The organism is Chitinophaga polysaccharea (genome assembly GCF_902150045.1).
GTDB classification, from domain to species: Bacteria; Bacteroidota; Bacteroidia; order Chitinophagales; family Chitinophagaceae; genus Chitinophaga; species Chitinophaga polysaccharea_A.
This window is the reverse complement of sequence record NZ_CABFVU010000003.1, coordinates 1-57671: the sequence shown is the minus strand read 5'-3', so window position 1 is coordinate 57671 and position 57671 is coordinate 1. Positions and strand designations below refer to the sequence as shown.

The following is a 57671-nucleotide window of genomic DNA, read 5'->3' as shown; positions in this document are numbered from 1 at the left end:
TCGAGGGCTTTTGAAGAAATGTCTGACTTGATGTCTTCCAGCCAGGAGTAATCGGTGCGGAACAGGAAGGTACCTTCCTTCACTATTTTCAGCAGCAACCGGACCCGCTCCATACCAGGAGAAGCGGATTTTACCAGGTGGCTGAATTCTGCGAGGTCCACCCAAAGGAGGTCAGGGTCATACGTGATCTTCCAGCGCCCTTCCTCCCGTAGAATAACGCCGCTGCCCAACTTTTCAAGAATGGCTTTCAGCTTTACCATATTCACGGAACGGTTATTCCGCGCATCTCTCTCGGACTTATCATGCCAGAGGATCTCGTATAATTTTTCAGAGGAGATGCCTTTGCCCGACCACGCAGTATGGATCACGATCAGCAGCAGCATTTCCTTCAGCAGCGGTGAGAGCAGCTGCGTTAAGGCATTCTTATCTTTATCCAGTACCTGGAACTCGCCAAACAGCAGCAGGGCGGCCTTACCGGCCGTTACATCTTCCGGCACGGTGGCCGGCGCCACTACCGGCAATGAAGGAACTTCTTCTGTTTGTACCAGCGTTACGGGAATTGCAGCTAAGGACGGCTTATTAAACCGGCGTCTATATAAATAACATATAACAACAGCCGCCGGCACTATTCCTGCCAGCAGCCACCACCACTTTAAACTAAACCCGGCGCCTGCTGCTGCCGACAATGCCAGTTGTCCCGGCGGAAAGGCCAGTGAGTAAATGCGTACTTCGGTCGATTTATCCCTGTCCACTATCTGCGTTACTGCCAGCAGCTGCTGGCTGCGGGGACAATAATACAGATCGGCGCCGGAGCGGTTGTCGAGGAAGGCGTACGGAATTGTGTCTCCAGCCAGCTGGTATTCCGGCCGCAACAGGGAACCTTTGATCAGCTGTAAGCGCGACCGGAACCGGTCGTTCGGAAACATCAGCGCATAATAACTCTGATCAGTGGTATCGATCACCATAGATGATGCAAACACAAAGGGCTCCGCAGGCTCCGGTAAGGTATATACTTTCCGGATACAGTTATTGGCTACATCGTATTGCAGCAGGTCGTAGTAATAACGGGGGCTCAGCATCTGTTCCCCGTTATCGCTGCCATAGCCGCCCAGCAGGTAAGCGGTATCCCCGTTTGCGGTGGCGCCCAGTGCGGAAAGATATCTTGGTTTATAATCCGATTGCTGCACGGTTACCTCTTCCCATTTGCGGGTGTTGAAAGAGAAGCGTTGTACCAGATTTTTATATTTCAGCTGGCCGTAGCCGCCGAGTATATACACGGCATTGTCGCTTTTGCGGATAAATTTATTGGTTTGCCAGTACTGGGTAATGTCTGTGGAATCAAAAGGGATGTCCCAGCTGCGGGTGGCGGGTTGCCATGCTGCCAACTGTTGTTGGTCGATATGCACGCTGTACAATGTGCGGTTACCGGGGTTGTATATGGATTGATAACCAGGGGCCAGGTATTCCTGCCGGCTCAGCGCTTCCGCCTTGGAGGAATGGTCGCGCAGGAGGAAATGATGGATACTGTCGGCTGCCACGATATATAATTCTTCTTCCGAAGGATCAAAGGTATAACTACCATTACCCTTCACCGTTAGTACCTTCAGCAGCTGCCATTGCTGGTGCAGCGGCGTGCCCCAAACGGGATTGATCACATTGGCCACACGGCCGCGGATACTGTCTTCCGCGCGAACGCCGGCCATTTCATTCAGGGGCCAGAAGGCATCCATTTTATTATTGCGGTACAACGCAATGCTTTTTACCTGCATGGGCGGCACATCGCTGGTTTTAAAGCTATGCAGCTGGCAGGCCCCGAAAAATATGCGGAAGCATTGGTCTTTCAATACTATTTTTTTACTCCCGGAATTTTTCCCGTTCACTGTAAGCGACAGCATCTGCCCGTTATACTGCAGGCTGCAGGTATTCCATTGGTGGAACAGCAGGGCGCTGTCTATCCTGAAATCCAGCTGTGTATATACATCTCCGAAAACAACGCTGAATTGCTGGTTGCGGTGATTATAAATAAGATCAATATTCTGATGATGGTTATTAATGAGCCTTACCACGTAACCGTAATACACGCTCCTGTCGGGGAAGAAGTTAAAGTCGAACGACAACCCGAAACTGCCATCCAGGCAAAGCGGGTCGCTGCCGTTCAATACGAGTGAAGTTCTCTTCTCCTGTACCTGCTCGAAGGAGGAGAAGACTAAGCCCTGCGACTGTGCAGGCAAACAAAAAAGTAAAAGTACCCCCGCAAACAGCAGGGCTTTAAAGGAGCACATATTCATGGTGGAACACTAAAGGGCGCATCGTTCTGAAAACAGGCTGCAAGTTATAATATTATATCATAACAGGCAGGCATCTGAATTAATGTATGCGTATTCTGGTTGCTTATCGGGTGGGAAGATAGGTTGTTTTGATGAAAAAAGATTCAAAAACGCCGGCAGTACAATACCATTCCCCTAACGGGAGGTATATATTAAAAAAGAAAGCGGGTTACAACAATGATAAATAATAATGGATCATTTCTTGACGGAAGCCCTGGCCTGCCCGTTAAATCCAAGCGCCAGTTTCACCCAGTAATCAAAAGCAGCCCTTGTTTTAAGGCACTCATTGTCTACATAAATAAATCCTTTGTATGCACGTCCTTTCATTATTACTGTCTGACTGCCTTTCTTTTTAAGCGCCTCTTCATGAATACCCGGATCAATACGGCACATCATACGGCCAGGACCGGCCGCCAGGCACATTTTACCGTTCACCATAAAGGCCAGGCTGCCAAACATTTTCTTCTCTTCCACTCCCGGCAAATGAGCAAGGGCCTGCCGTATCCTTTCTGCTAATTTTTCATTGTAGGCCATGGCAGAAATTATTTGGGGATGTTCTTATCAAAAGTAAGCGTATCAAAAAAGATCCTCAGGGAGATCAGTTTACCATCCTTTGCTTTCCAGATTTCCGCCACATCACCATTAATGGCTGCACCGTTGGGAAATACGAAATCATAATTGCCGGTAACGCAGGCGTTGCTGCCATCGATGATCATTTCTTTTACCCGCATGGATTGAAAGGTGCGGGAGAAGCGTTTTATCACTTCGATATAAGCGGCTTTTCCTACAGCGGGCTCCGGGTTGGTCATGTTACCGCCAATGAATGTAAAATCATCAGCAATAACAGACTCCCAGCCTTCTTTCTTTGCAAAGCCGTGGTAGTAGGTTTCCAGGAGTTGCTTTGTTGAGGTTGAGTTTTTCATTTTTTTTATTTTTGTGATCAGCAAAGTGGATTAAAAGATATTGCACTTTGCAAGTGAAAATACCGAAAGTTATTGTAAATTGCAAGTACTTTAAATATTTCCTATGAATAAAACAAGATCGGATTGCCCCATCAGTTGCTCCCTGGATGTTTTTGGTGATAAATGGTCACTGCTCATAATAAGGGACATCATGCTCAGGGGGAAACTGTCTTACAGCGAATTCCTGGAATCGGAAGAAAAGATAGCGACCAATATCCTGGCCAACAGGCTGAGCGTGCTGGAGGCGGAAGGTATACTTTCCAGGAAGGTGTCGCCTGCCAATAAGTCGAAGTTTATTTACAGTCTTACCAAAAAGGGGATCGATCTCTTACCCATCATCATCGAGATAATGGACTGGGGCGCAAAATACAATGAGAACTGTCCACGCAGGGAACTTGGAAAGAAAATAAAGAAAGATAAAGCTGCCGCTATTAAAGAATACTTTGCCAAACTGAAGAAACAATTTACATGATTGATCAATGCAGGCGGTAACCCTTCCCTGGTAATTCTGCGTTACAACTCCCTTTCTTTCCTCTCTGCTTCTTTTATAATTATCCCCAAAGCCATCTCAAAAAAAGCGTCTTTTATATTACCTACAAGTCATTTTTGCGCTTATCTTAGTATGGTATTTATGCTTAGAGAAAACCGTCATTTTTAGTTGCCCGACAGTAGCTCAACCAAAATAGAACCTGTTCCTGTAACACGACCAAACGTTCAAGATCATGTAAACAACCTGTAAATCTAAACACGCGTGTGTAATACTCAACCAAATATCAGTTTCATTTAAAACAACAGAACATGAGAAAACCTCTCCGGCTATTAGTGACCTTGTCACTGATACTGCTAATGTTGCCCAACGCTGCTTATGCGCAGGAACCCAAACCCGTTACCGGCATTGTGTTGGCCGACGATGGTAACCCGCTGCCAGGCGTTACCGTCAGGATTAAAGGCAGCAACCGTAACACTCAAACGGATGTAAAAGGTCATTACCGCATCGGGGTGAATCCCAGCGATGTCCTGGAGTTCTCTTTCATTGGCTATGAAAGCCAGCACATCCCTGTAGGGAACAACAGTACTATTGATGTAAAGATGCTCACTTCCTCCAGCTCACTTGAACAGGTGATTGTAACGGGTATGGGGATCAAAAAAGAAAAGAAAGCGCTTGGCTATTCGGTACAGGATATTAAGTCGGCAGAGCTTCTGAAAAACAAAGACCCTAACCTTGTCAATTCCCTCAACGGGAAAATTGCAGGGCTGAACATCACCAACTCCGGGGGCGCGCCCGGCGCTTCTGCCTCTATTATCATCCGCGGGGGCACCTCGCTGGAAGGCAATAACCAGCCGCTGTTCATCATTGATGGTATGCCAATGGACAACTCCACTGGGCAGGGCGATAACAGTGCATTCGACGGCTCCATTAACCAGAGCACCACCTATAGCAACCGTGCAATGGATATCAACCCTGAAGATATAGAATCTATCTCCGTACTGAAAGGACCTGCTGCAGCGGCGCTTTATGGCCTTCGTGCCGCCGCCGGCGCTATTGTTATCACCACCAAAAAGGGTACAGCCGGCAATATAGCCGCTTCTGTTACCAGCCGTTATATTACCAACTGGGTAAACAGGCTGCCTAAACAGCAAAGCGTTTATAAGCAGGGTTCCAAGTACAACGGCACCTTTACGGACCAGACGCCGCTGTCGTGGGGAAACAAATTTGAGCCGGGTGATAAGATCTACAACAATATGAAGGATTTCTTCAAAACGGCCAACGCGTTCGATAACAGCTTCACCGTTTCAGGAGGTACTGCTAATGGCAATTTCTACTTGTCCGGTTCCAACCTGAACCAATCGGGCGTAGTACCTTCTACCGACTTTAACCGTTCTACTGTGCGGTTCAACGGTGAACAGAAAATAGGTATTTTCACCTTTGGCGTAAATGCTACCTATGCCCGCAGCGAAACCCAGAAAACGCTTACAGGAAGCGGCTTATGGGCTTCCGGTGGATCAGGCTATATGGAAAGTATAGTAGCGTGGCCACGGAATGATGATATGAAAGTATGGCTGAACGCCGATGGCTCCAAGCACCGGCTGCTGCCGGATATCCCGTTGGATACCGATATCGACAATCCCTACTGGATCATTAACCGCAACCCACAAACAGACAAAACCACCCGCTTTATAGGCTCTGCATATGTAAATGTAAAAGTGACGAGTTGGTTTGACGCCACTTACCGGCTGGGAGTTGACAACTATTATACACAGCTGCGGAATTTAATTTCCCCCGGCTCCAGTGTAAAAGAAGGCTGGCAAAATGGTATGCTGTCTGAAACCGACCGCAACTACAATTATGTGAATTCGAACCTGATGCTCAATTTCCATAAAACGTTTCATAAAGACTGGGACGCGAGCCTTTTGCTGGGAGCCACTACCGAAGACGCCTACACGAAATCCAACTCGGCCCGTGCAGAAAATTTCACCATACCCAGTTTTATCAGCATTAACAACGCTGCCAAGGAAAACCAGTACATCATCCAGGGAATTTCCCGCAGAAGGCTGGCGGGTTTCTATGGCGACCTGCGGTTGTCTTACAAGAACATCGTATTCCTGAGCGCCACCGGGCGTAACGACATCGCCTCCACCCTTCCCTCTCAGAACCAATCGTTCTTTTATCCTTCCCTCAGCGGAAGCCTGGTGTTCACAGAACTGATACCGAAGAACAATATCCTGAGCTTTGGTAAGCTGCGCGCCTCCTGGGCGCAGGTGGGAAAAGATGCGCCCACGTACCAGACCAACACCTACCTGTTCGGGCCTGAGCTCACCATTGGCGGCGGCTTCCGCAATTACTGGTCGAGAGGAAATGATAACCTGAAACCGGAAACCACCACTTCCACTGAGTTTGGTACCGAAATGCGTTTCCTGAACGGGCGACTAGGATTTGACTTCACCTGGTATGTTACCAACAGCCGCGATCAGATCCTGACACCCCGTGTAAGTAATGCCACCGGTTATATTCTCAGCTCTGTGAATACCGGTACCATTGAAAACAAGGGTATTGAAATATCCATCAACGCTACACCCGTGAAGCGGAAAAATTTCAGCTGGGACATCATGCTCAATGCTTCGCATAACAACGGTGTGGTAAAATCCCTGCCAGGCTCCCTGCCCATCCTGTATGTAACCGATGTACACCTTGCGGTGGGCCAGGCTGCATCCTTTGACCACGGCGTGTTTATGGGGGTGAGTGGTTCTGTTTGGCAGAAGGATGAAAACGGCAACCTGATGCTCGACTGGAATACCGGCTATCCTATTACCGCCACTTCCCTTACTACGTATATAGGTGACCGTGAGCCTGATTTCCTGGGAGGATTAAACAACAGTTTTAATTATAAGCAGTTTAACTTCTCTTTCCTCTGGGATTTCCGGGTAGGCGGAGATGTGTATAACGGCACAGATTATCTTCTTACCTCTTATGGTTTGAGTGAACGGACCTTGAACAGGGACAGTGAAATTTCCTTTACCGGCGTAGCTAAAAACCCCGCTACCGGGAAATTTGAACCGGTAACCAGAACGGTGACAGCCTCCGAAAAATACTATCGCGACATATACATAAAGAATGCGCCTTTCTTCCTGGAGAAAGTGAACTGGATGAGGCTCCGTTCTGTTTCCCTTTCCTGGTCGCTCCCAAAAACATGGCTTAATGGGGCACGCTGGCTAAGAGATGCCACAGTAACCGCTACAGGTACCAACCTGGTACTGTTTACCAACTATTCCGGTATGGATCCTGAAACCAGCACCGCCGGCGCAGGAGTAATAGGTTCCGGTTCTTCCGGTATCGATTATTGCGGTGTGCCTGCCACAGCAGGGTTTGCCATTGGTTTAAATCTTAAATTCTAAACGTGCGGAAAATGAAAAAAATATTCTTGCTCCTCAGCCTGTCGTTTATCCTTGCCTCCTGTAAGAAATGGGTGGATGTGAACGACAATCCTAATAGCGCCAATTCAACCGTACCTACTGCAGAACAAAGGCTGCCTCCACTCATTGCGCAGTTCTGCGATGCGTACGAAAGCACCGGCACCCGTTGCGCTTATCTTTCACAACAACTGGCAACTGTATATTCCAGCGGTGGCAGTAACTACAATCTTACTGCATGGGTATCCAACACCACCAATATACAATGGCCCTGGCAATGCTGGTATGTAAATACCGCCGTGAACGTAACACCGCTGATCACTGCCGCTGAAAAAGTACAGGCTTACCACTACATCGGCGCCGCCAAGATCATTAAAGCATGGGGCTTTGGCACACTATCAGACGTATTTGGTATGATGCCTTATGACCAGTTTGATGATCCCTCCACCATCACGCCTAAATTTGACCAGGGCGCCTACATTCAGGAAAAGGTACTGGCACTGCTGGATGAAGCCATCGCCGACCTTCAGAAAACACAGGGGCCTGCTGCGCCGCCACTGTCCAAGGGAGATATCCTCAACAACGGCAGCACGGATAAATGGATACGCCTGGCCTATGGCTTAAAGGCCCGCCTGCTGAACCATACTTCGGGATTACCTAACTTCAACGCACAGGCGGTGCTGGACGCCGCATCAAAAGGCGCACAGTCGAAAGACCAAAGCAGCGTGATGCAATATGTGGATGAAGGACCGACGGTAACCTCCTCTGCCAAAGAAGCCCTGCAATACACCAATACATCCACTACCGCCAGGATCACCAAGCTGTATATGGACTATCTCACCAACAATTATACAGGCGCGCCTAAAGGAGCCACTGATATGGAAGATCCGAGAATAGACCTCCTTATTCCCAGCACCCAGGACAGAAACGGTGCAATGCATCGCACGCAGGCAGTGGATATGACCTCCGGGCTTACCAACACCCGGCCTCTATCTTACACTTACAATGCTAATACCAATACATTTTCCAACCAGGACTCCATTTACGTGATCCTGCGCAAAACGCCATATGCACCAACGGCTACCGACCGAATACAGTCGACCGGCACCTGGTATACCCGCAGGGGCGCTAAAGGCCTGTTGTTCACCAATGCGGAATTGCGCTTTATTGAAGCGGAGATCTTCATTAAACAGTCGAAGAACACAGAGGCGCTAACTGCCTACAAAGCGGGCATCCGTGCGCATATGGAGCTGATGGATATTCCTGCGGGCACTATAGACGCATTCCTGAACAGCAGCTCCGTGGTGCAATCGCCGGCACTGCTCACCATCAGCCATATCATGATCCAGAAGTACATTGCCTTGTCGTACTCCCCGGAAAACTGGGCCGATCTGCGCCGGTTGAATTACTGTACTGATGCAGCCGGAAATTATAATGAGGCAACAGGCGTTTATAAAGGATTTAAACGTCCTGCGCATGTGAACAGCCTGTACTATCCTGCTCAAACCGACTGGCCACGCCGTTTTGCCGTGCCAAGTTATGAGATCAATTATAACAGTGAGCAGGTGCTGAGCGCTGATCCTACAGCAGGCAGCCCTACTTATATCAGTCAACCGGTATGGTGGAATAAGAAGTAATAATGTTTGTTATAAGAAAAAAGGAGATGACGGGTGGTCATCTCTTTTTTTCTTATAAGATCTCCGGGCCATCACATCATTATGCAGTTTTCGTCTTTCTTCTGCGGACCTGTTGGCTGACGAGGTTGTGGCTGTGGTTTCGGTTTTCTTTCCTCTTGCACTTTTGCCTCCATTTCATGGTATGCAGCATCCATTTTTTGGAAGGAGGTCAGCAATGTTTCAAATATCTCCGGCATCTGGGACAATGACATTTTCATAGCCGACCTGCTCTCAAATATCAGCCCCGTTTCTCCGCTCATCATTTCGCTGGCAGCATGCAGTTTAAACTTTTCAATAGCTTCATGGGCTGTGGGATTAATTTCACTGATGCCCGCCAGGTTGTTCTCTGAGAACACATCGCCGGTAGCTCCTGCTTCTCCTTCCGCCAGGGAATGTTCTATATCGCCCTTCTTTTTATTGATCATACTCAGCAGCATTTGTTCAATGGTGATGCTATGCGCCTGTTCCTCTTTTTTGGTATCTGGTGTAAATACCCTGTCGGTGGGTGCTTTGCGGATAGTTCTGCCAAGCAAGCCATCCTGTTTTCCCCAGATGTATGCTGCCACCTCTTTAATAAACATCTCCTTCATTCTCGGGCTCAGCTGGGCAAATGCCATATCCAGCGATGTTCTGCTCATAAACCCGAGATACTCTTTTGCATATCTCTTTTGTTCGCTTCCCATACTGGCATTTACATAAGTTCTCAGGATAAAAAATATCCCGGCGAGCGCGGCGGAATCTGGCTTTTCAATTTCATCTCTCTGCTGTTTCTCCATATCAAGCCCCGACCAGATTGACCCTTCCGGTAATTTTCCCTCTGTGAGCACATTGTGCGTGATCATGTAATTTTCTACCAGGGCGCCGAGAGAACTGCCTGCCGTTGCCTGAACGGATACTTCAGGATCATCTTTCTTTACATTGATGTAACTCTCAAATGCGTGATGCCGCCAGTCGAACTCGAATTTTGTTTCCATCCCCTCTACTTTTGAGCTAACGCCGGGATATGGCTGCTGATCGCCGCTATCGAATTGTCCACCTTTCCATAACGGGTTTAACGCATACCAATCCGGTTGTACTTTTCCTTTTAAGAGATCCGTACTTTTGTTTGATGCTCTCCAGAATTCCCCGGCCTTTACCCATGCCTCCGCAACCTTCTTTAACTCCTGGGGACTATCGATCTTGAAATCCACCGCTTTTTGTACAAACTCGATTACATATAACCGGTAAGCATGTTCACTATTATCAGCTTTTACTTCATTGTCGAGTGTTACATCAATTTTACCGTCTATTTCTCCCAATTTAAATTCCTCCAATGTGATATCTTCACTTTCAATCAGGTTTTGTCCTTCGCTTCCTTTTTTTGCACCGATAATAAAATAACCATCTGTTACTTCTGCCTCCATGCCAAATAAACCGGTTCTCCTGGCCAGCTGCGCCACACTACCGGTAACGGGCACACGTTGCAGTGGGGCGGTGCCCTGGCTTGTTTGCAGCGCCTTCATTCCCATTACATCAGCTTCCTGCTCCAGCGAATGGTCATCATTGACAGCGATGGATTTCATTTGCCGCGTAACAGGCACCCGGCCCTGCTTCTGCTGTACTACATGCCATGCTTCATGGGGAAGATGACGTTCCTGGCCCGGGGCAATATGAATATCACTTCCCTGTGCATAAGCATGCGCCTGCATCTGGAAAGGCTTATCTGAGTTATAATGTACTTTTACATCATCCAGCGAAAAACCGGATAAAGACTCTACGCCGGTTTTCAGATTGTCGGGCAACCCGGTTTGATTGCTTTTCTTCTGTACCACACCAGTTGTTTGTGGCGCAGGAAGAGCAGCTCCCTTCCCGGTGGCGTTACCGGCAACAGCTTTACTACCTGGAACAGGCGTTGCACTTCCATGATCTTTAGACATAGCATACTGTTTAGTTAAGGTACATCATCATCCTTTAAAAATGGCTGCAGGAAAAAATGCATGATCAGCAATCCAAGCACAAACCCGATACCCAGTATAGCCAGTACACTGGTTAGCGGTACGCTGTGGCACTCCTCGGGCACACTGCTGATACCTACAAACGGCATCTCCTTATTGAGGAAAAGCGCCATGAACCCGCTCACCACTGTAAGCAGGATCAATGCGATCAACAATATCAGCAGCTTCTTCCGCCACTTCCAGTCGTCTCCCTGTGTTTTTACAAAATAAAAATAGGCAGCGCCGGCAATGAGAAATAGAACAAAGAAACCAATGGTGAAATAAACGAAATAGGTATCTCCTTCGTATTGAGATATATCTACGCTGCATGGATCCTTGAACAGGATAGTATAAATGTGCAGCTCTCTTTTTACGCGCTGCCAGAAAGTTAAATTTTTCGGGATGGGCGGATACAGGGAAACCGTGTCCAGGAAAAGCGTATCGGTTACCACGAATTTATCTACCAATGCATCAGAAAGGTCAGTGGTACCGTTATCTGCGCCCAGGGTCCACAGGGCTATACCGCCCAATTTATTCTTCAGCACAAAATCATACTTCATAGACATACTGATGCCATCATCAAACCAGATTTCTTCTTTCACTACACCATACTGATCTTTTACTTCTATAAAAAACGTGGCCGTAGTTTCATCAAAGATAGGAACGGTATCGGAAGGATACTGTTTACGGATGTCGCTGTAAGTAACATAACGGCTGAAAACATCGGGGTTGCCATCCCTTCCTTTTTTCCATACAGCGCCATAGTAAGGCAGTAAGAGAGAAACCTGCGAAGGTGGAATGTCGCCCTGTAGATACCGGGAAATAGCGCCGGACAAAGACTTTGAAGGGTTGCCATCCAACGGCGCCAGCGGGCCGGCTGTTTCTCCGCCGGCCTGTGTAAAATCGATGATAAATAAATCCACATAGCTATGCAGTGCGCGCAGGTCGTAGTTGTAAGAAGGATCATAAGGCGGCACCACTACATTGATCTTAAAATTTTCATTCGCTTTCTTCAATGCGCCGGAGAGCGTAATGATAAAATTGCTGAAAGCAGTACGCTGATGATCCGGTAAGGCCTGGAAATAAATAGTAACGCCATCTGCTTTCTGTTGTGCCAGCAAACGGGCAAGGCTATCCGAAAATACTGCCTGTGCATTTTTACTTTTCAGCAATGCAAGTATGTTACTGCTTTTCTTATCCAGAAAAAGAAACTGCAGGTTGCATCCTGCCGATACTGCATCAGGAATGGATTTCACCTGGTCCTGCTGAAAGGCCGGCTGTATACGACCGGTTTGCCCGTCTACCAGGTAACCAAGAAAACTATAGGTACTAAGCGCATTAAAATTGTAGGTAGTATAATCCTGCTCCATCCAGTATGGCTGGATTCCCATTACATTCACTTTCTGTGAAAGACGCACCAGGTAACGAGCCCCGAGGCTGTCGCTCATCCTCAATGTATCCACCTGATCCGGCGGGCGCCCGTATAGTGAGCGCACGGTATTCAGGTGTGCGGCTTTTGTATTCTCCGCATCCTGCTCTTCACTTTTCTGTTGCAGGATAGGCATCATCTTATCTACCAGCGCGTCGAGGTCTGTTCCGGGTACAGGGTTATCCGGTTCCTGTACAGCTTTTTTACCAGCGGTATCCGCTGATGAACCAGCAGGTTCAGTAGCATGACTTGCAGCAATCTGATTCAGCAATGCCATCAGCGAGTCAAATTGCTGGTTCTCTTTTTTTGTTAATGCTTCATTTAATTTCCGTATGTCGTCCTTACTAACTACCAGTGAATCTGTTAAAGTTTGGTTGATAATATATAAAACGCGTGCGCGCTCGCGCGCGTGAGCATTATATCGGAAACGGAAGGCTTTTAAAATTCGTTGTATAAGTTTCGTATTGACAGAAGTATCCGACGGCAGCTTTGGAGGCTTCGGCAATTTAGGCACTGGTGGCGGCTTTGGAGGCTTTGGCAATTTAACCGGCGATTCCTGGAAATAACGATGCATACCCGCGCTGCTGCCGTATACGGTCTTGTTGCAGTGAAAAAAAATGAAGCATGCAATTAATAGGGCGGTTATTTTTTGAGCGGGATTCATCAGGATGCTTAAGAGAAATAAAAGATAGAAAAATATTTTTTCAAATAAAAATATTTAAATCGCTTTTTTGAATTTATATTGTGGCATCAACTTGAAAACTCGAAATCATTCTCAAAATAACGGACCTCTTTCAGCCCGGAAAATTTACAGGACAGTACGCATCACACGGTAAGAATTAAATACAATTCCAATGATCTATGAAGCCCTTAGCTGTGTTACAGAAGATATTAACAATAGCCTGAAGCGAAAATTACAGATCAACGAAGATAAAATGATCCTCTCCGGTATAGTCAACCAGGACGGTTCCATTGCCATACAGGGAGAAAACAAAATGCTTGTAACGCTTGTCAATGTTGAAAAAGAAACAGCGAGAACATCCGTATCAAATAACGGCGCCGGTATGTACAACACTTCAGCAGCAGCCGTATCCATCAATCTCTATGTGTTATTTTCTGCCTACTTCAGCAGCAGCAACTACGCACAGGCGCTAAGATTCCTCTCATACACCGTTGCATTCTTTCAATCAAAAAACACCTTTACCGCGCAAAATACTCCATCGCTGGATGCGGGTATCAGCAAACTCGCATTTGAACTGGAAAGCCCGGGGCAAGACAGGCTAAACAACATGTGGGCCACGCTGGGCGCGAAATACATGCCATCCGTATTGTATAAAGTGCGCATGCTTACATTCGACGATTCGATCATTAAAGAATACAGGCCGGCTATTGCAGGCACCGCCGGAGATATGTTACCGGCAAGATAACCTTATCCTTAGCTAGTTGAAAAATATGAATGAAACAACAATATGAAATACTGACTACTATCCGTTACCGTCACGATTTTTTCCAGGCGCTATTCTATGAAGGCATTGGCATCCGCATACCTGCTGCTACCGGAAAACAATTACTGAATGCTGATCTGGTGCTTAAACAACAGGCATCCGGCTTTACGTTGCTGTATAATACTCTGAGCGCCGGGAAGCGGAGCAGGAGCGACCTGCTGAACAGTAACATAACACTGGTATTTGAAGTAGTACTGAAAGATCCGTTGTTTTATAACTACACAGCTATTGATACAAGTGATATTACCTCACAGTGTTTTATGTTTGGTAATGATGCCGCGAATGCCGCGGGCGTTTTACACCGGCATGCCTATGTTGATGCGGCAGACCTGCGCGGGGCAGACGAGTTGCAGGAAACATACTTTACAAAACCATTCGGGCTACTGGTGCTGACACTGGATGGATCGCTGCTCGATAATTACGGGATACACTTTAAGACAAGGAGCACATACTGGTGTTATTATCTGATGAGTGAACAGCTGGCTGCACTGGCTCACCCGGTGATACTGAACAACAACGGTGTATCCTGTTTCAGCGAACCGCTGCTGGCAGCGCTCCCGGAAAGAAACCAGGTTCCCGTACTGGTATCCAACGACCCTATTCTGCTTTCAGACAGAAGTGCTGATATATTCAAACTGGCAGACAGGATGCCGGATAGCAACAACAAACACAAGGTCATCATCTCTCCACTCCCTTCACCGGAGATCAACAGGATATCTGCTGCAGGAAAATCATGGTATACCAATGGTAAAACGTACTCGGAAATATTTTTATACTAAACAAAAAAACACCTAATATGGCATCAACCTTCATGACCCCAGGGGTTTATATTGAGGAGAAAAATGCGTTCCCCAGTTCCATATCCGCTGTGGAAACTGCAGTGCCTGTATTTATAGGCTATACGCAGAAAGCAGAAAGGAATGGTAAATCCCTTGTTCACAAGCCTACCAGGATCACCTCCTTCGCGGAGTACCTGGAATACTTTGGCAGTGAGTTCAAACCTAAGTTCACGCTGGCGGATGCAGATCCCAAGGTGAAGCAGGAAACCTTTAACATCAACGGTAAGCCTACCGTGGTGCAGATCAAAGACAACAACACTGCTTACTTCTACAACAGCATCAGGCTGTTTTTTGGTAACAGCGGAAGTCTTTGCTACATCCTCTCGGTGGGCACCTACGGCGGCCAGGCGGATGGCTTCACCATTGCGGCCGACGACTTCATCGGGTCTGACAGCAAGCCTAATGTTTTCACCCTGCTGGAAAAGGAAGCGGAGCCCACGCTCATTGTAATCCCCGACATCATTGCATTGGGGGCTGATGCCTATACCTCGGTGTATACACAGGTGCTGCAGCACTGTGCGGACATGCAAAGCCGCTTCGGCATCTTTGATCTTGTAAAACAAAAACCCGCTGATGTACTGGAAGATGTGATAGGCACCTTCCGGGAACAGATTGGTGTAAATTCGCTCAACTATGGCGCGGCCTATCATCCATGGCTGAAAACCACCATTGTGCAACCCGATGAAGTAGATTTCGAAAACCTGGACGCCAGCGTTGACCTGGAGAAACTGTTACCTGAACCTGCAGCTGCACAGATCATCACCAAGTTCAAAACCAATGCCACACCAGATAGTAACACCAAAAAGAACTATCACCAGTCGCTCAAAGCGGCCAGCCCCACCTACGTGCATATACTGGAGGAAATACGTTCCCAGATGAACGAGCTTCCGCCAAGCGGCGCTATGGCAGGCATCTACACGCTGGTGGATAATTCACGCGGCGTATGGAAAGCACCGGCCAATGTGTCTGTAAGCATGGTATCAGCTCCCACCGTTAACATCTCCGGAGAAGAACAAAAAAATCTCAACGTAGATATCATGGCGGGAAAATCCATCAACGTGATCAGGCCATTTGCAGGCATAGGTACGCTGGTATGGGGAGCAAGAACACTGGATGGCAACAGCCTCGACTGGCGTTACATCAACGTAAGGCGCACGCTGATCATGATCGAGCAATCCGTAAAACTGGCCACCCGCGCTTATGTGTTTGAAGCCAACGATGCCACTACATGGATCACTGTAAAAAGCATGATCAACAATTTCCTGCAAAACCTCTGGAAACAGGGAGCGCTGGCCGGCGCCGCACCGGAACAGGCTTTCGATGTACAGGTAGGTATTGGCACTACTATGACGCCACAGGATATCCTGGATGGTAAAATGCTGATCACGGTGAAAGTAGCGCTCACACGCCCTGCGGAATTTATCGTTATCACCTTCCAGCAGCAAATGCAACAATCATAACCCGCACAAAAATTTATTCAATAACTTCTAAAACTTACAATTATGGCAGATGACGGCTCCACCCAATCACAGGCCACCTGGCCTATGGTAAAGTTTTCCTTCAAGGTGATGTGGGACGGCAAAGAGATTATATTCCAGGAAGTAACAGGCCTCACTTCTGAAACACAGGTAATAGAATACCGTGGCGGCAGTAACCCTGTATACTCCGTGGTAAAAATGCCCGGTATCGCAAAGTTCAATAACATCACCCTGAAGAAAGGCATCTTCAAAGGAGATACCACCCTTTGGGATAATTACGATCTCATTAAAATGAACACCATCAAGCGTTCCACTATTGTTATCAGTTTGCTCGACGAAACAGGGCAAACTGCCATGAACTGGACGCTTACCAATGCCTTCCCCTGTAAAATGACGGTTACCGATATGAAATCCGACGCCAATGAAGTAGCGGTGGAAACCATGGAAGTAGCGCATGAAGGGTTGCATCTGACTAAATAAAACGGACAACGGGTAGCGGAGTCGCAGGAACTGGCTTCGTTATCCGTTACTCCGCTTATTCATGGCCTCAAATAAATTGTCATGCCAATTCCGCCACCACCGCCATCATCTGCACAAACGCCCTTCTATCCGCCCGTAGGATTTTACTTCAGGGTAAATGTACCGGGAATCACCGGCAGCAATGAGGGCAGCTTCCAGGAAGTGAGTGGTCTTACCGCTACCATTACGCCGCTGGAAGCAAAGGAAGGAGGAGAAAACAGGTTTATTCACCGGCTTCCGCAGCCACCAAAATACGGGAACCTGGTGCTTAAAAGAGGAATGCTCACCGGTTCACAACTGATCACCTGGGCACAGAATGCCATTAACCTCTTTACCTTTTCTCCCATACCGGTAACGGTAAGCCTGATGAATGCCAACCGGGGACTGGTAGCTTCCTGGCAGTTTTTAAATGCGTATCCCGTAGCATATAAAGTATCTGAATTCAAAGCGCAGGAAAATTCCATTGCCCTGGAAACGCTGGAACTATGCTATGATTATTTTCAACAAATCAGTTAGTTATGCCTCTGGAAATAAGAGAACTGGTGATCAAGGTCACCATAGAAGAACATCCTCCGCAACAGGCCGCAAATACCGGCATCAAAGACCTGCAGGCCCTGAAAGATAAAATAGTAAGGGAATGCATGGATAAATTAATTACCCGCATAGAGAACTCACCCGCAAGATGAATAACACTACAGGAGGACCTACAAAATTATTACTGGCCGGCTATGCCGACCCTGAAACCACACAGCTGATCGACAGCGTATCAGCAGTGATCAACCCGGATAGTTATACGCTCAACTATACCATCAACTACAAGAACACGGATGAGCAGGGCGCCGTTGCGCCTACACAGATCTTCAGCAGCATGGAGTCCGGCAATTTTAACCTGGAGCTGCTGGTAGACGGAACCGGCGTGATACCCATTCCCGGCGGGCTTACCGTAGATGCCTATATTGAAAAAGTGATGAACATCGCTTACAATTACCAGGGAGAAGACCACCGGCCCAACTACCTGCGGATCACCTGGGGCAATACTACTTTCACAGGCGTATGCAAAACCATCAACATTAAATACAGCCTGTTCAGCACTACCGGTGCAGCACTACGCGCAGTGATAAAACTTAACGTGATTGAGTCCGTAGCCTTTGCAACAAAGATAAAAGAATCAGGCGTAGCATCGCCGGACCTTACACATATACGCACCGTACTGGCGGGTGATACCCTGCCATTAATGACCTACCGCATCTACGGGGAACCGGGATATTATATGGAAGTGGCCAGGGTAAATGGTTTGAACAGTATTCATGATATCAGGCCGGGCGATGGGCTTTATTTCCCCCCGCTAAAGAAATAAGCGCTCATGGCAACAGTTGTACCTATCAATATAGCAGATCCTACCCTGCACTATACCATCACGGCAAACGGCACCGCCGTGCAGTATACGTACCCTGTCATATCTGTGACCATACATCATGAACTGAACCGGATCTCTTATGCGGAAATTATGCTGTCGGACGGTACTACCGCCAAAGCATCCACAGGAGTGATAGGCGATTTCCCGGCAAGCGACAGCGACAGCTTTTTACCGGGCAACACCGTTACCATCACTGCAGGGTATGGCAACAGTGGTGAGGAAACTATTTTTACCGGTATAGTGGTAAAGCAAACTATACAGGCTACCGACCAGGGATTTCACCTGATTGTTACCTGTAAGCACAGCGCGGTGAAAATGACCATCACTAAAAAAGATGCGGTGTTTATGAACCAGGTCGACAGTGCCATCATGTCTACCGCCATCAGCAATAATGGTTTGAGCGGAGAGGTAACAAGCACCAGCGCCATCAATGAACTGGTGTTTCAAAAGTTCTGTACCGACTGGGATTTCCTGTTATCGCGTGCAGAGTTTAACGGTTACGTAGTGTCGCTGGTAGAAGATAAAGTAGTGGCGGCGCCGCCGGTAGTGAGCGGGGAACCCGTAGTATCTGTAGCTTTCGGCGAATCGCTGATCAGCTTCAATGCTTCCGTGAACGCGGAGAAGCAGGTGCCTTCGCTTTCCGCTGCCGCCTGGGATCCGCAAACACTGGCTATGATCACTGCCAACGCAGAGGAACCGGGGCTGAATGCACAAGGCAATATCACTGCCAGCACGCTGGCTTCCGCACTGAGCCAGCCCCCGCTGCAACTGGTATCCAATTCCCCCCTTGCACAGGAGAGCCTGCAGGCCTGGGCCAACAGCACCTTATTACGTATGCGGCTGGAATCTATCAGCGGGCAGGTGTCTTTCATGGGCAATGCCACCGTATGGCCCAATACGCTGATCGCCTTATCAGGTGTAGGTACCCGCTTTAACGGGAACGCCTATGTGTGGGCAGTAACGCATACGCTTAAAGAAGGCGTCTGGAATACAAATGCAAAGTTTGGTTTGAACAGCAAGCCTATTTATGAAAGGGAGAATTTTTCGTACTCACCGGCAAACGGGCAGCTGCCGGCCATCCAGGGGCTTCAGCTGGGCACCGTGGTAGCTATTTCAGAAGATCCCGGCGCAGAGTACCGCATACAGGTGATGCTGGCCAGTACCGCCACAGGGCAGCAGGGCACCTGGGCCAGGCTCTCTACCTTTTATGCCACCGCCACCGCAGGTGCTATATTTTTTCCTGAGGTGGGCGATGAAGTAGTAGTGGCGTTCGTGGAAAATGATCCGCGCTTCCCGGTGATCATCGGTTCTTTATATGGCAAGATGAAAACACCGCCGGTAACGCCGGCAGATAATAACAATTACATCAAGGCGCTGTATACCAAAAGCCAGCTGCAGATCAGCTTTGATGATCAGAACAAGATCATCACCGTTGTTACACCCGGGGGCAACAGCATTACGCTGAACGATACCTCGCAGGAAATAGTGGTGAAAGACCAGAGCAGCAACACCATTACCATGGCGCCGGCAGGTATTACCATCAAGAGCGCGAGCGACCTTACACTGGAAGCCACGGGACAGCTCAAACTAAGCGGCGTATCCATCAATGCGGCAGCTACTGCTGCGCTGGAAATGAGCGGGGCTACGCTTTCGTTATCGGCCGATACTACGCTCAGCGCCACCGGCAATGCATCTGCCACCCTCTCCTCTTCTGCATCCACGGTGATACAGGGAGGCGTGGTAATGATTAACTAACATAAAAAAACAAAACATGGGACAACCCGCCGCAAGGATCACAGATATGCATGTATGCCCGCTTATTACGCCGGCTCTTCCACCCATCCCGCATGTAGGCGGACCTATTGTAGGACCAGGCATGCCTACGGTGCTGATTGGAGGATTACCCGCTTCCGTAGTGGGCGACCTGTGCACCTGCGTAGGGCCACCGGATTCCGCTATCATGGGCTCGTTTACCGTGCTGATAGGCGGCAGGCCTGCAGTACGCATGGGCGACAGCACCGCGCATGGCGGTGTGGTGGTATTGGGATGTCCTACCGTATTAATAGGAGGTTAACAATGGCAAAAGAGATCAAATCATTTTTAGGGACAGGCTGGAGCTTTCCCCCTTCCTTTGATAAACCCAACGCATCTGTGCTGATGGTATCCGATATAGCAGATATTGAAGAAAGTATCCGCATCATTCTCAGCACCATTCCCGGGGAACGTGTTATGCTGCCGGATTTTGGCTGTAATATCAGGAAGATGATATTTGAAGTGGTAGACTCCCGCTTCGCCGCAGAACTGAATCATATCATTTATCATGCGCTGCTGGAGTATGAACCGCGGATCAAACTTGTCGACTGCCAGATCGCAGACCAGACCATGGAGAGCGGCGTGGTGTATGTGCAGATCAACTATACCGTGATCGCCACCAATACCCGGCACAACATGGTATATCCGTTCTATTTCCTGGAAGGTACCAATATCAGCACACGATGAACAACTACTTTGAAAATATACAGGATGGCGTGAACCAGTTGGAACGGCAACTGAATGCATTGCAGCCTGCGTATGTAAAAGTAGACAACCGGAGCACCTTCGACCTGCTGGCGCAGCTGACGGCACTTTCCAGCCAGTTCAATTATTATAATTTCCAGCATCAGCCCGATGGCGACTGGCAGGAATTTTTTCATGCCGATCTTGTGATCGTGCTCATCATCTGCTCCAACCTGCAGTTCACCGCTTACGAGGAAAAATATCTTCACCTGCGGGAAGCAATGGGAAAAGCAGATAATGAAGCCAGTCTATTTAAACATACCGCCGGTTTCTTTGTGCTCCTCTACGATATTGCCATTGAGCTGATGGATGTATTGCAGAAGCTTGCCCTGGCAGATAAACAGCGGGTGATCCAGCATTATGTGGAACAGGTGGTCCAGTCGGTGGAAGAAGAAACCGCCAGACTATACCGGTACGAAATACAGGTAAGGCAGCTGTTCCCTTATGAAACAGCCCGGCACCATACCCTGCGTGGTACTGCCACTACTGCCCGGTTGCAGCAATTATTCCCCGGCATCCCCCCGCATACCACAGACGGCGATGATACCTTCAGCGGGTTCTTTTCACTGAATGAGATCTATGACACCCTGCGCACAAAGTTTTACCAGACTTCCAGCGCCTCTTCCTTTTACCTGAAGAACCAGCTCCGCGAACGGAAACATACGCCGCATATGGGGCTGCTAATGACCTTTACGGAGCTTTACAGGCACCTGCAGGACCAGATCAATGAAATACCCAAAAGACACCTGGATTATTACTACCGTACCATACTGGGTATGGAACCGCTGCACGCAGTACCGGATAAAGTACATATCCTGGTAACGCCGGCTCCCCAGATCAGTCACCTTACACTGGAAAAGGGAGAGATACTGCTTGCTCCCAGCCCCGCTAAGAAGGAACCGCTGAAATACCAGCTGACAGAGCATCTGAAAGTACATGCCACTACCATTACCGCCATACATACCCTGTATGTAAGTAACTATTTACAGATTGCCGCACGATCACTCCAAACCAGTAATATCTGCGAAGCAGCTATCTATCATGCCGTTCACCCGGTAATTCCGCCACCGGCTTTTGCCAAACTTACCACCCCTCCTGTTACCTGGCCATTGCTGGGGGAGGACCAGCATGATCTTTCCCAATCGGTGCGCACCATGGAAGATGCTTCCCTGGGATTCATGATCGGATCGCCCACGTTGTATCTTACAGAAGGCGCCCGCTCTGTACAGGTGCGGCTGCATTTCAGCGCGGCCAGTTATGCCGGCTTAATAAAATACCTGCAGAACTTCTCCGCCGTTACCGGCAGGAACGCCGCTATCACCAACAGTGAGCTGATGTCGGGCGCATTCATTCTCTACTACACCTCCCCGGCCGGATGGGAACGGATCAGTCATTACAACGTTCGCTGCACTGCCACAGAACAGGCCGATAATGCCGTTGTGATCAACTTCCTGCTGCGCAGCAGTGAAGCCGCTTTCTGTGTGTTTGACCCGGAAATACATGGGAACAATATTTCATCGGCCTTGCCATTGCTGAAAGTATTGCTCAACAATAACAGCTTCCATCACCCCTATTCCTTCCTGCGCCACCTGGTGCTGGAAAGGGTAACGGTAACGGCTAAGGTAAGCGGCTTCCGTGCGGTAAAGCTGGACAATAATATCGGCGAAATAAATGCGCTCCACTCCTTCCGGATGTTTGGCCCCATGCCTGCAATAGGCTCGTTTCTCGATATCTGTAATACCAATGTGTTTAATAAGTATACGAAAGACTTCAATATTAAACTGGAATGGCTGGATCTTCCAAAAAATATAAACGGGTTCGACAGCTACTATGCCGCCTATCCCGGCGGCATCACCAACAACGCCTATAAAGTGGGCATAAGCAGTATCAACAACGGTGTGTTTTTACCCGAGCGTGGCAACCAGGAACTGTTCCAGCTGTTTCAAACGTACCGCGACAAAGAAGGCGATATCTATCTGTCAGATACTTCCCTGATCAGTAACGCCGACTTCAATAAGATCAGTTTTACCAACGGGATGAAAATGAACAAGGAAGTAAAGCACAGTACCACCAGTTACAGGCAGGGTGCCGTAAGGCTGGAGCTTGCCGCTCCTTCAGAAGCATTCGGGCACCAGCTGTATACGCTTATCTTCCCGGAAATTATTTTATATAATGCCAAACATCCTTCCCGTAAAAAACCGCAACCCAACCTGCCTTATGCGCCGATGATAAAATCCATTTCCGTTGGTTATACACTGGAACATTCCGAATCATTGAAGCCCTTAAAAACATTTGCGGCGGGAGAAACTATGGAAGTTCATCACGTTGGCGTATTCGGGAATGAAGCCATTTACCCGGGCAATGGGGTCAGCGATTTTTCACTCCTGCCCGTATTCAATGAAGCAGGACATTTATACATTGGTTTTAACCAGCTGAAACCAAGGGAAGAACTATCACTGCTGTTCCAGCTGGAAGATAAATATTTCACCGATACCACTACCGATCTCCCGCCGCTGCACTGGCATTACCTGGCAGATAACAAATGGCACCCGTTTGACGGTATGTGCCTTTTATCGGATAATACCAATAACCTTTCACGGAGCGGTATCGTAAAGATCCGGGTACCTGCGGGCATCAATACCAACAACAGTATACTGCAGCCAGGCACCTGGTGGATCAGGATCTCCACTCCTTCCCATGAATGTATCACACCCCGGGTGATCGGCATTTTTCCCAATGTTGTAACAGCAGAGCGGGTATTGCAGGGCATTGGCAATTCCCTCGAATCAGTACTATCCATTCCTCCACTGACTATAAAAAACACGAAGCGGGATATCCGCACCATCCAGGCCATCTGGCAATTGTTCCCTTCCTTCGGCGGAAGGAAGAGAGAATCGGAAAGTAAATTTTATACACGCGTAAGCGAAAGACTCCGGCATAAGCAACGCCCCGTTACCGCGCTGGATATTGCACAGGTATTGCTGGAAGCATTCCCGGAAATACTGATCGTAAAATGTATAACGGCGCCCCCCGGCGCCAGGGACGAAGACGCCAGCATTGTGGTTGTGCCCCGGCAATCGGACAGCGGTTTGTTTATCAGCGCAGAACCGAAGGTAGACCTGGATACACTGTGCCGCATCAAGGCCTTTATGCAACAGCATATCTCTCCCTTTGTCCGTTTGTCTATCCGTAACCCGGTGTATGAAAGCGTAAAAGTAGTGTGCAGCATCCTGTTCAGGGATCCGTCGGAAAACAACCTGAACAGTCACCTGCAACAGTTACAACTAGATATCCAGAAATTTCTTTGCCCCTGGTTGTTTGATCCTTCTTCCCATTTGAAGATTGGCAGCGTGCTGTATAAATCGGAGCTGCTCAACTATATCAACCGGCAGCCTTACGTGGAGTATATTACCGGTTTTTCCCTTGTACACTTTTATTATACGAAAGATGAAGATACGGGCGTGCTCACCGCTTTTGCCACAGATACCGCCACAGGCGACCTGCAAGAGATCCGGCCTTCTTTACCACAATCAGTACTGATCCCATCGAAAGAGCACCTGATCACCGTACTGCGCTCAGCGGAATATAAAGCGCCGCAGCCATTGGGCATTGATGCGCTGAAGATCAGTTGTGAGCTGATCATTGGCAACGATCACCCCGCTATAACGGCAACGGACCAACGACCGGATTACGCACCCGATGAAGAGATGCTTACCATCTCCCTGCTGCCACCATGATGCTCATGATATCAACTAATCATCTCCTTATATAAATTCCGGACATATGGACATGCAACAAAGTAAAAAAGTATACGGGCGTGATGAGCTCAAACAATATTTCAGGAACGGCGTAATGCCTTCGGAAAATCATTTCGGTTACCTGATAGATTCCACCATCAATAAACAGGAAGACGGCTTTTCCAAAGACGAAGACAATGGTTTGCTGGTGGCTACGCTGGGCGAGTCTAAACGGCTGCTCTCCTTTTACCGCGCCACGGATGATCTTGAGCCTTTTTTCTGTATGGAAAAAGATGAGCAGGACTATCCCGCATTGCGGATGAAACCCGGTACCGGTGAGGATGACCAGACCGGCCCGGGAAAAAGCTTCTTCTTTCATACGAATGGCAATCTTGGTATTGGAAAGAAAAGCGATCCCCGGTTCAAGGCAGACATCAACGGTTTTGCAGGTATGCAGGGCCGCGTTGGCACTTTTAAAACAGGCACCGTTCCCGCCAACGGCAAATGGCATCCCATCCTTGAATCGCTGGATAACTGCCAGGCTTTTGAAGTGATGGCCAGAACCGGTAAAAAAGGCGCAGGCAGGATGGCGCTGCTCCATGCCACCGCGCTGGCTGCCTATGGCGGCGCGCATAACAGGATCAGCCAGCGTTGTGCACACTATGGCTTCTTCTGGAACAAGATCAAATTACGCTGGAAAGGCGGCACACATAACTATGCCCTGCAACTTCGTTCCAACAGTAATTACGGGGAAGGTGTGGAAATTTTTTACAACATTACCCGGCTATGGAGCGATGAGTTGTTTATGCCGGAAGAATATTACTATTAATGTACCGATATGGCTGATACTCCCGTTCAGATCAACAGAGACAAACCCATTGCCACCGCAATGGATTATGATCTTCTAATGAAGGAAGCAATTGCCCGTGTACAGGAACTGTCCGGTACCGAGTGGACCGACTACAACCTGCATGATCCCGGTGTAACTATCCTGCAGCAGCTGTGCTATGCCATTACGGATCCGGCCTACCGTACCTCTTTCCCGATAGAGGAGATACTGGCAGATAAAAAAGGCAACATTGATCCGCTGCCCCATTCTTTTTTCCGGCGGGCAGATATGCTTACCTCTGCCCCCGTTACAGTAGACGACTACCGGAAACTGGTGCTGGATGAAATAGAGAATATTGAGAACATCTGGATAGAACCTGTGCAAACCACCCATCCATCCGGGTGTACCAAAGGCGTGTACCGGGTATTTATACAGGTAGAAGATGCTATTGCAGAGAACATGACCGGCAATGCAGACCTTATTCAGAAACTGGCTGTACAGACAGATCATTTTTTGCAGTCGTACCGCAATATCGGGGAAGACTTTGAGCCGGCAATCATCCTGCAACCGCAGGAGATCTTTATCAAAGCGGAAATTATTGTAGACAGCAGGCATGAGCCTCACCAGATCCTTGCCCTGATGTGCAATGCCTTTGAAATGACGCTGCATCCGCCGGTAAGATTTGTATCTGCCGCGGAAATGTATATCAACGGTTATACTGCAGAAGATATATACACAGGGCCGCTGCTGAAAAAAGGATTTGTTGCCGGCAGCGACCTGCATCCCCGTAAGCAATCCGTTGACCCAGCAGACCTGATGAAAAGTCTGTCACAGATACCGGGTGTAGCAAAGGTAAAAGCCATTTACCTGGCGGACGAAAACTGTACCTTCCAGGCTAAGCCCGTGCAGATCAGAAAAGGCCATTACCCTTTCCTGGAAATGATAAGCGAGAAACATGAAATAAAGATCTCCAGCGATAAGTTCGAATACAATCTCCGTGATGCCGGTTTTCTCAACATGTATGAACAGATAAAAACAGTAGCGCGCAGGAAGTTTGCCGGCCACAAAAATTCAGAGGCCTCCAAACCACTGAAAGCCACCTACCGCAACCTTGGCCAGTACTATTCGCTGCAACACCAATTCCCTGCCATTTATGGCATAGGGCATGAAGGGCTGGAAAAAGATGCGCCCGCGCTCCGGCATGCACAGGCCAAACAACTGAAAGCCTACCTGCTCTTCTTTGAACAGCTGCTGGCCAATTACCTGGCACAGCTAAGTAATATCGGCAACTTATTCTCGCCCTTCCTTCAGCAGGTGCCCGCGATAACCTATGCTATCCAGCCTTTATACAACGTACCACATGCCGCCACACTGCTGAAGGCTTTTACCACTCAGCAAACCCCGCTTTCCTGGGACGACTTCACGCAGGATAACGGTAACCCGTATATGAAAAATATGCAGGAGGCCGCGGAGCCGGATAAAGTGTACCAGGAACGAAAGAATACCATACTGGATCATTTGCTGGCCCGCTTTAACCTGGTGTTGCTGAAATATCCCGTGAGCTTTTATGAACAGACCTATGGGCGCGATGCTGCTCCGGCAAGGATCAGTCCTGAGCTGGAGTGGAAAGCGGAGATCCTCCGGGACCTGCCTGCGCTGAGCGCCAACCGTAACCGCTCTTTTAATTACAGGGAAGATATTTTCGACGGAGGCGAGCTCTCCGGCTATGAAACGCTGCTGCATAAACTGCTGCATATACGGCAGGAAAAGCGGAAACGGCTCACTGCCGCCTTTGACTCGGCCAAGTGGAAAGTAACCCCGGCGCATGCTCCCGAAGCGCATATACATGTGCACCTCGTGAAGGAGTATAAAGTGAAAGATGAGCTGATCAAAGTAAATATTGCAGAAAGCGCATCGGGGGAAATTATCACCGGCAAACAATATGACTACGGTCGGCAGTCGGTATCCCTGCTCCGTTACGGGCTGGATCCGGCTAACTACCGCATTGTTTACGATGGAGAAGACGACGTTTACCTGGTAGTATACAGGCACACCGCACATGCGTTGTGGCAAGTGGTAAGCCGGGAAAAGACCTACGGGGAATCCACGCAGGCGCAGAAAGAAATGATCCGCCACTTGAAGCAGATCAGCACGGCATCCGAAGGATGTTACCTGCTGGAGCACCTGTTGCTGAAGCCTGCTTATGCGGATAAGGCTTTTGGTTTCCGCATCTGCGACAGGGGGAATAAACTACTGTTACAGCATGCACAATGGCTCACGCTTGATGAGCAGGAAGCGCGATTGAACAATATAGCGTCGCTGGCTGCCGCGTTGAATGAAAAAGACGCATATGGCAGCTGGCAGCAGCTGCAACAGCAGTATAATATTTACTTCTATCCCGGCGATACACCGGAGTTGCTGACAGCAGCGCATTTCACGGCTCCTGCCTCAAAAGCTGCCGTTGAAAAAACAATGCTGGACCTGCTGCTGCTGATCCGGCAAATGAAAGAAAGGCAACCGCACCAGGTGCATGTAGTAAAATATGTAAAACACGGGGCCTCTCAAATGCTGCAGGAGGAGTTCTTCAGATTTGGTATGAGCATCGTGCTTCCCTCCTGGCCGGCCCGTTTCCAACACCAGGAATTCAGGAACTTTACCGAGGCAGTGTTCCGTGAGCATACACCCGTGCAGTTCCGTATGTATTTCCGCTGGATAGGCATTGCCGCGATGCAGGAGTTCGAGCTGCGTTATTTTAACTGGCTCAAAGCCATGCGCGGCGAAGCCGACAAGCCTTCTGCGGCGAACGCACTGCTGGAGCTTATCATTAAGGATCCGTTATTCTCTCATTATGTAGTTACCGTATAATGGAAGCACACATCATCCGGCGATACAGTTTTGATATCACCTACGATTCCAGGCCAAAGGCTTTTGCATTGCAGGACAAAGTAAGTATGCTTTTCCGTCAAAGCATCAGCAACAGCGTGGACGAGCTGCTGCAACAACTGATCCCTGCCGATATGATGGCTTCTATCGACGGGTTGGTACTGAACATCGGGACCATCCCTGTGAAAGACATGGAAACCGAGCTGCCTGCAAAGATCCTGGCCGCCATGCAACAGATGCTCACCGATCTGCTGCAACATCAGCATGCAGGCACGCAGCATACCATTAACGGGGATATTACCATCCGCAAAGGTGACGACCGGCAGCTGGAGCTCATGACCTTTTTCCTGTTGCAGGGCGTGATGCCCTGGTGGGCTACTGCCGCCGAACGCGCGCAACCGGGAGAGATCATCCTGCAACTCTCCAGGTCCTCTCCCGGCAAACTGGCGGATTTCATCCGCAGTATCGGGCAAAGCCGCAGTGTAAGAGAGCGGATGGTATGGCAGTTCTCCGTTACCGTACTGCAAGCTGTTGTAGAAGTACTGGAGCCTGCAGAAGCGTTATTTATTATTGCAGGCAGCCGTGAAATACTGCTGCTGCAACAGCAACAGCAATTACTGCATACGGAAACCAGCGAACTGGAAAAAGCGGTATGGCTGTTCATGCTCACCTACCTCATTATGGAGCGGGGCAGCAATTTTAACCGCAGGGAATTTGTGCGCAGCAACCTGTTTCAGCTGGCCCGGCATTTCAATCTTTCTTATGAAACCATACTGGCGCTGTTTTACGAAGCGTGGTGGCGCTATAAATCATCGATGCCCGAAACAGGGCTGGGCAGTTATATCAAATCACTTTACGACGAGCTAACTGTTACCCATACACGAAAACTCCTTGCCAGCGGTGATCCATCTTACCAGAAAATAATGGCAGATACCGGGGAACAAATCAGCGTGCTCCGTTACTACCTGCTATACGGCGCTATTCCCTGGTGGGCGCCGGGTATTACGCCCACATCATTACAACAGATGTTTGTGAATACCGGTTACCGTTCTGCCGCTTCATTAAAGCAGATGTTACAGGCAGTATTGCAGCACCCCACCGCTGCGGGCCGATGGAACAGCCTGATGCAAACAAATGCGGCTGAAGTAGAAAAAACCGGGTATTTAAGGGAGATAAAGAACTGGGCAAACGACACCATTGCAGCAACGCCGTTCGCCCCGGACACCGGTATAAAACGGCTGCTGCTCCGCGACGTGATCCTGCACCTGCTCACTTATGGCAGTATATCGTGGTGGGGCAAAGCGTATGCTCATTTCTCGCTGAACAGTTTACTGGAACAGCTGGCCGTGCAGCATCCCGATCAAACGCTTACTATACTGGAGTATGCTGCTACCCTACCTGCGGCCATGCAGCGGTTGATAACCGGCGTAAAGCCGGCAGTATTTTTCCAGCTGCTGAAAACAAGCGGTATGGGCACTGCCGCTGAAGAAGTATACGATAACGTATATACGTTGCTGATAGCCGTACAACAGTTTATTACCATTACCACCATTCCCCCCGAACATTTTATACTGCAAGCCATCTGGCAATCGCTTGCTGCTGGCCGCTACCGCAGGATCAATAAAGAAATACTGCTGCAACACCTGTTCCTCCCGGCCTGGTCGGAAACTCCTGTGGCAGCGCCACGGATGATCCGTTTCTTGTTGCAACAGCTGCTGCCTGTTATCAATCATCTTTCCGGGAACACCGTGCTGGCCAATGATCTGCAGGCATGGACGTTTCCAGCCGCATCCATGCAGGGAACCGAGCGTTTGCCTGCACAGCTAATGGTATCGCCCCAAACCGTTACCCACTGGCTGCAGCAATTCCTTAGCAGCGGGCAGTTGCCGGCAGCAGCAGGTAATGCCACTGCCGGCTATGCTGCGCGATTACTGCAATGGCTATACGAATACCATGAGGCGCACATAAAAACATTACAGGACAGCATCACCCTGTCGCCATTATTATTTGTGCAACTGGAGGAGCTGTTCCTTCAGCTGGAACCGCATATTGAGCCAGTACAAGCACTGCTGCAACCCTGGCTGGAGAAAATCATTGCAGCAGATCACCTGTTTGCCACCGGCAGTGCATTTACTACAGGCGGCGTACCGGCCTCCGGCAACTTCTTTGGCGCCGGCAGTACATTTGCAGGCGATGCCGGCGGCAGACGCCATCAACCGGCGGTGGCTTTCCGCTCATTGTTACAACGCATGCAACGCTATACCGCTATTACCGCGGAACACCAGCAACAGGAGATATTGGAAGAAGCCAGGCAATTGCTGACAGTGTTTCTTACCCGTTACCGGCTGCCGGAGAAACTGGGGTCTTTATCTTTATCCGTCACCAATGAAATCATCAGGACGGCAGTGATACTGTTATTTAATGCGGCGCCGGGCATACTTCAGCAGCTCTTCAGCAGCTACCGTCAACAGCTGGCAGCAAGACTGCAGGTATATGGGTTATTCTCATTTTACGCCGGGGCGCCCGACAGCCATATCCGGCAAAGCCTGGATGTATATGCCGTACAGGATAGCTTACAGCTGTTACAGGAATCGGCCGGCGGCAGCAGCCAGAATGGTATTACAGACCTGCGGAAGGCCGTTCGCTTTTACAAGCAGCGCAGCCGGCAGGAAAGAAAAATATTCTACGGCAAAGTACTTCAACATACTGCGCTTATAGAACAAATGGCGCAACACCTGGATGAGGCATCTTTTCTTGACATTATGCAGGATACCCCTCTCGGGTGGACCTCCAACGCTACTGATGCACTGCAGGAGCTGCAACAGCTGCTGGAAGGAATGCTTCCCGGCAGCCAGGAGAAAATGCAGCTGCAACAGGTGTTCCGGCGTTTTCACCTGCTGCTGTTGGGAGCGCATATTCATGTATATGATGCGCGCAGTTATGCCCTCCGTTTCCTTGACTTTATAAAAACAGCGGCGCCGGGCATTGCAACAATACTGATCGCCCGGCTGGTTAAAAGCGCACAGCAAACAGCAGTACTCACCTATACGTATATACGTAACCTGATGCCAGCATTGCAGCAGGAAGCACAACTATCCGTTAACACAGAACGGCACCGGGCATTGTTACGGGAAAGCTTATACGAAAAAGACCGGCTGCAAACGGCAGCAGCGGTGGTAAATGAACCGGAAGCCCCTGCCCGGGAACCGGAAAGCTGGTCCAAAGTTAAAAAGTCTCCCCTGGATACTATTTACACCGGCAATGCCGGCCTCATCATACTACATCCCTTTATCCCCTATGGCTTTAAACGTGTGGGCCTGGTAAACGACGAGGGCTTTGTAAGCAGGGAGGCGCAACATCGTGCGGTACACCTGTTGCAGTATATGGCTACCGGGAAAGAGGAACATGCAGAACATGAACTGGCGCTCAACAAAATATTATGCGCCTTGCCGCTGGAGGAGCCTGTACCGGCGGAAATGCTGCTAACGGCAGAAGAAAAGCAACTCTGCGAGGAATTACTGAAAGTAGTGATACAGCGTTGGGAGAAGATGAACAATTCCTCCGTGGAAGGCTTCCGCGCCGCCTTCCTGCAGCGTGATGGCGCGCTCTGGGAAAAAGAGGGCGACTGGTGGCTGCGGATAGAAGAGCGCGGGTATGACCTGATACTTCAAACCTTACCCTGGGGCATTGGCATGATCAAAGCCCCTTGGATGGAAAAAACAATTTATACAGAATGGACGTACAGTTAACAACAGCCAATGCGGCTGCATTGGAAAAAGAACTGGAGTGGTTCCGGTTACTGGCAGCAGCGCGCATGCAGCAATACTTCCAGCAAACAGCCGTGGAATATCCGGCAGCACCGGATCTTACAGAGGATATTTCCGTGTATGCACAGATCATTAAACACTACAGTATGTCGCCTGCCGAACGGGTTATCATGCTGCTGGCGCTGATCCCACATATACGACCGGAGCTGCTGGATATCTTTTTTGTAAAGAATGCTACGTACGACAGGGGCTTTACGGAATTCGGCGGCATTAAAGGGCAGCAGCATGGCGGCTTTCTGCCCACCGGCGAAACGGCTGCATTTCTGTTGGCAACAGATGGTTTGCAGCAGCGGTTTAACCTGACCCGGTATTTCGGCCCCGATCATTTCTTCAGCAAACACCATATCCTGCACCTTACACCAGCCGGTGATGAACCATTGCTGAGCGGCGCCCTGAACCTTTCGCAGGAATATCTCAGCCTGTTTACACAAGGGCTGGCCCACCGGCCGGATTACAATACGCAGTTCCCTGCCAAACGTATTGAAACAGGGCTCAGCTGGCAGGACCTGGTACTGGAGCCACACGCCATGGAGGAAGTGGAAGACATCCGTACATGGATAGAACATGGTACTACACTCCTGCACGACTGGGGCATGAGCCATAAAATAAAACCGGGCTTCCGCAGCCTGTTCTATGGTCCGCCAGGAACGGGAAAGTCGCTTACCGCCTGCCTGCTGGGGAAAACATTCAACATGGAGGTCTACCGCATCGACCTATCGCTGGTGGTATCAAAATTTATCGGTGAAACGGAAAAGAACCTGTCGAAGGTATTTGACAGGGCAATTAACCAGCAGTGGATCTTATTTTTTGATGAAGCTGATGCGTTGTTTGGGAAACGCACGCAAACTTCCTCTTCCAACGACCGTTACGCCAACCAGGAAGTGGCTTACCTGCTGCAACGGGTAGAGGATTTCCCCGGCGTAGTAATACTGGCCACCAATCTGAAATCCAATATAGACGAGGCGTTTGCGCGACGATTTCAATCTATGATCTATTTTTCCATGCCTGGACCGGAGCAGCGATTGCGCATCTGGCAGCAGTCCTTTCCAGCTCATATAGTACTGGAAGATAAACTGAACCTGGAAGATGTAGCCTTCAAATATGAAATGGCCGGCGGCACTATTATCAACGTAGTGCGTTACAGCTGCCTGATGGCGCTGAAGCGGGGCGATAAAACCATCCGCCAGAAAGATGTGCTGGCGGGTATCCGCAAGGAGTTTGGAAAAGATGGGAAGATAGTGTAAGGTAACTGCTTATTGCCGCAGCCACGACATATCACTGCCTTCAAAATCGCCTACTTTCAATGAAGGAACTTTAATCGAGAGGTCTTCCTTCGATATTCTATTTTCCATGGGGACGCTGAAATATTTTTTATCTCCTTCGGAGATATTTCCTGGCATATTTCTCAACCTGTAGTTGGTTCTTAAAGCATCTCTCATTCCCTCCGGGCCAGTGGACATCAGTGTTTCTATAGCCCGGGCGCTATGCACCCCTCCTTTTGTTTTGATGCCCCCATGATTTACATACTAAATGGTTACCACTATACGCTGTCCGTTTGCCACATTCGCCTCCCACAATTCCGCGATGTGATGGATATCCATCTCCACGGTTTTAACGGTCAGCCTTCCTTCGGCAGCCAGCATAAACATCTCCGGTAAAATACCTGTAAGCAGTTCTTTTACCTGGCCTTTCGTCCATGCGCCCAACCCCGAGCCGCTGAGCTGTATATTCAAGCTCCTCAGGATGGCGGAAGATAATTGTATGAGATCGCCGGACATACTTCCTACGGAAACGAAGCGGATGAAATTGGTCCATGCGCCATCTCCTTTCAGGCAGGAGAGGATCATCTCCGCTGAATGTCCCCATAAATAATCAATTACAATATCCACCGGTGTGGCCTTATGACTTTGTTTCAATGCAGTGGTAAATGCTTCGTCGTGCTGCTCAAGGGAAATTATTTCGTCTGCGCCGAGTAACAACAACTCTTCTAACGCCGACTGGTTCCTTCCTGTTACGATTATTTTTTTTGCGCCATAATATTTGGCTATCTGCACCGCTACACGGCCTGTAAAGCCTGTTGCGCCGTTGATCAGCACTACATCTCCCGGCTGAATCCCTGCTTTGAACTTCAATGCCATTGCCGCGCCGAAAACAGCATTGGGTAATGCAGCGGCTACAGCATCGCTCAATCCATCCGGCACTTTTACGATACGGTCTTTTTCCACCACTGCTTTCTCCGCCAGCATACCGTCTGCACCCACCGCGTATACCCTGGCGCCGTTATCCAGCAGGCATACTCCATCGCCGCCAATGATACGGCCGTTCTCCTGTGGTGCACTCGCGGAGTAATGCTTTCCTGTGGCCCGCCCTTTGTCGAAATGTTTGATCGCTACGGCTTTTACGGTGACCAGTATTTCGTTATCGTTCTGTATTGTTGGCTCCGGCATATCCACGTACTGTGGTATTTCGCTATGCCGGTACATTACTGCTGCTTTCATGCGTTAGCTTTTAAGTGTTGTAATTTGTGATAAATGAAGTAAGAAGAGAATAATAAGGCCGGCGACGGGCGCAGGGAATTGCCCGCGGCCGGGTGTGCAATGAAACAAACCAAGGGTAATCCGGTAAATTGTTCTTTGTAATTTCATTTGCCCTGTATTTTTAACAAGGCAAAATTAGCAGCCATAAATTTCACCGGCGATAACATATGTTATCAAGTTTCAGAAGTGCGGCTTTCCTTTGGCGATCTTACTTTTGATCCGGCTCAGGTGCACTTTTGTAACACCCAGGTAAGAGGCGATATAGTGCTGGGGGACCCGGCGGATAATATGCGGCCGCTGCGCGAGGAGGTTTTTATAACGTTGTTCAGGGGAATCGCGTATAAATGAAACCAGCTCGCCAACATAATGGGTTTGCCGCATTATGAACATCTGCATCATCATTTTAGGAAAGTCGGGCTGCTTTGACAGCTCTTCGATCAGCTGGTTCACATACATCTTTGGAAGCAGGTACACCACCGAAGGCTCGATGGTTTCAATGGTAAAAAAACTGGGGGTATTATTGATAAAGCTTTCAAGTGAGCTTAATCCTTCATTCTCAAAAAAGAATTGTATGGTTTTATCTATCCCGTTATTATTAAAGAACAGCCGGACACAGCCTTTTTCTATGAAGATATAGTTTTGGGATACCTTTCCTTCTTCCAGCAATACTGATTTTGCCGGAAGCTCCAGGCGGGTCTGGAATTCCAGGTATTTGTCCCAGAAGACGCTCAGCTGCGGGAATTTTGATTTAAAGTGAAAGATCATTTGGGTGGTTTGGGGATAAAGTTACTTCAAAACAGATCATCAGCCTACAATCGCTATTAATTAATAATCAACCAATTACTTCCCTGGTTGTTATATAGTACAAGAGAGACCATCGTTCCGGACGGTCTCTCTTGTGGTATGGGAGATCAGTTACTTATCGCATACTTCACAGATACTTAGGACTCGCCTATGTGTAGTACTCACCATACAGTTACCATACACTTACTATACACTTATCATACAGTCGTAACGCACTAATGATGCTTCCAATGCTTAGTGCATGCACTCAGGACCCCAGATAATCCTGATTTTACTTTATATGAGAACTTTTTAGTCCTGAAATTGGCTTACCTACACAACACCTCCTGCTCAGGAAACCTGTATTCTCTTTGGTGAAACACAATTGCTATTACTTCTCCTCCCAGTTATCCGTTCTGAAAGGCAGTGCCGGAAATCCTTTTCCATTTTCCAGGTTGGTGACCGGGTAGTTAAAGAAAGCATACCTCACTGCCACCGGGTGTTTTACTCTGGCGGCGTGAAGCACCACTGTTTCCCCGGAAATGGCGGCAGTGGCGGGATAAAATCGCTGGTCGCTACCTGCCAGCATAAAAAAGGCCGGGGGCTGCCCGTTATTCGTTTTTAAGCCACCTGCCAGGCTCTGGGGATCGAAGTGCACCACTGCTTTGGCTTTTTCAAAGGTTACATGATGAAAGGCCGGGCCCTGGTAGTCGATCTGCAGCCGGCCATAAGCACGGTTCAGGGCTGTACTGGCCAACCTGTGCCCGATGGGCTTTTTATTCTTCGGATGCAGGTCTTTCGCTTCGCCTACATCCATGGTTACTACCATGGCCGTATTATTCAGCGTGGCAACTTTTTCCTGTGCCTCCCGGAAGAAGGCGTCGAATGCGAGTCCGGGGTTTTCCTTATCATGGAAGAACGGCGCTATCTGCACGTAATAAAAAGGTAGTTCCCCCTGCGCAAATTGCCTTCTCCAGCTTTTTATCAGCGTTTGGGTAAGATGGGTATAGCTGTTCCGCTCCATGTGGTTGGCTTCCCCCTGGTACCAGCAAAAACCGCGTACAGACAAATGCCTGAATGGATGGATCATGGCGTTGTATAACAGGTATGGGCGCATCACTTTTTCAAAGGTAAATCCTGCGTTGATCTTTTCGGCCGACTTTGGGCTCCGGAGATAAGGTTGCAGGTATACCGAGTCCAGCAGCGGATCTGAAGCGAGTACATCGCGGGGCACATATGCCTGCGCGCCGGAAGCTCCTATACCGGTAAATATGATGCCAACCGGCACCTGCAATTTTTCAAAAAGCTCTTTGCCGAAATAATAGGCCACCGCGCTGAATTCCTTTACTGCTGCGGGACTACAGACTTTCCATCTCCCGCTAACAGTATCAACAGGCTCATTACTGAAATTTAACCCGGTATTAAATAAACGGATGTTGGGCAATGCTGCCAGCGGGATCTCCTGCTCATGGTTCAATTCTTCCTTCATAGCGAACTGCATGTTACTCTGCCCGCTGCATAACCAAACTTCACCGATCAGGAGATGATCCAGTACGAGGCTGGTTCCCCCGCTGCTGACAGTAAGCCGGTAACTGCTGAAATCACCTGGTTTCACGGCAGGAACATCCAGTATTGCCATGAAATGCTGGCTGCTGTCTGCTTTTACCTGTATGGTGCGGTTATTCCAGCTACCGGTAACCGACACGATGCTGCCTGCATTGACCCGGCCCCATACTTTAAAAGGTTTGTTCTGCTGGATCACCATATCATCCTGCAACAGGCTGGCCAGCTGAAGTGGCTGGTACTGTGCCACCGCAACGCGGCACAGTACCAGCAGGAGGTAACATAAAATACTATATCTTTTTATACGCATGATTTCTCTTCTTAAAAACAAAAAGGATCAATATCCCTGATTCTGTTTGAGCAGCCCGTTACTGAGTTGTATTTCACGCAGGGGAATGGGCAGATGATTATTTGTGCCTTCCACATAGCCGGGCAAAGTAGCTGCGGCCCTGCCTGTTCTTACCAGTTCATTGAAGCGCAGGTGCTCGCCCAGGGCAGATTCCACGCGCATCTCATGATAAATATTATCAAGAGTAATAGTAGAGAGATCCGGCAGTACCGTCATATCCGTATTTCCTCCACTTTTACGGGCCCGCTGCCGTACCAGGTTCACCAGCTCCAGGGCCCTGGCCTTATTCCCGTTATGAAAGGCTGCTTCCGCCGTCCACAGCATTACAACAGCCAAACGGAAGATCCGCTCATTGGTAGGGCCATCGGCAACGCTGCCACCCGCATTGAAAGGAATCTCATTTGGCGGCAGCCAGTAACGTTTATTATAGTATCCTGTCTGACTGGAAGTAGTATTGGCAATAGTACCATCCGGCAGTACATCGTTGTTGGCAATCACCGTGGCTTTCAGCCTGGGATCGCCCCGCTCATAGGTTTTCACCAGGCCTGGCGATGGCACTACAAAACCATAGCCCCATGTGTTTCTTGCATTAATCCAGAGATTGATGTTGGAGCCCACTCCCTTACCGGGGATATTTGCCATATTGATTTCAAAAATGGAACCTGTTCCGAATTCACCTGCGGTAGTAAATATTTTTGCATAATCAGGGGCCAGGGAATACTCTCCTGAATTTATAATTTCTTCCCCGAGCCGTTGGGCATCGGTCCACTTTTTCTGCCACATATATACGTACATCAGCAAAGCTTTTGCAGCACCGGAGGTGGCTTTACCGTTTTTATCAGCAGCCAGCTCCGATTGCTTTGGTAGCACCTGCATGGCGCTGTCGGCATCCTTTTCAATCTGTGCCCATACCTGTGCTTCCGGCACCTGTGGCTGGTTATATTCACCTGTTGCCAGCGGCATCGTAACAAGCGGCACATTGCCAAACAGCTGCACCAGTTGCAGGTAAAAATATGCACGCCAGAAGCGCGCCTGCGCCAGGATATTTTCTTTATCCGCTGCGTTCATCGCGATAGCCGGTACTTTATCCAGCACTACATTGGCAAGGTATACGCCATGATAATTATATTGCCATGCATCCTGTACATAGCTGTTGTCCGGCTTGGCGGTAAACAGTTTCAGCTGCTGTATTTCGGCTACATCGGAAGCGCCTCCTCCCCCTTTCTCCGCATCATCGGACATTACATCGCCTACCACGATACGGGTTTCCAATGCGAAAAAGTTTTGCGGCCTGGCAGCTGCATATACCGCATTCACCGCTGCTTCGGCATCTGCTGCTGTTTTGTAATAAGTAGCTGTGGAAAGATGTGCGGTAGGATCTTCTTCCAAAAATTTGGAACATCCTGCAAGACCTGCTGTTGTAATGATCAGTAACAATAAATATTTCATACCAGTAGTCATTATAAAGTGAGATTGATACCCGCCATGATAGTTTTGGGTTGTGGGTAATTCACCTGGTCCTGGCCCAGGTTGAGGGTGCCGGCATTTCCACCGAAGGTGATGCCTATTTCAGGATCGTAGCCATCGTAATGGGTAAACGTTATCAGGTTTTGCCCGGTTAAATACACGCGCATACCACTGAGATGCCAGCGTTCCATTAATTTATCCGGTAAATTATACCCGAGGGTGATATTGCGCAGCCTCAAATAAGCGCCGTTTGTAAGGTAATAGCTGGATGCCCTGGAATTAAAGTTGCGGTCGTTGGCGGTAAGCCTGGGGATAGTAGTGCTGGTGCCTTCCCCATGCCATCTGCCCAGGGTTTCCTGTTCCATATTATAGTTGGAAATAAAGAAACCGTTGGTGTTGTATTTGTAAGACTGATAAATTTTGTTGCCGCTCACACCAAAGAATGCCAGGTTCAGATCAAAGCCTTTGTAGTTGGCGCCTACATTAAATCCATACTGGATATTGGGAATAGGCGAGCCCAGGAAGGTTTGATCAAGATCATTAATTACCTTATCATTATTCAGGTCTTTAAAGCGGATATCTCCAGGCACTGCATTGGGCTGAGCAGCATGATTGCTGATCTCTGCCTGGTTCTGAAAAATACCGTCGAACACATACCCGTAGAACTCCGCCACGCGGTGACCGGCCCTGGTCATATTCGGGCTGTTGAATATTTGCGCGCCTTCATTTTCCAGGCTCAGCACTTCGTTATGCAGGGTAGATAAATTAGCGCCTATATTGATGCGCAGGTCTTTGTTAAAGTGGTGGCTGTAATCCAGCTGGAATTCGAAGCCCGAGTTAGCCATTGCTGCTACGTTCGTAAGCGGGCCGGTAGAGAAGCCGCTTTCAAACAGGATAGGGATACGCAGCAGCATGTTGTTAGTTTTCTTGTTGTAGTAGTCGATAGTTCCTGTGAGGCCTTCAAATACTTTAAAGTCGAGTCCCAGGTCCCATTGGCGCACTTGTTCCCATTTCAGGTTGGGGTTACCCAATCCGGCCGGTTCCGCGGTGAGGAAAGCGCCGTTACCGAATGCGTAGTTATAGTTATTAATGGTAGATGAAAAATCGTAGTATCCTGCACTGGATTGATTACCTACGATACCCCAGCTGGCCCGGAGCATCAGCGCGCTGAGCTGGCCCTTGTTGCTCAGGAAATTCTCCTTACCCAGCGCCCATCCCACCGAGGCGGAGGGAAAATTACCATACTTATTATTTGCGCCGAATTTAGAAGATCCGTCGCGCCGGATAGTAGCAGTGAGGAAGTACTTCTGTTTGTAGTTGTAATTCAATCTTCCTAAATAAGATAACAAACTCCAGCGAACAAGCGTACCACCTACTGTTGGATTGGATGTACCGGCATCGAGGTATTGCAGGTAGGAATCGTTCCCTGGCTGTCCCTGGTTGCTGCCCCTGATAAATTCGTAACTATACTGCTGTGCAGAGATCCCTGCCAGTACTTTCAGTTCATGATCTTCTGCGATGGTTGTTTCATAGGTAGCGGTATTGTCCCATGTCCAGCTCAGGCCTGTTGCCTTTGTTTGGGAAAGACTGGTGATGGGATTATTCTGCGCTGCCGATACATAGTAGGTAGGCGTAAAAGCCTTATCGTCTGAAAAGCTGATATCGATACCCAGGTTGGATTTAAGTGTAAGCCCTTTAACGGGTTTCAGCTGCAGGTAAGTGCTTCCCACCACCGACCAGGTATTCAACGGATGATTCATAGAGATGTACTCAATGCTTGCCAATGGGTTCATGATATCAGAGAACCTTGAAGGCACATAGTTCCCCTGTTCATTTTTCAGCGGCACCGTAGGATCCATGCTGATGGCCGAGAGCAGGTCTACCCGGCTGGTAGCGCCTTCACCCACCAGGTATTGCTTACTTTTGGCGATGGACAGGTTCTCTCCTGCTTCAATATATTTATTGGGCTTAAAAGTAGTGTTCAGTGAGAAGCTGCTTCTTTTATACGAAGACCCGATGATGATGCCGTCCTGATCGAAATAATTTCCACTGAGGCGATAGGTGAGCTTATCGCTGCCGCCTGCAAAAGCCAGGTTGTAGCTTTGCACGGGAGCCGACCGGAACATGGCATCCTGCCAGTCGGTGTTTATGGTATATTGCGATGGATTTGTCCATGGTGAAGTTTGGCCTGCATTTTTAAATGCTTCTGAATTCAGCATGATAAAGTCCTGCCCGTTCAGCATGTCCAGTTTCTTTCTCACCTGCTGTACGCCGGCATAAGCATCTACATAAATATGCGATGCATTCCTGTTGCCTTTTTTCGTTTCAATCAACACCACGCCATTTGCGCCTCTTGATCCATAAATTGCCTGGGAGGAAGCATCTTTTAATATTTGAACAGATGCGATGCTGGATGGATCAATAGCATTGATGCCGTTGGCCGTAAGCGGAACGCCGTCCACCACATAAAGCACATCTGAATTATTGATAGAGGTAAGTCCGCGTACCCTTACCGTTGCATTTTTCCCGGGAGAGCCGGAATTCTGCGTTATTTGTATTCCGGCAGATTTTCCCTGCAGTGATTGCTGCAAGCTTGCTGCTGCCTGGTCTTTCAGGTCGTTTTCATTCACCGATGAAATGGCTCCTGTAACTTCTCCTTTCTTCTGGGTACCGTAACCTACTACTACAACGCTTTCCAGGCTGGTAGACTGACTCTGCAAAACGATCTCTATTTCCCGGCGGCCATTCACTGGCACTTCCTGGCGGCCGTAGCCGATAAAAGAAACTACCAGTATATCTGTAGCAGCGGCGGAGATGCTGTAACTACCATCTACCGCCGTTTTCACTCCTTTAGTGGGCGTACTTTTTATAGAAACCGAAGCACCAGGCAGCGGTTTATTTTCCGGGTCCAGTACATGCCCTGTGATCAGCGTATCCACCACTGCTGCTTTTGCAGACAGCATAGCAAAAAATACAAGTACAAAAAGGATGATACCACTTTTACTTCTGCGCTGTGGTTTCCGTGCGCGGAAGGTGTCGTCAAGATTAGTAAAACACATACGTGTGCCATATTTGAGTTAGGTAATCAGCACGCTGCCTGTTCGAACGTGGATCAGGGCAGGCAGCCTGCATTTCAGCTTCATAACCGGGATAGGTATTGTCTTTACGAGGCACACAGCTCCGCTTATGTAAAAGCGTCCTTTTACAAATCAGCCGGGTTGTATGCTACAGGGGACAAGGTGCTATCTCTGTTACAATGACACCTGAAAATGAGGATACCGCCATTGGGGGGGAAGATTTTGCCGGTGGCCATTTTCCGGCTAGATAAAAATGCGGTGGCTTTTGCAGGTGGTGATCAATGATGGGGTGCGGCAATGTTGCCAGGGAATGCTGAAGATGTAGGAGTACTTCAAGATCTTCTCTATAATAGTTTATTTTTCCCTGTTTTGGAGACGAGGTACCATTTGCATTTCTCTTTTGTGATCAATACCAGAAATGGTTGCCCTGAAATATCATTGTACGTAAACTTCTGTATAACTCCACTGGTGGTGTTTGCCAATATTAATGAGTCGCCTGTCACTTTCCAGGTTCCGCGGGAAAAATCATTACCCACGAACATATGATAGAAATTTGGCTTCTCAAATACTAAGGTTTGATAAATTTTCAAACTATTATCTGCCAATATTTCAAATCGTGTAGGCTGATTGGGGCAATCTGTCATGATACAAAACCAGGTACCGATAAACTTTTCGTATCCTTTCTGAGAAAATGCAGTTGTACTTGTAGTCAACAAAAAGGTCAACACCAACCAATTTGAACAGGCTTTTAAAATGCTCATCTTACATACTTTTAGGATATGCAATTCTTTAGACATTAATTTATCTTGCTTTTCTTCTTAAGAATGCGTGATATAGGTTCAATATCAAATTTAATAATTTACGTAATAATTCAACTTCGGAAGCTGAATGCCAGAAAAGATAATGTCCCTGTAATAATCAATAACTTTCTCAATATATTTCAGCTTTGGTTTGTCTTCATTAGAATATACGGGCATCATTTAACAAAACAGCTTCTTCCCTGTTTTAAACCTTTCTATTTGTTTCAAGGTCAAACAAAAAGGAAAAACCATAAATATATGAAAGCGATAGGAAAATTTTGTTTGGCCGGCCTTATCATCACATTCTTAACCTCGACCACTACATATGCCCAGGTTAGTTTAAGCGTGGGCATCTCCGTACATAGTGCACCTCCTCCATTACCCGTTTATACCCAACCGCCATGCCCGGCAGATGGATATATCTGGACACCAGGCTACTGGGCCTATGGCCCTAACGGCTATTACTGGGTACCGGGCGTGTGGGTACGGCCACCACAGGTGGGCTTTTTGTGGACGCCTGCCTATTGGGGCTTCGAAGGAGGTGTATACGGCTTTCATCCCGGTTACTGGGGCCCGCATATCGGGTTCTACGGAGGCATCAACTACGGATATGGTTATAGCGGCTCCGGATACGTGGGCGGCAGATGGAGTGGCGGCAGATTCCAATATAACTCCGCTGTTAATAATGTGAACACCACCATTGTCCATAACACCTACATTAACAACAACGTGATTAATAACACCAGGGTAACTAACCGCAGCAGTTTTAACGGCGCCGGTGGCGTTAATGCACGACCTAACCAACAGGAATTATTAGCCATGCACGAACATCATCAGCAGGCAACAGCCATGCAAACCAGCCATCAGCAGATGATGAGCAGAGACAGGAATCAGCTGGCGGTAGTGAATCATGGCAGACCTGTTGCAGTGCAACACGCGGGTAACAATGGAGCCGGGCATGCAGACAGGTCTTCTGCTCAACAGGCACACCGGCTAGTGGCTGTACAGCAAAATGTTCATCACGATAGCCGGCCAGCTTTTCAGAGCAGGCCGCACGGGAATGGTGGTTTTGGCGGACATGGAGAGATGCAGCGGAGAGGGTATTCCGAAGGCCGTGCCGGAGGGCATAGAAGAGGGTGATGGAAGTGGCGCGAAAAGCAGAGTTTATTCTTAGTGTTTTTAAGTGTATACTTCAGGAGAACTTTGCTGGTAGACTTCATTGCTGCTTTTATCGGGAATGTTAAAACTAAACAAACTTAGAGCGACTGCGCTTGCCTCGGGCCCAACATTAATTGTTGGTTATGCAGATCATTTATCTTATTTTGATCAGCTTTATGATACGGTTTTTATCTCGGTAATTCAACTTAATAAAATAGGCCCCATCAGGTTGATTTGTTAAGTCAAATGCCTGATTAGTACTCCTGTTTGTATTATTATTGAAAGGTTGGGAGATGATAAGCTTTCCTAATGAGTTATAGATGCTTACTTGCAGTAAGTCATCTTGATTCTGATTAAATGTCAAAATGACTGGACCATTTGTAGGATTAGGGCTTACATTGACTCCCGGATCTTGCATAAATGTATTGTTTTCTTTATCAGCAACGCTGACGTTATCAATATAAATGTTGTTTTGTAAGTTTGAAATATTTCTAAAACGTAAATAGAACTTTGATCCGCGTACAACATTTGTAAGATCTACCGTATCTCTACGCCAATCGGCGGGAGTTGGAATAAAAGGAGTTGATAGTACTGCTGCATGAGTTATTAGTTGGCGGCCCCATTTCGTGTATACAACTTCTTCGGCAGTTGTTCCTTCTCTGATAACCAATATTTTTAAGGTATCCCACTTTTGGCTTCCAGCAGATAGAGCATAGGTCGCAGCGGCTGCTACGTCAAATGTTAGTAACACTGAGGCGGCTCCCATTGGATTTATTACTGGTGTTATCAGATCGTCAATTTGTCCGTAAGTCTGATAATCGTAGTTGTTTACCATCGCTGATGCGCTGCTACGGTTTCCAATACTAAAATTACGTTCCCATGTGTAGTATTGGTCCGGGTTATAGATATCCCAACCCGCGGGAGGGAAACTACTATTCTCGAACTCTTCGGTAAAAGGAATATTTATTTCTGCATCGTAATGAAAATGATTACTTAGAGAATCATTTGTGGGATCACTATCAGGAACACCATTTGGTAACTGTGTATAGACTTTCAGGTCATACGTGCCAATTTTAACTGTGGTAACTGGCATATTTACAGTTATTTGCTGTGCGCTGGAAAGATTGCCCCTCCATTGTTGAGAAATTGGCGGTCCACCATTCAATGTATAGGTGATATATGCGCTGGTTAGTGGGGCGGGACCATTATTGCGTAATATTATGACAGGTTGAACAAGACTATTGTATATTTTGCCGGACGGTGAAGAAATGGATACTAAAGCAATATCGTTGTTGAGAGGAGTGAGAGGCATACATCCTTTCGATGTTAAAAGTCCCGGGATAACCGATTCAAGGACAAACCGCATTCTGTCAACCTGAAGAGTCGTAAATAGGCACATGCATGCGTCATCGGTATAGTCCATATAGTTCATAAACATAATACCTGGTGGGTTGGGACTGCAGCTGTCAAGCTTAGGAAAGTCAGGGCAACCAAAAGTATAATTGCTTTCCAGCGGAGTATCATCAATACCGTCATCTTCAATACAACCGCCATCATCATCTGCCCAGGTATGTCTTAACCCAAAGTAGTGACCAATTTCATGCGTGGTTGTTCTGCCAAGGTTATAGGGACCTTTTACACTGCCTGTTGTTCCAAAAGCGGTATATTGAATCACTACCCCTTCTTCTTCTGTCGGGTAACCGTTGCCAGGAGGAGTAGCCAGACCAATAACATTATTGGACATACTGGTCACCCATATATTGAGATAGCTTTTTGAATCCCAGGCAGTAGACCCTCCTTTGTCGTCATCCTTCAGGTCATTTCCGTATATGTCAAACCTTTTGCCAGCTTCTGTTTTTATTCGAAGTATGCCATTAGTAGCCTTGTTGTCGGGAGTTCTTTGTGCCAGACAGAATTTTATCTGTGCATTTCCGATGATTGATTTCCACACGTTGGGAACTTGGGTAGTATCAGTATTGGTTGCGCAAAAGTCACGGTTAAGAACTTCCAGTTGTGATATTATCTGTTCATCAGTAACAATATTGGGGCTATCCAATACTACATGAACGACAACAGGAATAGTAACAAGAGAGCGGTCTTCAGGCGCTATTGAGCTAAATTTATGCAGGCGTTGACCTATAAGTATTCTATTTTCATTATCGATGAGTAGCTGTTTCAGATAGGGGTGATTTTTTATTCTTTGTTGTAACGCACCATAAGTACCACATTTACGCTGAGCTGCCGTTGGAACACAGAAAGACACAAGTATCAGGAAGATAATTAATGGGCGCATGGAAAGTAGATTTATTGTAATAAAGTTGATGTCCAACTGATTATTCTGAAATGCCCATATTATTTAGGATAAGTGAAATGAAGTAAATTGGGCCATATAATAATAGCTTTTTGGGTGTAATTATTTATTAAACCAGTTTAATTAATTGAAGAGTATAGAAGACGTTCGACACTATAATATAAACTGTGCAAACATATTGACGTTTTGACTAAAGTTTTCCACTCAAAGCCCTCGTATTTACGTTTTAATGGAGGCTTTGAGTGGACTTTTTTATTAGATACCTTTTAAAAGCAATTTAAAACAGCTTAGCAGCTGGACAGAGGGTCCTGGCATTTACATATTATTTGGTTGCGCATGAAAAGACCTATGAAGTGTATCTTTTACATTAACATTATGTGTATCAAATAATAGACTATCACCACGATTCCCATAATTCGCTCTTAACACATAATCAGTATCACTTTCCAGCATCATTTCTATCCTTCTTGAGGGAGGTTCTATTGAATAACACCATCCAATGTTTCGGGTCTTATTAAAAAGATATATGCAGACTATTTTTGGCGTATAGATATCTAACACTAAAGGAATACGTAAAGATGGAAGGGGAATTGGGGGCATAGAAACATGAGGCATAGAAAAACGATAAATGTCATCATCTCCTTTTCCTCCCTTCCGGTTAGAAGAAAGATAGCCATTTCCCTCTGCATCATGCACCATAAAAAAGTCATCTGCACTGGAATTAAATGGTGCCTTCAAATTAACCGGGGCAGACCAATGATCTTTGTCGCCATAGCTAACAAAAAGATCATAACCCCCTAACCCTGGATGACCTTTACTTGAAAAATGTAATTTTCCTTCATGATCTACCACTGGAAATGCTTCATCTTCAGTGGTATTTATTGCTGGCCCACAATTTCGGGGTATACCCCATGTATTGTCAGGCTGTTTCTCACAATACCATATGTCAATTCCTCCTATTCCACCAGCTCTGTCGGACGCAAAATAGAGGATATTTTCATCCGGGCTGAGATAAGCATGCCCCGTAGAACATTCCATTGAATTATATACAAATGGAATAGGAGTCTGCCATTTATTTTCCTTTTTCATAAAAATCTGCAATTCAAGCTTATGATTACCTAATCCAGACCCATCAGGTTTCAAAGAGCGGGCAATACCTGACCTTGTTACAGTAACGTAAGCCGTATTTCTATCTTTCGAAAAACAAACCGGCCCAATATGATAAGGATAGTTGTTAATTATACCGGAAAAGTCTCTCGTATAACCAAAATCCTTTGATCCTTTATCCATCATATATAATTTCAGGAAAGGTGTTTTGGTACGCCCATAGGTTTTCCCGGAATTTTTAATATCCAACCTGTTTCCGCGTAAACTATCTGATACAAATACAATCTGGTTTCCATACTGTATGGCTCCCCAGTCTGATTTACCCGAATTTATGCTTTTAATATTCACAAGCTTTACATCATTATATCCAGATAGCCAATTCTCCAAAGAATCGTACACTGCCAGACGCATCGTTACTTTGTCATTCCGATTTTTTGCCGAATACTGTTTGTATTGTTCCCTCGCCTTTTCAAAATCCCCCATACTTTTTAACATATCTCCATAAAAAAGCCGGTCATCTGCAGCCGCATCAGTATGTTGAAGGGCTTCTTCGTACCAACGCGCAGAAAGTTCATACCTATTAATTTCTCTATAACATGCAGCTAGTCTTTCCATCATCTTTACAGATCGTTTCTCCGGTGCATATTTTTTTAAAATTTTTTCATAAAGCCCTGCAGCAATAGCATAATTGTACCGTAAAAAATGTGAATCAGCTTCTTTTACCAAAGAAGGTTGCTCCTGTCCATAAGACAGAGACGTGATCAACAAACAAAATATCAGTGGCTTCATTTTTATTAAGCTTATTCTTAAATAATGTTCTATCATTTTTGCATATTATTTTAGAAATATCGGGGACTCGTTATCCGCGATTTATTCTTATTGCTATTAAAAAGATATCCTACAGATATTTCATGCGACCCTCGTTGCTGACCGGCCATCTTATTAAGGGAAAGATCATAGGAATATCCGATACGTAATTTGGAGTTAGTATAAAATTCCACGATAACACTAGCTGCATCCAATTGACTTAAATCAGGACTAAGCGCGGTCTTACCCCAAAAAGGCACACCTGTACGATAAGAGCCTCCTATCCAGAGTTTTTCAGAAATAAGCAAAAAGGCATTTAAATCCATATTGGTTGGTCCTTTAAAGTCCTCTTTAATCATAATAGATGGCCTTAGTTTTAACTCTTCAGAAAGATTGACCAAATATCCGGCAGACAAATAAAAATGCTGTGTTTTTCGAATTGTTTGATAATTATACCCCCCCAGGCTATAACGAGTATCATCTGTATACAAAGACAGTAAATCCATTATTGAAACACCCACATAAAATGAAGGGGTATAATAATAGATGCCAAAGCGTACATCAGGTATTATTTTAGATACCTTTTCAACTGGAATAGCCAAATCCTGATCATCCACATATTTGAGGCTTCCTCCGTCTATCGAATATTGAGTGATTCCTCCTCCTATTCCCAGGCATAAGCGTTTAGTATCATTTTGATCCAATGGAATCCTATAAGCATAAGAGCCATAGGCAGACAGTGATTCCTGAGGGCCTAACCTATCAAACATTAACTGTGCTCCTAATCCTACCCTATTTTCGTTAGCATTTGTAAGTCCATCTATAGAAATACCACCTGTTCTCGGTGCTCCGGGGAATCCTGCCCATTGATGTCTGTAAATTCCATTTAGATACCAGTCACCTTTGTACCCTGCATAAGCCGGATTTACACTTAAACCATTAAATACATACTGGCTAAATTGTATATTCTGCTGTGCAAGGATATTTCCAGAAAAAAAACTGGTTATAAGCAATACGATAAATAACAATTGCATTATTCTATTCCTCATAATTTTCATTTTTAATAAAACAAAACAGTATTATCTCAATAATTCAATCCATCCTTTATAGGTCCTAATTCCATCCGGCGTTTTAAGTTGCAGGAGGTAATAATAAGTGCCTTCGTTCAATCCTCTTCCATCCCACTCATTATTATAAGATTTAGAATTATATACCTCATTTCCCCATCTGTTATAAATTATCAATCCTGAACCGGGATAACGGTCGATGCCAACAATTGTGAACTTATCATTTTTACCATCTCCGTTAGGGGTAAATACGTTTGGAATAAAGAACTTATACTCAACAAAAGGCACTGTTGATACTGCTACCGTTTGTTCAGGAACACGGAATCTCAATTGATCTGGTGGTACCATGCCTGGTGGTAATTTCACTGATACCTTATTGACTACATTCTTTCCTGTAAAGTCTGCATCCATCCTACCGATAATAGTTAAAGTAATAGTAGTTCCTGGTGTAAAATAAACGTTCGTCCAGCTACCGGTATTTATGTCATACTGACCTTGATCCACCTTATAACCATCCAAAATATAACCTGCGGGTAGTGATTCGATAACCTCAAAGATCTCGGTAGGCTCGATATTCGCCGGACCATTGTTCGTGACCTTTATAGTATAGTTCAAAGGTTTTCCTGCAATTGCTGTTTCTTCTGAGGCAGTTTTTGTTACACTTAACGCAGCAGTGCGTACAACCGGCACCGTTACCTCTGAAATTGTTGGCGGCAGCGGTGGTTGTCCGGGGCCTGGTGGAGGTGGCGATGCTATATTGAGTGGCAGTGTAACAGTTGCTTTATTAGTTAGGTTTGTTCCTCTGTATTCTGCGGCCACCTTACCAGTGATCATCAGTGTTACTGTTGCACCAGCTGGAAGAAACGCATTTGTCCAGCTACCATTTGATATGTTGTAGTTACCTTGGTCAACCTTATAACTTTCCACTACAAAACCCATCGGAATAGATTCTGTTACCTTAAAGACATCTTCGGATGTAATATTAGCAGGGCCATAGTTAGTTACCCGGATCGTATAGTTCAAAGGACTGCCTGCTGTAGCGGTATCCTGGGAAGCCGTTTTAACAATGCCCAGTGCCGCTACGCGGGTTACCGGTACTTTCACCTCTGAGCCGGTAGGAGGAGATACCTTATCAGGATCTGCTGGTGGAGGCAGGATACCGGGCGGCGGTATCACACTTACCTTGTTGATCAGCTCCATGCCACTATAGGCCGCATCTACCTTACCGTTGAGTGTTAACGTCACCGTTGCTCCGGCTGGAAGATCGGCTCCCGTCCAGTCGCCTGTTTTAAGATCATAGCTACCCCGGTCGGCTTTATAACTTTCAACGATGTAGCCTGCCGGCAGCGTCTCTACTACTTTGAATGTTTCTTTGGCTGATATGTTCCCCGGGCCATGGTTGGTTACCTTTATGATGTAGTTCAGCGGATTGCCTGCTGTAGCCTTTTCCTGGGAAGCTGTTTTAACAATGCCAAGTGCGGCTACGCGGGTTACCGGTACTTTCACCTCTGAGCCGGTAGGGGGAGATACCTTATCAGGATCTGCTGGTGGAGGCAGGATACCAGGCGGCGGTATCACACTTACCTTGTTGATCAGCTCCACGCCACTATAGGCTGCATCTACCTTACCGTTGAGTGTTAACGTCACCGTTGCTCCGGCTGGAAGGTCGGCTCCCGTCCAGTCGCCTGTTTTAAGATCATAGCTGCCCCGGTCGGCTTTATAACTTTCAACGATGTAGCCTGCCGGCAGCGTCTCTACTACTTTGAATGTCTCTTTGGCTGATATGTTCCCCGGGCCATAGTTGGTTACCTTTATGATGTAGTTCAGCGGATTGCCTGCTGTAGCCTTTTCCTGGGAAGCTGTTTTAACAATGCCCAGTGCCGCTACGCGGGTTACCGGTACTTTCACCTCTGAGCCGGTAGGAGGAGATACCTTATCAGGATCTGCTGGTGGAGGCAGGATACCGGGCGGCGGTATCACACTTACCTTGTTGATCAGCTCCATGCCACTATAGGCCGCATCTACCTTACCGTTGAGTGTTAACGTCACCGTTGCTCCGGCTGGAAGATCGGCTCCCGTCCAGTCGCCTGTTTTAAGATCATAGCTACCCCGGTCGGCTTTATAACTTTCAACGATGTAGCCTGCCGGCAGCGTCTCTACTACTTTGAATGTTTCTTTGGCTGATATGTTCCCCGGGCCATGGTTGGTTACCTTTATGATGTAGTTCAGCGGATTGCCTGCTGTAGCCTTTTCCTGGGAAGCTGTTTTAACAATGCCAAGTGCGGCTACGCGGGTTACCGGTACTTTCACCTCTGAGCCGGTAGGGGGAGATACCTTATCAGGATCTGCTGGTGGAGGCAGGATACCAGGCGGCGGTATCACACTTACCTTGTTGATCAGCTCCACGCCACTATAGGCTGCATCTACCTTACCGTTGAGTGTTAACGTCACCGTTGCTCCGGCTGGAAGGTCGGCTCCCGTCCAGTCGCCTGTTTTAAGATCATAGCTGCCCCGGTCGGCTTTATAACTTTCAACGATGTAGCCTGCCGGCAGCGTCTCTACTACTTTGAATGTCTCTTTGGCTGATATGTTCCCCGGGCCATAGTTGGTTACCTTTATGATGTAGTTCAGCGGATTGCCTGCTGTAGCCTTTTCCTGGGAAGCTGTTTTAACAATGCCCAGTGCCGCTACGCGGGTTACCGGTACTTTCACCTCTGAGCCGGTAGGAGGAGATACCTTATCAGGATCTGCTGGTGGAGGCAGGATACCGGGCGGCGGTATCACACTTACCTTGTTGATCAGCTCCATGCCACTATAGGCCGCATCTACCTTACCGTTGAGTGTTAACGTCACCGTTGCTCCGGCTGGAAGATCGGCTCCCGTCCAGTCGCCTGTTTTAAGATCATAGCTACCCCGGTCGGCTTTATAACTTTCAACGATGTAGCCTGCCGGCAGCGTCTCTACTACTTTGAATGTTTCTTTGGCTGATATGTTCCCCGGGCCATGGTTGGTTACCTTTATGATGTAGTTCAGCGGATTGCCTGCTGTAGCCTTTTCCTGGGAAGCTGTTTTAACAATGCCAAGTGCGGCTACGCGGGTTACCGGTACTTTCACCTCTGAGCCGGTAGGGGGAGATACCTTATCAGGATCTGCTGGTGGAGGCAGGATACCAGGCGGCGGTATCACACTTACCTTGTTGATCAGCTCCACGCCACTATAGGCTGCATCTACCTTACCGTTGAGTGTTAACGTCACCGTTGCTCCGGCTGGAAGGTCGGCTCCCGTCCAGTCGCCTGTTTTAAGATCATAGCTGCCCCGGTCGGCTTTATAACTTTCAACGATGTAGCCTGCCGGCAGCGTCTCTACTACTTTGAATGTCTCTTTGGCTGATATGTTCCCCGGGCCATAGTTGGTTACCTTTATGATGTAGTTCAGCGGATTGCCTGCTGTAGCCTTTTCCTGGGAAGCTGTTTTAACAATGCCCAGTGCCGCTACGCGGGTTACCGGTACTTTCACCTCTGAGCCGGTAGGAGGAGATACCTTATCAGGATCTGCTGGTGGAGGCAGGATACCGGGCGGCGGTATCACACTTACCTTGTTGATCAGCTCCATGCCACTATAGGCCGCATCTACCTTACCGTTGAGTGTTAACGTCACCGTTGCTCCGGCTGGAAGATCGGCTCCCGTCCAGTCGCCTGTTTTAAGATCATAGCTACCCCGGTCGGCTTTATAACTTTCAACGATGTAGCCTGCCGGCAGCGTCTCTACTACTTTGAATGTTTCTTTGGCTGATATGTTCCCCGGGCCATGGTTGGTTACCTTTATGATGTAGTTCAGCGGATTGCCTGCTGTAGCCTTTTCCTGGGAAGCTGTTTTAACAATGCCAAGTGCGGCTACGCGGGTTACCGGTACTTTCACCTCTGAGCCGGTAGGGGGAGATACCTTATCAGGATCTGCTGGTGGAGGCAGGATACCAGGCGGCGGTATCACACTTACCTTGTTGATCAGCTCCACGCCACTATAGGCTGCATCTACCTTACCGTTGAGTGTTAACGTCACCGTTGCTCCGGCTGGAAGGTCGGCTCCCGTCCAGTCGCCTGTTTTAAGATCATAGCTGCCCCGGTCGGCTTTATAACTTTCAACGATGTAGCCTGCCGGCAGCGTCTCTACTACTTTGAATGTCTCTTTGGCTGATATGTTCCCCGGGCCATAGTTGGTTACCTTTATGATGTAGTTCAGCGGATTGCCTGCTGTAGCCTTTTCCTGGGAAGCTGTTTTAACAATGCCCAGTGCCGCTACGCGGGTTACCGGTACTTTCACCTCTGAGCCGGTAGGAGGAGATACCTTATCAGGATCTGCTGGTGGAGGCAGGATACCGGGCGGCGGTATCACACTTACCTTGTTGATCAGCTCCATGCCACTATAGGCCGCATCTACCTTACCGTTGAGTGTTAACGTCACCGTTGCTCCGGCTGGAAGATCGGCTCCCGTCCAGTCGCCTGTTTTAAGATCATAGCTACCCCGGTCGGCTTTATAACTTTCAACGATGTAGCCTGCCGGCAGCGTCTCTACTACTTTGAATGTTTCTTTGGCTGATATGTTCCCCGGGCCATGGTTGGTTACCTTTATGATGTAGTTCAGCGGATTGCCTGCTGTAGCCTTTTCCTGGGAAGCTGTTTTAACAATGCCAAGTGCGGCTACGCGGGTTACCGGTACTTTCACCTCTGAGCCGGTAGGGGGAGATACCTTATCAGGATCTGCTGGTGGAGGCAGGATACCAGGCGGCGGTATCACACTTACCTTGTTGATCAGCTCCACGCCACTATAGGCTGCATCTACCTTACCGTTGAGTGTTAACGTCACCGTTGCTCCGGCTGGAAGGTCGGCTCCCGTCCAGTCGCCTGTTTTAAGATCATAGCTGCCCCGGTCGGCTTTATAACTTTCAACGATGTAGCCTGCCGGCAGCGTCTCTACTACTTTGAATGTCTCTTTGGCTGATATGTTCCCCGGGCCATAGTTGGTTACCTTTATGATGTAGTTCAGCGGATTGCCTGCTGTAGCCTTTTCCTGGGAAGCTGTTTTAACAATGCCCAGTGCCGCTACGCGGGTTACCGGTACTTTCACCTCTGAGCCGGTAGGAGGAGATACCTTATCAGGATCTGCTGGTGGAGGCAGGATACCGGGCGGCGGTATCACACTTACCTTGTTGATCAGCTCCATGCCACTATAGGCCGCATCTACCTTACCGTTGAGTGTTAACGTCACCGTTGCTCCGGCTGGAAGATCGGCTCCCGTCCAGTCGCCTGTTTTAAGATCATAGCTACCCCGGTCGGCTTTATAACTTTCAACGATGTAGCCTGCCGGCAGCGTCTCTACTACTTTGAATGTTTCTTTGGCTGATATGTTCCCCGGGCCATGGTTGGTTACCTTTATGATGTAGTTCAGCGGATTGCCTGCTGTAGCCTTTTCCTGGGAAGCTGTTTTAACAATGCCCAGTGCCGCTACGCGGGTTACCGGTACTTTCACCTCTGAGCCGGTAGGAGGAGATACCTTATCAGGATCTGCTGGTGGAGGCAGGATACCGGGCGGCGGTATCACACTTACCTTGTTGATCAGCTCCATGCCACTATAGGCTGCATCTACCTTACCGTTGAGCGTTAACGTCACCGTTGCTCCGGCTGGAAGATCGGCTCCCGTCCAGTCACCTGTTTTAAGATCATAGCTGCCCTGGTCGGCTTTATAACTTTCAACGATGTAGCCTGCCGGCAGCGTCTCTACTACTTTGAATGTTTCTTTGGCTGATATGTTCCCCGGGCCATGGTTGGTTACCTTTATGATGTAGTTCAGCGGACTGCCTGCTGTAGCCTTTTCCTGGGAAGCTGTTTTAACAATGCCAAGATGAGCTGTAACTATGTCATATTTCAGCGTAATGCTATCTTTTGCCATACAGCTTCCATTTGTAACAGACCAAACGACCACCGCATTTGTATTTGGCTGGAGAGTAATGCTTGTGTTGGGAGATAATAAATCCTTAATAACTGCATTACTGCCATCGGGCAATATCCATTTCCCTATTCCTGGTCCCGGATCATTTGCCTTTAACATGAACACACCCAAATTACCGTTTGATTGTATCGGAGTTTCTATAGAAGCTTTAACCGGCTTACTATCTACCGATACAGTTGTCTCTTTTATATTGTTACATCTAAGCCCTTTACACTCTGCTTCCGGATCCGTTGGTGCTACAGGGTCACTATTTGTAGCATCGGGGTCGTTGACATCTGCCGGCCGTAAAATGCTTGCCTTAAGAGGAAGGTTTCCATTGGGAGGGCCTTCTTTCACTTTTCCAGAAATAGTAAAGCTAAATACGTCCTGATTCGCCATATTCAGCGAAGCCGTAAAGTCCGTAGGGTTTAGATTTATATCAAATATTGCGGAATTATCACCTGGCTTTGGCAGGGTGGATGGGTCGACTTCAAACTCAGTTGGAATACTAATTTTAAGTTTTGCCCCTCTTATATTGCTGGGCCCATTGTTCCTAACTACAACCTTAAATGTAATAGGAGTTCCCACACAAACTTTTTTAGCAGAAGGTTCAATACTTACAATTTCCAAATCTGCCTGTTGTAGAATCATTGGCACTTTACTAATCAGGGGATTACCGAAGACATAGGTCCAGGAGTCCAATCCCTTCTCATTACCAAATCCTCTATCCTCGAAAGTTGGGCGGCCCCACTTATGGCCATTCTCCAAACTGCTTACACCTTCAGTATTAATCTGTGGGGAACTTGGAATCGAACTTCCTTCACTATTAATCGGCGAATCATCCCAATAAATTGTACTCTCCGGACTTTTATCGCCATTGATACGGGTAATTTTAATTCCATTAGGATTATTCTCAACATCAATTAATGGAAAATGCACTTCTCCTCCGAACAAAGTAATTTTCACCACTCCAGGCGAAGCAACAACTGTCGGAGATACAGGTTTACCCAAGCCATCCAGGCCATCCCAGCTAATTGAATTTTCCCCTTCAATCGCGCTCCCCTTTAATTTTCTATCAATCTTGTCGGTATAAATTCCATTCTTATCAATATCTATTGCTATTTCATAAGAGCCGCTTATATTAGCCACAAACTTGATAAAACTTGTCAATGGCCAAGTGCCGGCACTCTCCTTTGTTCCTTCAACGCCTTCAAATTTAAAATCAGCAGCCTTGGGAGCCATTGGTTTAACTAATATCCATGTTTGAGAACCACCCGGTGTTTTTGCCAAAGCAGGGAGATCTGCCGCCGGCGCATTAAGGAAAAGCTTATGTGTTGTATTAGTCGCATCATCCGGTTTTGTCGGATCATGTACATTCAACGCTCTGATGTCTGTTACGCTTAAGTAAGATGGGGCGCCTGTTTTAGTATTAATAAATCCTTTATTGTTTACAAAAAAAACGAATCCCTTCCCCATAAACCCATTAGCGTCTACAGTATATTGATATCCATCTTTTGTTAACACATAAAACAGCGCATTAAATCCACCATTACCTGTATATCCACAAAAAAGGTTTAAATATACCCTTCCTGTCAAAAACCTGCTATCATTAACGTCCCGTACTGTTACATCAAAAGCGGCTATGTATGGAGATCTAGTATCTTGATCCGTGTTCCATTTCCATTCTTTATCGGCCGAAATAGTACCCAAATTATTAGCCCCTGGAGATGAGCCAATCATAGGTGATACAAAATCAATTTCCCAGATACCTTCCTGTTCTGAATTCACAGTAACTATGTACGGATTATACTTCGTCTTGTCTGGACCATTGGTTTGATTATTTGGGCCGTTCATTTCCTGCGTTCGGTTTTCAATACGCCCAATTATGGATTTGTTACCTGTTCCACTATTTCCAGTAGAACCATCAGGGGCCCGCCAAACAATAGTCCCACTACCCAGTCCCTGTGCGCTCGATCCCATATAAATTTTCTCCCCGGCTTTAGCATACACTTTGACTGTTCCAGAATATCTGAATGGATATGATTTGGTGTCAAGACTCGGACCACTTGCCAGAAATGCTCTGGTTCCACCACGGGACATCAGGTCTTTACTACCTTCGGCGTTAACACGTAACGACAAAAATACCAATATTACAGAGAGAACAAGGAGTTGAATACTTTTAAGCATATAAGTTTTCATTTGGATATTAAGTCTTGTCGAGTTTACAGAACACAAGGGTATATACATCGATACTAACGATGCAAAATTGACGATTCAATTTTTGAGAGACCAGCGAAGGATTTTGATTAATACATTAAACTTAATGCCACTACTTCTAAATATTGTATATTAGACAATTCACTCAGGGTCACTGAAAATCATTAAAAACAGAAGAAGATTAGGAATGCAAAATATTTAATGCTCGATTTTGGAAATGCTGTATTTAAATTATTAAATGGTGTCAAATGAGGAATTCCAATCTAACGGATAATAACCATCGGATCGAGCAATTAATATGCTCAAAAAACTGTTTCCAGTCTATGTACATTAGGATTTTATCGGGCTACCAACTTTAAAATACATTAATAGGCTATCACAACAATCAACGGGATTAAAACATCAACTAAGCATTAATTAACTATAATATGGGCCGAAATTATTTTGTTTTATTTTAAAATCCATTAAACTTGTTTAATAAATAGTTCGGTATCTTTAAAACGACCATAGAGTCGACATTAAGGCATCTGGATCATAATTGTTTTACTTATTGCAACTTAGCGCCAGACCTATTAAT

34 protein-coding genes (1 of these 34 running past the window's edge) are annotated in these 57671 nt (G+C 47.4%); 19 read left to right on the top strand and 15 right to left on the bottom strand.

The window, feature by feature from the left end:
- The 3 genes from FN124_RS20670 to FN124_RS20660 form a co-directional block, all read right to left on the bottom strand.
- Positions 1-2288, bottom strand: partial view of a hypothetical protein gene (locus tag FN124_RS20670; protein WP_142686693.1) — the 5' portion only. Its footprint begins 244 nt before the window's first position; the window shows 2288 of its 2532 coding nt (coding positions 1-2288); its start codon is at positions 2286-2288; its stop codon lies off the left edge, out of view.
- Between the two features lie 234 nt (positions 2289-2522).
- Positions 2523-2861, bottom strand: a complete 339-nt coding sequence (locus tag FN124_RS20665; RefSeq protein ID WP_142686692.1) for a TfoX/Sxy family protein — start codon at positions 2859-2861, stop codon at positions 2523-2525.
- A gap of 8 nt (positions 2862-2869) precedes the next feature.
- Positions 2870-3250 (bottom strand): nuclear transport factor 2 family protein, encoded by a 381-nt coding sequence (locus tag FN124_RS20660; RefSeq protein ID WP_142686691.1) that lies wholly within the window; start codon positions 3248-3250, stop codon positions 2870-2872.
- 103 nt (positions 3251-3353) lie between these two features.
- Between FN124_RS20660 and FN124_RS20655 the strand changes: the two genes are divergently transcribed.
- The 3 genes from FN124_RS20655 (at position 3354) to FN124_RS20645 (ending at position 8835) form a co-directional block, all read left to right on the top strand.
- On the top strand, positions 3354-3761 hold the full coding sequence (locus FN124_RS20655) for a winged helix-turn-helix transcriptional regulator (RefSeq protein WP_142686690.1): 408 nt from the start codon (positions 3354-3356) through the stop codon (positions 3759-3761).
- Between the two features lie 326 nt (positions 3762-4087).
- On the top strand, positions 4088-7183 hold the full coding sequence (locus FN124_RS20650; RefSeq protein WP_221887849.1) for a SusC/RagA family TonB-linked outer membrane protein: 3096 nt from the start codon (positions 4088-4090) through the stop codon (positions 7181-7183).
- A gap of 11 nt (positions 7184-7194) precedes the next feature.
- Positions 7195-8835 carry a SusD/RagB family nutrient-binding outer membrane lipoprotein gene (locus FN124_RS20645; protein ID WP_142686689.1) on the top strand — a complete coding sequence of 547 codons (1641 nt, stop codon included), beginning with the start codon at positions 7195-7197 and terminating at the stop codon, positions 8833-8835.
- A gap of 71 nt (positions 8836-8906) precedes the next feature.
- On the opposite strand, the gene FN124_RS20640 is transcribed toward FN124_RS20645, so the two are convergent.
- Together FN124_RS20640 and FN124_RS20635 are read right to left on the bottom strand one after the other, a co-directional pair.
- Positions 8907-10790 (bottom strand): eCIS core domain-containing protein, encoded by a 1884-nt coding sequence (locus FN124_RS20640; RefSeq protein ID WP_142686688.1) that lies wholly within the window; start codon positions 10788-10790, stop codon positions 8907-8909.
- Between the two features lie 14 nt (positions 10791-10804).
- The gene (locus FN124_RS20635; protein ID WP_185937293.1) at positions 10805-12553 is read right to left on the bottom strand and encodes a glycosyl hydrolase family 18 protein; all 1749 of its coding nucleotides are present in this window, start codon (positions 12551-12553) and stop codon (positions 10805-10807) included.
- A 577-nt stretch (positions 12554-13130) separates the two neighbouring features.
- Here FN124_RS20635 and FN124_RS20630 point away from each other — a divergent pair.
- From FN124_RS20630 to FN124_RS20565, 15 genes are all read left to right on the top strand, one after another.
- A complete protein-coding gene (locus tag FN124_RS20630) occupies positions 13131-13703 on the top strand; it encodes a contractile injection system cap protein (RefSeq protein ID WP_142686686.1) in 573 nt (190 codons plus the stop codon).
- A gap of 29 nt (positions 13704-13732) precedes the next feature.
- The gene (locus tag FN124_RS20625; protein ID WP_142686685.1) at positions 13733-14560 is read left to right on the top strand and encodes a hypothetical protein; all 828 of its coding nucleotides are present in this window, start codon (positions 13733-13735) and stop codon (positions 14558-14560) included.
- 17 nt (positions 14561-14577) lie between these two features.
- Positions 14578-16080, top strand: a complete 1503-nt coding sequence (locus tag FN124_RS20620) for a contractile injection system sheath protein (RefSeq protein WP_142686684.1) — start codon at positions 14578-14580, stop codon at positions 16078-16080.
- A 42-nt stretch (positions 16081-16122) separates the two neighbouring features.
- Positions 16123-16578, top strand: a complete 456-nt coding sequence (locus FN124_RS20615) for a phage tail protein (protein ID WP_079467630.1) — start codon at positions 16123-16125, stop codon at positions 16576-16578.
- Between the two features lie 81 nt (positions 16579-16659).
- A complete protein-coding gene (locus FN124_RS20610) occupies positions 16660-17133 on the top strand; it encodes a phage tail protein (protein WP_142686683.1) in 474 nt (157 codons plus the stop codon).
- Between the two features lie 2 nt (positions 17134-17135).
- A complete protein-coding gene (locus FN124_RS30935; protein ID WP_185937292.1) occupies positions 17136-17303 on the top strand; it encodes a DUF5908 family protein in 168 nt (55 codons plus the stop codon).
- Positions 17300-17974, top strand: coding sequence for a CIS tube protein (locus tag FN124_RS20605; RefSeq protein ID WP_142686682.1), 675 nt, complete (start codon positions 17300-17302; stop codon positions 17972-17974). The genes FN124_RS30935 and FN124_RS20605 overlap by 4 nt, the downstream gene beginning before the upstream one ends.
- Positions 17975-17980: 6 nt before the next feature.
- A complete protein-coding gene (vgrG, locus tag FN124_RS20600; RefSeq protein WP_142686681.1) occupies positions 17981-19789 on the top strand; it encodes a type VI secretion system tip protein VgrG in 1809 nt (602 codons plus the stop codon).
- Between the two features lie 16 nt (positions 19790-19805).
- Complete coding sequence (locus FN124_RS20595) at positions 19806-20108, top strand: PAAR domain-containing contractile injection system baseplate protein (RefSeq protein ID WP_142686680.1); 303 nt, start codon at positions 19806-19808, stop codon at positions 20106-20108.
- A gap of 2 nt (positions 20109-20110) precedes the next feature.
- Entirely contained in the window at positions 20111-20533 is a 423-nt protein-coding gene (locus FN124_RS20590) for a gp25 family contractile injection system sheath assembly initiator (protein ID WP_142686679.1), read from the top strand.
- Positions 20530-24327, top strand: a complete 3798-nt coding sequence (locus tag FN124_RS20585; RefSeq protein WP_142686678.1) for a baseplate J/gp47 family protein — start codon at positions 20530-20532, stop codon at positions 24325-24327. Before FN124_RS20590 ends, FN124_RS20585 begins: the two co-directional genes overlap by 4 nt.
- A gap of 46 nt (positions 24328-24373) precedes the next feature.
- Positions 24374-25156 (top strand): contractile injection system tail -fiber like adhesin, encoded by a 783-nt coding sequence (locus FN124_RS20580; protein WP_142686677.1) that lies wholly within the window; start codon positions 24374-24376, stop codon positions 25154-25156.
- A gap of 9 nt (positions 25157-25165) precedes the next feature.
- Complete coding sequence (locus FN124_RS20575; RefSeq protein ID WP_142686676.1) at positions 25166-28021, top strand: contractile injection system baseplate wedge protein; 2856 nt, start codon at positions 25166-25168, stop codon at positions 28019-28021.
- Positions 28021-31788, top strand: a complete 3768-nt coding sequence (locus FN124_RS20570; RefSeq protein ID WP_142686675.1) for a contractile injection system tape measure protein — start codon at positions 28021-28023, stop codon at positions 31786-31788. The genes FN124_RS20575 and FN124_RS20570 overlap by 1 nt, the downstream gene beginning before the upstream one ends.
- Positions 31773-33110, top strand: a complete 1338-nt coding sequence (locus FN124_RS20565) for an ATP-binding protein (RefSeq protein WP_142686674.1) — start codon at positions 31773-31775, stop codon at positions 33108-33110. The genes FN124_RS20570 and FN124_RS20565 overlap by 16 nt, the downstream gene beginning before the upstream one ends.
- Before the next feature lie 282 nt (positions 33111-33392).
- Here the strand turns inward: FN124_RS20565 and FN124_RS20560 are convergent, their stop codons facing one another.
- The 6 genes from FN124_RS20560 to FN124_RS20535 all read right to left on the bottom strand — a co-directional run bounded on the left by FN124_RS20560 (position 33393) and on the right by FN124_RS20535 (position 42403).
- Positions 33393-34364, bottom strand: a complete 972-nt coding sequence (locus tag FN124_RS20560) for a quinone oxidoreductase family protein (RefSeq protein WP_142686673.1) — start codon at positions 34362-34364, stop codon at positions 33393-33395.
- 219 nt (positions 34365-34583) lie between these two features.
- Positions 34584-35168, bottom strand: coding sequence for a Crp/Fnr family transcriptional regulator (locus tag FN124_RS20555; RefSeq protein ID WP_142686672.1), 585 nt, complete (start codon positions 35166-35168; stop codon positions 34584-34586).
- Between the two features lie 409 nt (positions 35169-35577).
- The gene (locus FN124_RS20550; RefSeq protein WP_142686671.1) at positions 35578-37059 is read right to left on the bottom strand and encodes a sialate O-acetylesterase; all 1482 of its coding nucleotides are present in this window, start codon (positions 37057-37059) and stop codon (positions 35578-35580) included.
- Positions 37060-37086: 27 nt separating this feature from the next.
- Positions 37087-38547 carry a RagB/SusD family nutrient uptake outer membrane protein gene (locus FN124_RS20545; protein WP_185937291.1) on the bottom strand — a complete coding sequence of 487 codons (1461 nt, stop codon included), beginning with the start codon at positions 38545-38547 and terminating at the stop codon, positions 37087-37089.
- Between the two features lie 11 nt (positions 38548-38558).
- Positions 38559-41624 (bottom strand): SusC/RagA family TonB-linked outer membrane protein, encoded by a 3066-nt coding sequence (locus FN124_RS20540; RefSeq protein WP_142686669.1) that lies wholly within the window; start codon positions 41622-41624, stop codon positions 38559-38561.
- A gap of 362 nt (positions 41625-41986) precedes the next feature.
- Complete coding sequence (locus tag FN124_RS20535) at positions 41987-42403, bottom strand: hypothetical protein (RefSeq protein WP_142686668.1); 417 nt, start codon at positions 42401-42403, stop codon at positions 41987-41989.
- Positions 42404-42700: 297 nt separating this feature from the next.
- On the opposite strand from FN124_RS20535, the gene FN124_RS20530 reads away from it, so the two are divergent.
- The gene (locus tag FN124_RS20530) at positions 42701-43582 is read left to right on the top strand and encodes a YXWGXW repeat-containing protein (RefSeq protein ID WP_142686667.1); all 882 of its coding nucleotides are present in this window, start codon (positions 42701-42703) and stop codon (positions 43580-43582) included.
- 172 nt (positions 43583-43754) lie between these two features.
- Here FN124_RS20530 and FN124_RS20525 read toward each other — a convergent pair whose 3' ends face one another.
- The 4 genes from FN124_RS20525 to FN124_RS20510 form a co-directional block, all read right to left on the bottom strand.
- Positions 43755-45893, bottom strand: coding sequence for a M43 family zinc metalloprotease (locus FN124_RS20525; protein ID WP_142686666.1), 2139 nt, complete (start codon positions 45891-45893; stop codon positions 43755-43757).
- Between the two features lie 333 nt (positions 45894-46226).
- Positions 46227-47843, bottom strand: a complete 1617-nt coding sequence (locus tag FN124_RS20520; RefSeq protein ID WP_142686665.1) for a tetratricopeptide repeat protein — start codon at positions 47841-47843, stop codon at positions 46227-46229.
- 14 nt (positions 47844-47857) lie between these two features.
- Entirely contained in the window at positions 47858-48874 is a 1017-nt protein-coding gene (locus FN124_RS20515) for a PorP/SprF family type IX secretion system membrane protein (RefSeq protein ID WP_185937290.1), read from the bottom strand.
- A gap of 30 nt (positions 48875-48904) precedes the next feature.
- Entirely contained in the window at positions 48905-54838 is a 5934-nt protein-coding gene (locus FN124_RS20510) for a T9SS type B sorting domain-containing protein (RefSeq protein ID WP_185937289.1), read from the bottom strand.
- Positions 54839-57671: the final 2833 nt, after the last annotated feature.

What these genes read in the sequence shown, in the direction of transcription:
- FN124_RS20530 (WP_142686667.1), top strand. Translation starts at nt 42,701, where the DNA reads ATGAAAGCGATAGGAAAATTTTGTTTGGCCGGCCTTATCATCACATTC.
- FN124_RS20555 (WP_142686672.1), bottom strand. Translation starts at nt 35,168, where the DNA reads ATGATCTTTCACTTTAAATCAAAATTCCCGCAGCTGAGCGTCTTCTGG.
- FN124_RS20520 (WP_142686665.1), bottom strand. Translation starts at nt 47,843, where the DNA reads ATGATAGAACATTATTTAAGAATAAGCTTAATAAAAATGAAGCCACTG.
- FN124_RS20545 (WP_185937291.1), bottom strand. Translation starts at nt 38,547, where the DNA reads ATGAAATATTTATTGTTACTGATCATTACAACAGCAGGTCTTGCAGGA.
- FN124_RS20625 (WP_142686685.1), top strand. Translation starts at nt 13,733, where the DNA reads ATGAAACAACAATATGAAATACTGACTACTATCCGTTACCGTCACGAT.
- FN124_RS20595 (WP_142686680.1), top strand. Translation starts at nt 19,806, where the DNA reads ATGGGACAACCCGCCGCAAGGATCACAGATATGCATGTATGCCCGCTT.
- FN124_RS20515 (WP_185937290.1), bottom strand. Translation starts at nt 48,874, where the DNA reads ATGAGGAATAGAATAATGCAATTGTTATTTATCGTATTGCTTATAACC.
- FN124_RS20605 (WP_142686682.1), top strand. Translation starts at nt 17,300, where the DNA reads ATGAATAACACTACAGGAGGACCTACAAAATTATTACTGGCCGGCTAT.
- FN124_RS20590 (WP_142686679.1), top strand. Translation starts at nt 20,111, where the DNA reads ATGGCAAAAGAGATCAAATCATTTTTAGGGACAGGCTGGAGCTTTCCC.
- FN124_RS20640 (WP_142686688.1), bottom strand. Translation starts at nt 10,790, where the DNA reads ATGTCTAAAGATCATGGAAGTGCAACGCCTGTTCCAGGTAGTAAAGCT.
- FN124_RS20585 (WP_142686678.1), top strand. Translation starts at nt 20,530, where the DNA reads ATGAACAACTACTTTGAAAATATACAGGATGGCGTGAACCAGTTGGAA.
- FN124_RS20660 (WP_142686691.1), bottom strand. Translation starts at nt 3,250, where the DNA reads ATGAAAAACTCAACCTCAACAAAGCAACTCCTGGAAACCTACTACCAC.
- FN124_RS20635 (WP_185937293.1), bottom strand. Translation starts at nt 12,553, where the DNA reads ATGGCATTGCTGAATCAGATTGCTGCAAGTCATGCTACTGAACCTGCT.
- FN124_RS30935 (WP_185937292.1), top strand. Translation starts at nt 17,136, where the DNA reads ATGCCTCTGGAAATAAGAGAACTGGTGATCAAGGTCACCATAGAAGAA.
- FN124_RS20610 (WP_142686683.1), top strand. Translation starts at nt 16,660, where the DNA reads ATGCCAATTCCGCCACCACCGCCATCATCTGCACAAACGCCCTTCTAT.
- FN124_RS20560 (WP_142686673.1), bottom strand. Translation starts at nt 34,364, where the DNA reads ATGAAAGCAGCAGTAATGTACCGGCATAGCGAAATACCACAGTACGTG.
- FN124_RS20540 (WP_142686669.1), bottom strand. Translation starts at nt 41,624, where the DNA reads ATGTGTTTTACTAATCTTGACGACACCTTCCGCGCACGGAAACCACAG.
- FN124_RS20615 (WP_079467630.1), top strand. Translation starts at nt 16,123, where the DNA reads ATGGCAGATGACGGCTCCACCCAATCACAGGCCACCTGGCCTATGGTA.
- FN124_RS20535 (WP_142686668.1), bottom strand. Translation starts at nt 42,403, where the DNA reads ATGAGCATTTTAAAAGCCTGTTCAAATTGGTTGGTGTTGACCTTTTTG.
- FN124_RS20630 (WP_142686686.1), top strand. Translation starts at nt 13,131, where the DNA reads ATGATCTATGAAGCCCTTAGCTGTGTTACAGAAGATATTAACAATAGC.
- vgrG (WP_142686681.1), top strand. Translation starts at nt 17,981, where the DNA reads ATGGCAACAGTTGTACCTATCAATATAGCAGATCCTACCCTGCACTAT.
- FN124_RS20580 (WP_142686677.1), top strand. Translation starts at nt 24,374, where the DNA reads ATGGACATGCAACAAAGTAAAAAAGTATACGGGCGTGATGAGCTCAAA.
- FN124_RS20550 (WP_142686671.1), bottom strand. Translation starts at nt 37,059, where the DNA reads ATGCGTATAAAAAGATATAGTATTTTATGTTACCTCCTGCTGGTACTG.
- FN124_RS20620 (WP_142686684.1), top strand. Translation starts at nt 14,578, where the DNA reads ATGGCATCAACCTTCATGACCCCAGGGGTTTATATTGAGGAGAAAAAT.
- FN124_RS20525 (WP_142686666.1), bottom strand. Translation starts at nt 45,893, where the DNA reads ATGCGCCCATTAATTATCTTCCTGATACTTGTGTCTTTCTGTGTTCCA.
- FN124_RS20665 (WP_142686692.1), bottom strand. Translation starts at nt 2,861, where the DNA reads ATGGCCTACAATGAAAAATTAGCAGAAAGGATACGGCAGGCCCTTGCT.
- FN124_RS20655 (WP_142686690.1), top strand. Translation starts at nt 3,354, where the DNA reads ATGAATAAAACAAGATCGGATTGCCCCATCAGTTGCTCCCTGGATGTT.
- FN124_RS20650 (WP_221887849.1), top strand. Translation starts at nt 4,088, where the DNA reads ATGAGAAAACCTCTCCGGCTATTAGTGACCTTGTCACTGATACTGCTA.
- FN124_RS20575 (WP_142686676.1), top strand. Translation starts at nt 25,166, where the DNA reads ATGGCTGATACTCCCGTTCAGATCAACAGAGACAAACCCATTGCCACC.
- FN124_RS20645 (WP_142686689.1), top strand. Translation starts at nt 7,195, where the DNA reads ATGAAAAAAATATTCTTGCTCCTCAGCCTGTCGTTTATCCTTGCCTCC.
- FN124_RS20510 (WP_185937289.1), bottom strand. Translation starts at nt 54,838, where the DNA reads ATGGCAAAAGATAGCATTACGCTGAAATATGACATAGTTACAGCTCAT.
- FN124_RS20565 (WP_142686674.1), top strand. Translation starts at nt 31,773, where the DNA reads ATGGACGTACAGTTAACAACAGCCAATGCGGCTGCATTGGAAAAAGAA.
- FN124_RS20570 (WP_142686675.1), top strand. Translation starts at nt 28,021, where the DNA reads ATGGAAGCACACATCATCCGGCGATACAGTTTTGATATCACCTACGAT.